The following is a 56822-nucleotide window of genomic DNA, read 5'->3' as shown; positions in this document are numbered from 1 at the left end:
GGGCAGACCTGGACCGACGATCACACCGGCCGTGGTGGCCACAACGGCTGCGACACCTGTAACGACGTACTCGCGGCCCAGTTGACTGCGGTGCAGTACCGCAGTCGCTCGAGATGCGTGGTCATCGCCGGCGCTCTTCCCGCCGAGCCGTACACCGGTCGCCGGATCGAGTTCCGCAAGGCCGCCGCGGCCAAGGTGCAGATCGATCACCTGTATCCGCTGGCCCGGGCGTGGGACATGGGCGCCGCACGTTGGCCGCTTCAGCGACGCGTCGACTTTGCGAATGACCAGACAGCGAACCTGCTGGCTGTCGACGGACCGGCGAACGCGTCCAAGAACGACGACGGGCCCGGCGAGTGGCTGCCGATCAACCGCAGCTACCGGTGCATCTACGTCCTCCGATACCTCCAGGTCGCCCGCAAGTACGCGCTGCCGATGCATCTACGTCCTCCGATACCTCCAGGTCGCCCGCAAGTACGCGCTGCCGATCACCGCGGCCGACCGCGATGCTGCCCAGGCGATCACCCGATCCTGCTCTTAGAGCCGACACGACCATGATCATTGGTGGATTCTTCGGACCGCGGTTCGGCGCGAAGCGAGCCCGGGTTCGCGCAGCGCACGAGGGAGGAGACCCTCGATCACGAACCACCACGCGACTGCCGCGATGATCGCGAGGGCTTCGCTGCGTACGAGCGCACCCAGTCCGGCCCCCGCCGAGGCGAAGAGAGCGGCAGCGATCGTGACTCCGAGCCCGGTGATTGCGGCGTCTCCGGTCAGCAGGTCGACGGACAGGTCCTTGGCGGGGTGGCGGCCTCGGAGCGGAACCAGTGCGTGACCTATCACGTGCGACACCCGCGCGCAGACGCTAGGGCGGCCGGCGGACGACCAGTTCCACTGCGGATGAGCTCGGCGCGGCCGTGGCGAACCGTCGGCCGGTGTGGGCCGGCCGACGGTTCCGGGTGGGACGGTGGTGTCAGTTGATGACGCGGAAGCCGTTGCGTTGGCCCAGTTTTGTCAGGCTTTCCCTGCCTGGGATGCCGTCGAACGGTGGCGGGACCGTGGCCTTCTGCCACTTGGCGTAGGCCTTGCGGAACTCGGTCCCGGCGTAGCCGTCGACGAACTCCGCCGGCTTGAGGCCCTGGTGCCGCAGCGCCTTCTCCACGATCAGGACGTCCTTCTCGTGCAGCCCCTGCCCCTGCGGACGGAACTGATCACGACGGGCGGCATCCTGGACGTTGCTGAGGTCAACAGCCGGCAGCAGTGGTGTGGGCGCGCCCGGCCGCCAGACCCGGACTCCATTGACGTCCTCGCTCCAGCCGCGGTACCGCTGTCCCCAGTTGCGGGTGATGAACGAGATCGCAACCCTGTCGATCTTGCCGCGCCGCTTGATGTCGTTGCTGAAGCAGGTCCCGTCGCCGGCGCTGATGGCGACGTGCCCGTCACCTCCATTGGTCCACCAGACGGGGACTCCGAGTGGTGGCGTACCGGTGGTGCCGTGCCTGAAGTCGGTCCCGAAGTAGCCCTTCTCGGCCGATCCGTACAGCGGTCCGACGTTGAAGCACTTCCGGACGAAGACCAGACACAGGCGGAACCAATCCTGGCTCGGGTTGGTCACTTGGCCCTTCGCGAAGTTGATCGCGGCCTGCCCGGTGCGGATCGCCATCTCACTGCCCCCCGTCCGGATCGACCTCGTCGGCCGACTTCACTGCATCGTCGGGCCGAGTCTCCTGACCCGGTTCCTCGCCCGGTTCGAAGGCGACCTCGTCGCTGTTGCCGCCCGGCTCGGCGAACTCGCTGTCGAGCGCCGGGTCATCGGCCAGCATCCCCGCCGACTCGCTCAACGGCAGCAACGTACTTTCGTCCAACACGTCGACAGATTCTGAACTGTCGACCACTACCTCGCTCATCGCGAAACCTCCCCTGTTTGCTGGTACCTCCACTAACTACGCTCACGGGGCCCTCGCGACATCCGAGGAAAACCCTCAGATCCGCGGCACCAACCCCTCAGATCCTCAGCCAGCGGACGGCTCGCCTTCGTGGCCGGCGACCCGGCGTGCCACGCCGCCGGCCGAGCACACCAACCAACAGTTCGGCAACAGCGCCGGCGGATCGGATGGAAGATCGACACCCATGGCCGCGGCGGCTACGTCGCCGGCTTTCCTGCCGGCCGCGGTCAGCGGGTCCCCGCGCCGCTCGGCTGTCAACCAGAGCCGGACGAACTCGCTCACCCGCACATACAGGCTCTCCCGGCGGATACGCTCGAAATCGCGGACAGTCAGCTCCGAACCACAACACGATCCCAGTGCGAGCCGACAGGTTTCCGACGCGATGGCCACGTCCGGGCACGGGCCTCCGGCCTGCTGGGTGTGGGGGTCTGGTCCACAGTGGGTTGGACGAGTGTTCGAAGGGGGAAGTGATGGGTGTTCGGAGTCTGACCCAGGCTGAGGCTGAGGGGCGGTCGGGCCTGCTGACGGTGGAGCGGTATGACGTTGCCGTTGACCTGACCGATCTGCCGGGCGGTTCGCGGGTTCGGTGTGAGTCGACGATCACGTTCGGCTGTAGCCGCCCCGGAGTCGAGACCTTCGTCGACTGTGTGGCGGAGGTTGAGGAAGCGGTGCTCAACGGGGTCGCGCTGCCGGCGGTCGTCGGGGGCCGGATCGCACTGGCCGGTCTCGGCGAGCACAACGTCCTCACTGTGGTCACTGTCCCGGACTGCTCGAGCGGTGAGCAGGGTGTTCACAAGGCCGTCGATCCGGCCGACGGCGAGGTGTATGCGTACACGGACTTCACTCCCGACTACGCCCGGTACGTATGGGCGTGTTTCGATCAGCCCGACCTGAAGGCGCCGTACGCGTTCACGGTGACGGCTCCGCCCGGTTGGCTGGTGTTGTCCAACAGCGGCGATCCGCGGATCGAGGATCTCGGCTCCGCGCGGCGCTGGACCTTCCCGCCGACGCCACCGCTGGCGACGTACAACACCGTGATCAACGCCGGCCCGTACTACGAGCTGCGCCGGAGCGGCGCGGGTCACGATCTCGGCCTCTTCGCTCGTCGGTCACTGGCTCCGATCCTTGACCGGGACGCCGACGAGCTCTTCACCCTGACCACGCAAGGGCTCGAGTTCTTCGCCGACAAGTTCGGCATGCCGTTTCCCCAGCACAAGTACGACCAGGTCTTCACGCCCGAGTTCCCTGGCGCGATGGAGAACTTCGGCTGCGTCACCTGGATGGACTGGTTCCTGCGCCGGACCACCCCGACGCGTGCGGAGTGGGACCACTTCTCGCGGTACCTGTTGCATGAACTCGCGCACATGTGGTTCGGCAATATCGTCACGATGCGCTGGTGGGACGACCTGTGGCTCAACGAGGCGTTCGCGGACTTCGCGAGCAACTGGGCCGCGGTCAGCGCGACGTCCTACACCGACGCCTGGGTGGCGCATCTGGCCGACGAGAAGCACAGGGCCTATTTCGTCGATCAGGGACCGACCACGCACCCGATCCGCCAGCTTGTCCGGGACGTCTCCGAGGCCGAAGCGACGTTCGACGCCATCACCTACGCCAAGGGTGCGTCGGTGCTGCAACAGCTGATGACGTATGTCGGTGAGGCAGAGTTCTCCGCGGGGCTGACCAGCTACTTCGCCAAGCATGCCTGGGGCAACACCACGCTGGAGGACCTGATCGGTGCGGTTGCCGAGTCGAGCGGACGTGACCTGGACCAGTGGCGTGCGGGGTGGCTGGAAACCGCAGGTACCGACCGGCTGACCCTGGATCACGACGGGGATGGTTTCGTCCTGGTCGCGAAGGGCCCCGGTGGGCAGCCGCGGCCGCAGGTGCTTGCCGTCGGCGCCTACCGGGGACAAGGCGACCGCCTCGAGCGGGCGGCACTCGTTGAGGTAGAGGTCGCGGGCGAACTGACTCGGATCGACCTGCCGGCCGGCGCGGACCTCTACCTGGTCAACGACGAAGACCTGACCTTCGCCTCGACAAGACCTGATGCCGCGAGCAGAGACGCGTTCTTCGGCAACGCCGCCCGCCTGCCCACACCCATCTCGCGGAGTGTCGCGGTCACCACGGCCTGGGACATGCTGATCAACGGCGAAGCGTCGGCCGCTCAGGCCGTGCAGTGCCTTACCGGGGTGCTAGCGGTCGAGACGTCCGCGTCGGTGATCGAGCCGTATCTCGACCTGGCTGTCGAGGCCGCGGACCTGTGGAGCCCGGAGTCGGAGCGGGATGTGCTGATGCGGTCCGTGGCGGCAGCGTGCCGCAGCCTGTCCGGCGTCGGCGCCTACCGGAAAGCGGCACTGCGTGGTTTCGCCCGTACCGCAGACGACCTGGAGCAGGTTCGGTGGCTCCAGGTCGAGGCCGGTGCGGACGTCGATCTCCAGTGGCGAGCGCTGGTCCGCAAGGCTCAGCTCGGCAGCCCGACCGCTACCGAGGCGCAGGCCCTGCTCGACCGGGACCCGGATCCCGAGGCGTGGGTCAGAAGGCTTCAGGTCCGTGCGGCGACCCCGGACCCGGCTGAGAAGACGGCGGTGTGGCAGACGATGGTGACGGAGCGCGCGGTGCCGCTGGCTTCGGTCTACTCGGTTGCGGGGCTGTTCTGGACCGCCGGCCAGGACGACCTGCTGAGGCCCTACGCGGAGGCCTATCTCGAGCTCCTGCCGAGCATCCACCGCGGCGGAGGCGGGCCGGCGAGAACCTTCACCAGACACCTCTTCCCGCAGTTCGGTATCGACCTGACTTTCGTGGGACGGGCGGAGGCCCTTGCGGCAACAGCTGTCCCGGTCGTCCGCGCGAACCTGCTCGAGCGTGCTGATCGAATGCGCCGCATGCTCCGCTCCCGCGGCTGACCTCCTTCCGGAGCGCCGCCAGGCGCGGACTGTTACATGAGGTTCGTGGACGGGGCATGGCATGCCAACTGGCCCGGGTTGCGGGCCGCGCCGTGCACATTGCCTCCTGACCTGCGGTTTTGTGTTGTAGGGCGGGTGGGACTCGAACCCACGACCCAAGGATTATGAGTCCTCTGCTCTAACCGGCTGAGCTACCGCCCCGTGTGCGGGTGATCGTATCGGGTTTGGGTGGGTGGGGCGGGAAACCAGGGGTGGGTCAGGGGTTTGACTGAGGGGTGGGTGGGGTGGACCGGGCATGATGGAGGCAGGTCCCGAGGAAGGGAAGACCGATGGGCTGGTTCATATTCTTCGTGCTCGTGGTGGGCGCGGTGGCGGCGTACAAGTACCGGGTGCCGCTGATCGCCAAGCTAACGGGTCAGCCGCAGCACCGCATCCAGCGGGCGATCGATCGCCGGAAGGACGACAAGCGCTGATCGGGGGCTGCTGAGTCGGGCTGGGTGGTGGTGGCTGAGTGCGGCCGCCGCCCGGCCTTCTGGGCTGCCGGCGAGGGTGCCGGCGCTTGCGGTGAGCGTCGTGCGGCGTACGTCGTCACGACATGAAAGAAGCCGGTTCCTGAGCGGATACCGGCTTGGGTTGCTCCCGCGACTGGACTCGAACCAGTAACCTGCCGGTTAACAGCCGGCTGCTCTGCCAATTGAGCTACGCGGGATCGGTGTGTATCTTGCCCCCGATCCCCGAGGACCTGAGTAGGTTAGCAGGCCCGGGTCGAACTACAAAAACGGGATTCCGGGGCAGGGAGTTGGCTTCCGGGGCAGCTTCGGGCGTGGCTGGCGGTCAGATGCCGAACTCGTCGCGGACCGACTTCAGGGCGGCTTCGGCGGCGTCGACGATGCCGGGCTGGCTGGGCTCCAATCCCTTGTCCAGAACGAAGTTCCAGGCGACCGGGGCGTCGGTGTCGGCGGGGCTGCGGCGGCCGACGATGCGTACCCCGCGCTTGCCGGCCAGCGGGACGTGACGCTGGACGATGATGCTCGCGTCGACGCGTTCGCGGAGCAGCTGGCCGAAGCGACCGGGGTCGTCGAGCTTGAGCTCGGTGACGCGCAGTGGAGTGCCGAACGGGGTGGTCTCGTAGATGTGCATCACGGACGCCTCGGAGTCCCAGCCGGCGCGCTCGATCGCCTCCCAGCCGACGCGGCGGAGCTGGTCCGGGGCGTCGGTGGGGAGGTAGACGGCGGCGCGCGTACCGGCGACCCAGTGGCCGTCGGCCAGCTGGACCGCGGCGAGGATGTCTTCTTTGCCGCCGGTCGCTTGCTTGGACGTGGCGGTCACTGACTCGGTCAGTTCGCGGGGCCAGGTGGTGCGCCGGAGTCTCACGCTCCCATCATTCCAGTTGGCTCAATTGTGGTCTGGGTGTGGTGCCGCTGCCGCAGCCGCCGCGGGGTGCTGTGGGTGGTCAGGCGGCGTAGTCGCGGAGGTGGGGGGTGGCTCGGCGGCGGAGGTGGCGGAGGGCTTCTCGTTCGAGGGTGCGGATCTGGTCGGGGGTGAGGTTGAGGGCGGTGGCGGCTTCTTCGGGGGTGCAGGGGTTGTGGCCGTTGAGGCCGTAGCGGTGGTGGATGACGGTTTGGTGCAGGTCGTCGAGGAACTGCAGGTGGTGGGCCAGGTCGCGGCGGAGGGCGGCTTGCAGGACGAGGGACTCGTCGTCGATCAAGGGTTCGGAGTCGTCGAGGTCGAGGGTTTCGGGGTGAACCCGCCAGGCTTGGGCGCGTTCGACGCGGGCGATGGTGAGGTCGGCCGAGGTGGCCAGCTCCTGCGTGGTGGGTTCGCGGCCCAGGCGCTGGGTGAGGTCGTGCCGGATCGCGGCCAGTCGGCAGGCGTCGGCGTACGCCTGGGCCGGCATCCGCACCAGGCGTGACCGGTCGGAGATCGCGCGCCCGATCGACTGCTTGATCCACCAGATCGCGTACGTCGAGAAGCGGTGCCCGCGGCGGTGGTCGAACCGCTCGACTGCACGCATCAGGCCGATGTTGCCTTCCTGGATCAAGTCCAGGAGCGAGATGCCCTTGCCGGTGTAGCGCTTGGCGAGCGACACGACCAGGCGCAGGTTGCCCTCGATCATCCGTCGCCACGAACGGCGGCCGAGCGCGACCACCTGCCGCAGGTCGGCAGGGTCGTGATCGGCCGGCTGGCCGGCGGCCAGGAGCTCGGCGGCCAGCAGACCGGCCTCGATCCAGCGCGAGTGCTCGTTGACCTCCTCCAGGGTGAGTAGTTCGTGGTGCCCGATGTCGCGCAGGTACGCGATGAGCGCGGTGATGTCGGCGGGTTCGCAGTCGAGCTCGGCCATCCGTTCCCCTCTCTTCGACAAAGAGAGTGCCGTGATCTGCCCCGGTTCGGGGTGCTGACTTTCTGTCGGTGGATAACTACCGCAGGTCATCACAACTGCCCTGTGGATAACAGGCGTCACCAGCTGCAGGAGCCGTATGATGCGCGGCCGCGGCTAGGTGGGGGAGGTCTGAGGCGGAGACCAGCCGATGCCGAGTGGGCGCCGAGGGGGTGGGGCGGGGGCAGATCAGCGCGGGCAGAGGGGAGGGCAGGGGCCTGCCCGGAAGAGTGGCGCTGGGGCAGGCGGTGCAGGGCATCAAGTCATATATCCCCGCAGGCCGGAGAGGAGGCCGTTGTGGAAGGGGTTGGCGTCGACGGCGTCGAACCAGGCGGGGCCGGTGGTGAGTGGCTCGTACGGCGGGATGGTGACAGGAGGCGGTGTCGCTGCGGCGGGGCCGCGGCGGCGGAGGTCGCTGTCCAGTTCAGGCGCTGGCATGTCGGGCAGCAGGACAAAGGTGCCGTCAGAATCCATCGGCTCGTCACCCGCGACCGCGGCAGCGAAGCCAGTCTCGTCGGCGGCAGCGAGAGCGGCGAAAGTGGCCGCCGCCCGGGCTGAGGCCGCCGACGGGTTCTTCCGGATCTCCTCGAGCTCGGCCAGCACCGACTTCCAGGTGACCGTCGAGTCGCCGTAGTCGATCGACCGGGACAGCCGCCCGACCGAGATCGCGGTCGCCGCGGGAGCCACCACCTTCATCAGCGACCGGAGCCCGTACCGCACCCGCCCGCCGACGATCACCAGCCGTACGTCGGCCTCCGTCGCCGCGATCAGGTTCCGGTGGACGTCGGCGTGATCCCGCCGTACGACGATCAGGTCGGCGAGCGCGCCACGCTCGATCCGGCCGAGCGGATGCGGCCAGACGCCCGACAATGCCTCGCCGGGATTGGATGTTGCCAGCCGCACCAATTCCTCGTCCGTGAACACCGGCGCCGGCTGGGCCTTGTTCCAGATATCGGCGACCTTCAACTCCCACAGCACATTCCGGGTCCCCGACGGCGCCCAGTCCGAACCGATGCACAGCCGTACTCCGGCCGCTTTCGCGGTGGCCACGTCCGCGGTCGCGCCGTACAGCCAGTAGTTGGAGAACGGCGACCAGACCAGACTGGATTTCCCGGCCTTCATCCGGGCGAAATCGGCCGCGGTCAGCGCGCCGCCGTGAATGGCGACCAGCTGCGGTGTGACCACGCCGACCTCGTCGAGCAGTTGGAACTCCTTGCGCAGTTTGGGATCCGACCCCTCGGCCGAATGCGCGATGAATCCCCGTCCCTGCTGGACGGCGGCGGCGTACGGCGCCAGCGCTTCTTTGCTGTCGGCAACAAGAGTGCTGACCCGGATGAAGTCGTCGTGGGTGCCGAGCTTCTCGGAGTCGATGTTGCGGATCAGGTCGTTGTCCGGGGGTACGGCGCCCCGCGGGTTGCCCTGGATCGACGTCGTACCGCCGACGATCGCGCGCGTTTCGACATACCGGAGCAGGGCGCGACCGGCCGCGGCGCCGAGCAACCGGGCGGGCTGGCTGATCTGGGCGCTGTACGTCGGCGCGCGTCCCCACTGGTTGTGGGAGGTCCACGGAACCGTGCGCGAGGGCTCGGTCCACAACGGCAGGCTGTTGTACATCAAATGGTTGTGCAGGTCGATCAGGCCGGGATAGATGAGGCCGCCTGCAACAAGTCGCGACGCGTTCTCGAAGCCGGCGGGTACGGCGTCCAGCGGTGTGACAGCCGCGATCAGTCCGTCGTCGCCGACGTAGACCGCGCCCTGCTCGAGCACCTCGCCACCGGACCGCATCGTCACGACGGTTCCACGCAGTACAAACATTGTCCCTCCCGCTTTACAATCCCTGTGGGTGTGTCTGATGGTCCCGCGCCTACTGCGCGGCACTCGGCACGGCACCTCGCCGCACGTGAGCAAAGGCCACGATGCTCCGCATCGAGACCTTCGCTCCCGCACGCCGATGCACCGCACCGAGCACCTGCTCGCGACGGCGCGGGACCATCAGACACACCCTGCCGCCCCTGTTCACGAGCGTAAGTCAGGAATCGTTGAGGGGGAGGTATTGACGATGGCCGATTTCGATCCAGGTCCGCCGGCCGCGGTGGCGCGGCACTTCGCGAATGTGCCCAGTTATGCGGATTTCCGGCAATTGTTCTGGCACGACTGGGGTCCGGTGTTCTACCGGGGCCGGCTGAATCGCAGCGCGCGGTTGCTCGCGATCGCGTCCGATCCCGGGCCGACCGAGCGGATCGCGGGCCGGACGCTGGTGGGGGATGCCGGGCAGCGCGTGCAGGGCTTCCTGACCAAACTCGGCCTCACGCGCAGCTATGCGCTCGTCAACGCCTACGCGTATGCACTGCTGCCGTCGCGCGCGCAGCAGGCGGCGCCACTCCTGTCCAAGCCCGACCACCTCAGCTGGCGTAACACGCTGTTCGACCTGATCACCGGCCCTGACCTACAGGCGATCGTCGCGTTCGGGACGCAGGCGCGGGCAGCGCTCAGGTTGTGGGAGAACAAGCCGGACGTGCCCGTCTTCGAGGTGCCGCACCCGTCGAGCCGGAGCCCGAAAGTGCTCCTGGACAGCTGGCGCGCCGCGGTGACCGACCTTCGCGCGATCGTCACACCGGACGCCGACGGCGACCCGTCGGTGCCGAACTACGGACCGAAGTTCCTCGAGACCGACTACGCGTGCATTCCGGCGCGCGACCTACCATTCGGCGTGCCGCCGTGGCTGGGCGACGACGCCTGGGGTCGCAAGGACAAGCCAAGACACAACAACAGCGTGGAGCGCCCAGCCAGCGATCTCCGCAACACCCTGGTCTGGCGGGCCCCGAAACTCGGCTGAAGCCTGAAATGGTCCGTCCCGGGGGCTACCGTGGGTCGGGTGCGAGTAGCGACCTGGAATGTGAACTCGGTGAAGCAACGGCTGCCGCGGTTGCTGGGGTGGTTGGACGAGCGGCAGCCGGACGTGGTGTGCCTGCAGGAGACGAAGCTCGCGGACGACGCGTTCACCGAGCTGCTCGACGACGAGCTGACCGCGCGCGGCTACGAGACGGCCCTGTACGGCGAGGTGCAGTGGAACGGTGTCGCCCTGCTCTCCAAGGTCGGCCTGGAGGACGTGGTCACCGGAGTCGCCGAGGCGCCCGGCTTCCCGAAGCCCGAGGCCCGCGCGGTCGCGGCGACCTGTGGCGGCATCCGCATCCACTCCCTCTACGTGCCGAACGGGCGCGTCCCCGACTCCGATCACTACCACTACAAGCTCGCCTGGCTGGCGGCCCTGCGTGAGGTCGTCGCGGCCGGTCCGGGCGACCAGATCGTCTGCGGCGACATGAACATCGCCCCGACCGACGCCGACGTGTTCGACCCCGCGGCGTACGTCGGTCAGACGCATGTGACCGCGCCGGAGCGGCAGGCGCTCGCGGACCTGATGGCCGCCAAGGACCTGCACGACGTCGTCCGCGACCGCTGGCCCGACGACCGGATCTTCAGCTACTGGGACTACCGCGCCGGCATGTTCCACCAGGACCTCGGCATGCGGATCGACCTGATGCTCGCGACCGAGCCGGTTGCGGATCGGGTCAAGGCGGCGTGGATCGACCGCAAGGCCCGCAAGGGCACTGGCCCGAGTGACCACGCGCCGGTCATCCTCGACCTGGACGTCGCACCGGACGGCGACATCGGCCCGGTCGTTCCACCGCCGTCCGCGCCGCGGACCGGGCGGAAGAAGACCACCAAGCTCCCGCAGAACCGCTGATGCGCCGCCTCGTCGCCGCCGCCCTGGCGCTGGCATGCCTGGCCGCGTGCAGTACCGACAAGTCATCGACGCCGTCGGTGAACTGGACCAAGGTCGATGTCGGCGCGGAGCCCGTCACCCTCACTCAGTACGGCGACCAACTGCTGGTCGGACTGCGCGATCGCGGCGCCAAGGTGGTCCCGCAACTCGTCGTCCTGAACGGCGACCAGCGCAAGCAGGTCAAGGTCACACCGTCGCCGAGGAGCCCGTACGCGTTCGAGGCGATCTGGTACTCGATCGCGTACGACGGCAAGCAACTGCTCGCGCTCGGCGGCGCCGCCGGCGGTGCGCACTCGAACACGCGCTGGACGGTGTGGACGGGCACGGTCGACGGCGGTCTGGTCGAGCGTCCGCAGGAGTTCAACACGTTCGGCGGGCAGACCGCGGGCGCGTTGTACTCGGCCGTGATCACCCCGACCGGACGTGCGCTCCTCGGATCCTGGGGTGGAGTCGAGACCGGCAACGACGGCGCGGTATGGCTCCCGGAGAGCGACGCGAAGTGGGTCCGGCAGAACCCGGCGAAGACAGCCCTGCAGAGTACGCCGTCCCTCCTGGTCGGACCCAGCTACGGTACGACGCTGGGCGACAGCATCGTGCTCGTCGGGTCGCAGGTGCGGCTCGCGCCGAACGTGGTCGCCCAGGAGGCCGCGGTCTGGCAGTCGACCAAACTCAACCAGGGATGGCGCGCGATCGGCCTGCCGGATCCGGGCAACCGCAGCCAGGCGATGACGGCATCCTGCAATTCGTCCGGCTGCTACATCTCCGGGTCCGTCGACAACAAGCTGGCCATCTGGCAGCTGCTCCGAGGCGGCCCCGCCAAGCGTCTGAGCGACGTACCGGATATTCCGGTCGGGGACAAGGACAAGCTGCCTCCGCCGCTCGTCGTCGGCGACAAGATCGTCCAGATCGTTGCTCAGGACAACAAGGTGAAGGTGATCAGCGGGTCGGACGGCAGCTGGACGGTTCGGGAGTCGGGTGCCGGCCCGGAAGGTCCCGTCGTCGATGCAGCCTTCACCGACTCGAACAAGCTCTACCTGATCGCCGGCACCTCGCTGTGGGAGACGAAACTCAACTGATCAGGCCCTTCACGTAGGCCGCCTGGCCCGCGTGCTGGTCGCAGTCGTTGATCACGCTGACCAGGCGCACGCCGAGCGAGACCGGCGGATTCCACCGGTGGTCGACGATGCGGTCCAGACCCTCGTCGGTGACCGTCTTCAGGAACTCCACCGTGCGGTCGTGCACGGCGTCGTGGTACCCGAGCAGTTGGTCAGCCGAGAGCCGGACCAGCGCGACCTGCTTCGAGGTGTGCGCATACCCGGTGTCGGCGGCGTCGAGCGGGAGCCCGAGCCGCTCGTGCCACCCGTCCGCGGTGTAGACCTGCTCGTACCCACCCGCGTCCGCCAGATGGTCGTCCTGGACCCGGGTCAGGTGCCACACCAGCCAGGCGATCGAGTTGGCCGTGTCAGCCGGTCGCGCCGCGAGAGTAGTGTCGTCGAGGTCGGCTACGACGTCGTGCACCACTTCGCGGATCCGGCTGTGGGCGTCGATCAGCAGCTCACTTGTATCCATGAACAGCCACCGTAGTCGGCCGTTCGGACAGTCTGAGAAGGAGCAATCGTGGAATACCGCACTCTGGGCGCCAGCGGCGCCGTCGTCTCCACCTACGCGCTCGGCACCATGACGTTCGGCAACGAGACCGACGAGACCGGCTCGCACGCGCAGCTGGACCGGTACGTCGAGGCCGGCGGCAACTTCGTCGACACCGCCGACGTGTACTCCGCCGGCGTCTCGGAGGAGATCGTCGGTCGCTGGCTGGCGAAGAGCGCGGCTCGCGACGACGTCGTACTCGCCACCAAGGGCCGGTTCCCGACCGGCGACACGCCGAACGACGTCGGCACCTCCCGGCGGCACCTCCGGCGTGCCCTGGACGCGTCGCTCAGTCGGCTCGGCGTGGAGCATGTCGATCTCTACCAGCTGCACGCGTGGGACCCGGTGACGCCGCTCGAGGAGACGCTCGGCTTCCTGGAGGACGCCGTACGCGCGGGGAAGATCTCGTACGCCGGTCTGTCGAACTTCACCGGGTGGCAGCTGCAGAAGGCGTGCGACCTGATCGACCGCCGCGGCTGGTCGCGATTGGTGACGCTACAGCCGCAGTACAACCTGCTGGTACGTGAGATCGAGTGGGAGATCGTCCCAGCCGCGCAGGACAACGGACTGGGGCTGCTTCCGTGGTCGCCGCTGGGTGGTGGCTGGCTGACCGGCAAGTACTCGTTCGACGAGGAGCCGACCGGAGCGACCCGCCTGGGCGAGAACCCGGACCGCGGTGTCGAGTCCTGGCATCGGCGCAGCCGCAACCAGCGCGTCCGCGACGTGGTGGAGGCGGTCCGGGAGATCGCTGAGGCGCGAGGCATCTCGATGGCGCAGGTGGCGCTGGCGTGGCTGGTCGACCGCCCTGCAGTCACCTCGGTCATCCTAGGAGCCCGCACGATGGACCAGCTGAACGACAACCTCGCCGCCGCGGACCTGCACCTCACCGAGGACGAGACCGCCAAGCTGAACGCGGCCAGCGACCCCGGTGCCGCCGACTACCCGTACGGCGGTCCCGGCACCGACCAGCGCTCCCGCCCGATCACCGGTGGTCGCGCCTGATCTCCACTGCCTGCCGGAGAGCGGCGTGCGAAGCCACCAGTGCGCGCCGCACTCCGGTGAGCAACGGGTCGTCGCGCTTGCGCCCTGCCTGGACCCAGCGGTCCGACAGGTCCATCGCCTCGACCCGCTTGGCGACCGCGGGGCGGACCGCCTCCGCCGAGCCGTCGTAGACATAGGCATAGAGGTCGGCCATCGCGTCTTCCAAGGTCTCGTCGGTGCCAGCGTGCTGCTGGGCCCGGTGGACCCGCCACCACTCGACCTCCAGCACCGCCGCGTGCGCCGGGTCCAGCGACAGGCTGCCGGAGCGTACGACGAGCTCGTAGAACCGGCGCATGTACGCACGAGCCGCGTCGGGCCGGTTGTCGGGGTACGGTGCCCACACCTGGTTTGCACGCAGTACATACCAGGCTCCGAGCAGTGTCCGGCGCGGTGTCATTCCGAAGGCGGCTCCGACCAGCCCGACGGAGGCGACGAGGAAGCGACGCCACTCGCGCAGGTAGTACGCGGCCCAGGCGTCAGCCTCGCGGTTGCCGACGACAACCGGGTCGAACGTACGTGGTCCAGATTCCCCCATGATCCCTCCCACCCTGAGGAGATCCGATGATCGATGGTATTGCAGGCGTCGTTGACCGGATGCAACAGCGGCTGGACGAGTTGCCGGCAGAGCTCGAGCACCGGCGGATCTTCCTCAGCACCTACCTGCGCACCACGCAGGCGGTCGGTACGGCGATCGAGCAGTCGCGCTTCGAGGACCCGGAGTGGGTCGAGCGGTGGGACGTGAAGTTCGCCGAGCTGTACCTGGACGCGCATGACGCGGCACAGAGCGCAGCGCGACCGTGGCGGCTCGCCTTCGGGACAGCTGCGGACGCGCCGCCACTGCTGCACGTGCTGCTCGGCATCAACGCGCACGTCAACTACGACTTGCCGCAGGCGCTGCTGGCCGTGATCAGTGACGAGGACTTCACCGATCCACAGCTGATGGCCATGCGCCGTCGCGACCACGAACGGATCGACGGTGTGCTGGCTGGGCGGGTGGCTGCGGAGGACCGGCAGCTCGGCGGCGCGCGGAGCTTGCTCGATCAGGTGCTGACCCCGCTCAACCGGCTCGCGTCGCAGCGGTTCCTGCGTGAGTCCCGCCAGAAGGTCTGGCACAACACCGAGGAGCTGCAACGCGCGCGCCTCGACGGCCCATCGACGTACGCGAACCGGCTGGCCGAGCTGGAACTCCTGAGTGCGGCCAAGATCGCGGACCTGCTCCGTCCCGGCCAAGTGCTCCTGCGACTCGCCATCACCGGCTTCGGCGTGACACTCCCACCACCGGCCTAGTCCGGCAACACACCTGACCACACGACGCCGACTGCCAAGCACCCGAGCGTCACCAGGCCGAAGAAGCCGACCCACATGAGAGCGGGTACGCCGGTCAGTCGCCGAAGCTGATCCGCGTCCGAGCTACGGCCGCCACCGCCTCGACGCGAGTGCTGCAGCTCGAGCACGGCACGCGGTGCAGCCAGCAGCAGGAACCAGGTCAGCAGGTGGGCGAACGCGGACTGCACATCCGGCGAGCCCCACCACGACACCGCGAACACGACCGCACCGAAGACCAGCACGGACCACAGGCCGTAGAGATTGCGGATCTGCAGTAGCAGGATCAGCAAGGCGACCAACAGTCCCCACAGCAGCGCCACGGCGTACCCACTGCTGAGCACGAAGGCCGCAGCCAGCCCGAACAGCGCCGGTCCGGGATACCCGGCCAGCAGTACGGCGATCATGCCCGGGCCAGTGGGGTGGCCGCGCGACACGGTGACCCCGGACGTGTCGGAATGCAGCCGGATCCCAGCCAGCTTCCGTCCGACGAGCGCGGCGATCAACCCGTGCGCGCCCTCGTGCGCGATCGTCACGACCTGCCGCGTGTAGCGCCAGATCGGCCGCCATGCGATCAGCAGCAACGCCGCGATCCCGGTGCCGATGACCACCCGCAGCGAAGGCTCCGGCTGCACCGACGTCAAGCTGTCCCAGACCTCGTTCACCACCCCATCCTTGCAGCCCAGTGGTCAACCGCTGTCCCGTTGACATCGGCGGGTGCGCGGACGACGGTGGGAGGGATCGTGGCCCGGGGAGGGGCTGCCGTATTGGGGGAGAGATGTCACAGCCACGCAGTATGAAGTCCACCGCCCAGAAGACGACGGCGGCGAAGACGACCACCGCCAAGAAGACCAGCACCGCCAAGAAGACCAGCACCCCGAAAAAGACGAGCACCGCCAAGAAGGCCAGCGCAGCGAAGAAGGCCAGTACCGCGAAGAAGGCCAGCACGGCCAAGAAGGCCAGCAGCGCCAAGAAGGCGCAGACGACGGCGACGACCGCCGGCAAGCGGGCAGCCAGGAAGACCTTCGCGAGTACTGCGGGGACTCGCACGACCCGGGCGACGACGGCCGAAGCCGCGGCCGCCGTACCGTTGCCGCAGTTTCTGGCCTCGGCCGGAACGCTGACGCTCGGGCAGCGGAAGCTGCTCGTCGACCAGTCGCTGCTGATCCTCGACCAGAACTACGTGCACCTGCCGCTGAAGGCTGCGATGCACGCGGTGAACCCGCTGCAGAAGCTGCGGGTGATGCGGTCGCGGATGGAACGCCAGACCGCCGAGACGATGGAACCCGAGTGGGTGTTCCACCGGCAGATGTCGAGCATCTTCCACTCGGTGCGCGACCTGCACACCAACTACCTGCTGCCTGCCCCGTTCGCCGGAAAGATCGCGTACCTGCCGTTCATGATCGAGAAGTGCTACGACGCCGGCGGCAAGGAGCACTACCTCATCACGCAGATTGTGACCGGGTACTCGGCGCCGCAGTTCGGTCCCGGCGCCGAGGTGACGCACTGGAACGGCACACCGATCGCCCGCGCCGTGGCCCTGAACGGCGCGCAGTTCGCCGGTAGCAACAACGCGGCCAACCTGGCGCGCGGGCTGGAGTCGCTCACCTTGCGGCCGCTGCTCATCCAGTTGCCACCCGACGAGGCCTGGGTGAACCTGACGTACATCGGTCTCGACGGTTCGACCCAGGAGCTGCGGGAGGAGTGGAAGGTGACCACCAACCTTCCGCCGATGACGGATCTGGACGCGATCAGCGAGACCGCCGCATCGATGGGGCTGGACCTCGACTCCGACGAGAAGGCGCGGGCCAAGAAGGCGCTGTACGTGCGTGACGTGGTTGATCTGGAACGCGGCCAGAGCTCGGCCGAGCTGAGTCAGCCGGCCGCGGTCGGTGCAGCGGATCTGCCGACCACGATGCCCGGCGTCTTCCGGGCGCGCGAGGTCGTCACGCCGTCCGGGACCTTCGGGCACTTGCGGATCTTCACGTTCAGCGTGCAGAACCCGGTCGCGTTCCGGGACGAGTTCGTCCGGCTGGCCGGTCTGCTGCCGCAGCGTGGGCTGATCGTCGACGTCCGCGACAACGGCGGCGGCCACATCTTCGCCAGCGAGTTCACCCTGCAGACGCTGACCCCGCGGCGGATCTCGCCGGAGCCGGTGCAGTTCATCAGTACGCCGCTCAACCTGAGGATCTGCCGCCGGCACAAGGACAACCCGGCCGGGATCGACCTCGGTCCGTGGTTCGAGTCGCTCGAGCTGGCGACCGAGACGGGCGCCGGGTACTCGGCCGCGAAGCCGATCACGCCGGAGGACGGCGCGAACGACATCGGCCAGACCTACCACGGTCCGGTGGTGCTGATCACCGACGCCCGGGTGTACTCGGCGACCGACATCTTCGCCGCCGGGTTCGCCGACCACGAGATCGGCACCATCCTCGGTGTCGACGACAACACCGGCGCGGGTGGTGCGAACGTCTGGACGCACGGGTTGCTCGCCGCCCTGCTGAACGAACCACCGCCACCGGATCCGACGACGCCGTACGAGGCGTTGCCGAACGGCGCGAACCTGCGCGTCTCGATCCGCCGCACGCTGCGGGTCGGTGAGCTGTCCGGCACACCGGTCGAGGACCTGGGGATCCGGCCGGACGAGACCCACAAGATGACGCGCGCCGACCTGCTCGAAGGCAACGTCGACCTGCTGAACAAGGCGGGCGCGCTGCTGAAGGCGATGCCGCACCGGCGGCTCGGCGTGTCGACGTCCCTCACTGGTACGACGCTCACCGTCACGCTCGACGTGGAAGGGATGAACCGGGTCGACCTGTACCTCGACGACCGGCCGATCAGCTCCGAGGACCTGGCCGGCGCGCCGCTGAGCATCGACATCCTCGACGTCACGTCGGGGCAGCTGCTCAGAGCCGACGGCTACCAAGCCGGGGAGCTGGTCGCCTCGCGTCGGCAAACGGTGTGAAGGCTGTAGCTCCGCGCTGACCGTTCGCGTGCCGTCAGTGGGGCCGTCGCGCGGTTCGGGGTGATGCCAGCAGGTGCTTGTGGCGTCACCCCGGGCTTATCGCCAAGGCGTAGCTGCCAGTGCTGTGATGTCGGTAGGTCGTCGATCTCTCAATTGATCCGCGGCGACCGGTGTCAGGGGAGGGGGAGTCATGCGCAAGCTTGCTTTGGGGGCGGCGGTGCTGCTGCTCGGCACGGTGCTGCTGCCGACCGCTGCGAACGCCCAGGAACCGCCGCTGTGCGGTCCGCCCGGCGAGGAGGTGCCGGCCACGATCGTCGGGGCGGGCACCATCGTCGGCACGAGCGGTGACGACGTGATCGTCGCCAGTGCCGGCAACGACATCGTGTTCGCCGGTGACGGCAACGACATCGTGTGCGCGGAAGGCGGGAACGACACGGTGGACGGTGGCCGCGGCAACGACGTGCTGATCGGCGACGAGCTCGACAGCGTGCCGTTCGCGCCGTCGAACGGGGCGAACAACGACGTCCTGAACGGTGGCCAGGGCGACGACACGCTGGCCGGTCTCGGTGGCGACGACACTCTGAACGGCGGTCAGGGTGCGGACCAGCTCATCGGGTTCGGCGGTGTGGACACGATCAACGGTGGCCCCGGCGACGACACCGCGTTCGGCGGACCGCTCGACGACGTGATCACGGGCGGACCGGACAACGACACGCTGTTCGGCACCTTCGGCAGTGACACGATCAGTGGTAACGCCGGCGACGACTTCATCGACGGCGACAATCCGTTCCCGCCACCGCCCGGCGGCCCGCCGTTCCCACCCGGCGGCAACAACGACGTGTGCAGCGGTGATGCCGGTACCGACGTCGTACAGAACTGCGAGGTCACGTCCTGACCGTGAGGTGGTAGGAGGTTGTAGGTTTTCGGATTGTGGACAATCTCCAGCTGACCGCCGAGGAAGGGGAAATGCTCGGCGGTCAGTACGGAGAAGGCGTGGCGTTGGCGATGCGGGTGGTCGTCGGGCTGGCCCGGATCGAGGGCGCGCCGCGGCTGGTCGAGATCACCTCGGCGCACGTCGACTCCTGCCTGTACCACGGGCAGGTCAGCCTCGACTTTGCCCACAAACTGGTCGGCCTCGGCGCGAAGGTCCGGGTCCCGACCACGCTCAACGTCGGCTCGATGGATCTGCTGCATCCCGGACTGGTCCGCGACGGCACCGACGCCGAACGTGAGACTGCTCTCCGCGGTCGCGAGCTGATGGCCGCGTACGTCGACCTCGGGTGCACGCCGACGTGGACGTGCGCGCCATACCAGCTCCCGAACCGGCCCGGTCTCGGTGAGCACGTCGCCTGGGCGGAGTCGAACGCGATCGTGTTCGCGAACTCGGTCCTCGGCGCCCGGACCGATCGGTACGGCGACTTCCTCGACATCTGCGCGGCGATCACCGGGCGAGCGCCGTACTCCGGACTGCAAACGACTGAGGCGCGTCGCGGGACCGTGGTCTTCGACTGCCGGCCGCTCGGTGAGTTCCTGCGGACGGACCTCGCGTATCCGTTGCTCGGGCTGCATGTCGGGTCGGCGGTCGGTGGCGAGATCCCTGTGCTGATTGGGATTCCGGCGGATGTCAGCGAGGACAACCTGAAGGCGTTCGGCGCTGCGGCGGCGTCCGCCGGGGGAGTCGCCCTGTTCCACGCGGTCGGTGTCACCCCGGAAGCGCCGACGGGTCCGCTCGGTGAGTTGCCGACGTACGTCGTCGACCTCGAGACGATGCGACGGACCCGGCGTCGATTGTCGACAATCGACGCCGGGCAGCTCGATGCGGTGAGTGTCGGCACACCGCATGCGTCGTACGACGAATGTCGGCAATTGGCCAATCTCCTTCGGGAAGGTCCGCCGATCCGGGTTCCGTTCTACCTGTCCACCGGTCGCGCGACCCGGGATCGTGCGGCGGAGACCGGCGTACTGCGCACTCTCGAAGCGGCCGGCGTCACGGTCGTGGTCGACACCTGCACCTACGTGACCGCGATCCTGTCGCCGGCCTGGAAGAACGTGATGACGAACTCCGGCAAGTGGGCGCACTACGCGCCGGGCAACATCGGCGTCGACGTGGTCCTCGGCTCGCTGGCGGAATGCGTCGCCTCCGCCCGCGCGGGCCGCGTCGTCATCGAGGAGCTCGCGTGATCCAGGCGCGCACGCTGCATCCCGGCACCGCGACCGGTATGCCGATCCGCCTGACCGCGCCGCTGTCGTTCTGGGGCGGGACCGACGAGCGCGGTCGGATTGTCGACGCTCATCATCCCCAGTGCGGCGAGATCCTGGCGGGTCGCGTCCTGGTGATGGAGTCGGGCCGCGGATCGAGTTCCGCGTCCAGCGTGCTCGCCGAGCAGATCCGCGCCGGCGCCGCCCCGGCCGCGATCATCCTCGCCCGGCCCGACTCGATCATTGCCTTGGGCGCCCTTGTCGCCCACGAGCTCTACGGTCTCGCGACACCGGTCGTCGTCGTGGACGAACCGTCGTACGGCGAACTCCCGGCCGACCAGCCGCTACACGTCCAAGCGAGCCCCGACCACGCGACGGTCAGCTGGCCGCCGCCTCATCAATAGCGCGGTCGCCAGGAACAACACGGCACACGCGCCGAGCGCGACCGGGAGGTTGCTCAGCCGAGCGATCGCAGCGATACCGACCCCGCAGACAATCTCGCCGAGGTACTCGAGCTGCGCCAAGAACGAGTGCGTCGTCGCCCGCACGTCCGCCGTTGTCCGCGCGTTCACCCAGATCATGCTGATCACCCGCGTCAACGGCGTGACGATCCCGGAGACCAGTACGACGGCGATCGCGCCGACCACCGGATCCCGGGCCAGCGCGAACATCACCATGCTGACCACACCGGCGACCGCCGCCCACGCGTAGTCGGTACGGGCGTGCTCGCCGTCGACGTGCTTCGCGAGCACGCGCAACGTGAGCGCACCGACGATCAGACCGACGACGCCGAGCCCGGTGAACCAGATGATCGGATCCGGATCACTCGGCCAACCCAAGTCGAGCAGTTGCTTCTGCGTCATCCGCCCGGCCGCGTCCGAGGCGCCGTTGACGAGGAAGGTCGCGGCGAAGATCAGCATGATCTCGCGGTTCCGCCGTACCAGCGTGAGTCCGCGGCGGAAGGTGGTCCACGACGCCGACCAGCGCGCGGTGCGGATCGGGACGAACCGCTCCTCGGTGAACCTCAGCGCGACGTAGACCGCGAGCAACATCATCGCGACGCCGGCCACCACGATCGTGATCTCGCGGCTGGTTGCCCAGGCCAGCAGCCCGAGCGCGATCAGGCCTGTCGCCGCCCCGGTCAACTGAGCCCGTGCAGCCCGCGCGAGTACGGCGGTGATGCGGTCCGGCTGATCGAGTTCGTCGGTGATCCAGGCGACGTCCGATCCACTCGCGAACGTCCACGAGATCCCCCACAGGACCTGAGTCGCGAGCAGCAACGGGAACGAGGTGACGAGCCCGGTGGTGAGCATCGCCGTACCCATCAGCACCTGCGAGATCACCAGCGACCACTTACGGCTGACCGTGTCGGCAAACACGCCGGCCGGCACCTCACACACCAGCGCAGACACACTCTGCACCGACCCGATCAACACCAGTTGCGCGGGCGATAACCCGGCATCCACAACCAGGTAGACGCTCGTCACGAGCCACCACCCGTTGTGCAACACCGCCCGCACCCAACTCCACCGCACAAACACCCCGACCACCCCCGAACCCTCCCGCCCCACCCCACCCCCAGCAACCCATTTCCCCACCCAGCAACCCCGCACCCGCCCACCTGCGTCACCCTGCCTCCAAGCCCTGCCGACAGGCGGAACCGCCCAACTGCTGGCGGGTTGTGCGGTCGGTGGCTGGTTACAGCAGGTCAGCGGTCGAACAACCCGCCAGTGGTCGGGCTTCAGGGTTGGACGGCCCTCGGCCGGCGGGGCTTCCGGGAGTCGGGCTGCCCGTCTGCCGGCCGGGGTGCGGCGGGCGGGCGGACAGGTCGTCGACCAGCCCGGGTCCAGCGGTCCGCCGGTGGCGGGTTGTGTGTCGGTGACTGGTTACACAGCAGGTCAGTGGTCGAACAACCCGCCAGTGGCGGGGCGTCAGCGGTGACACAACCCGTCAGGCGGTGGGCGTTCCGGGGTAGGGGGGTCCGTTGACTGGCTGGATTCGGCGGTGGAATGGGCGGTCGGGGGCTGGGGTTGAGGGGAGTAGGGCGGGGCGGCGGGTGGAGGGGGAAGTGTGAGTTGGTTCATATTGTTCGTAACTATAAGGAGGTTGCGATAATTTGGCAGGAGGGCTGAGGAGGGGTTCGCGTGGCGCAGTTGACGCTGGAGCGGGTGGAGCGGCCGGTTGTGGTGGGGTCACCGGCCGGCGGTGGGCGGAGGATCGTCCGTGAGGTGGCTCTGCTGGCCGTTCTTTTCGGCGCCTACAACCTGGGCCGGTTCCTGTCCGCCGATCACGCGGGTTCGGCGCACCTGCATGCCCGCGAGCTAATCGGCTGGGAAGCCTGGCTCGGGCTGCCGAGTGAGGCGACCGTCCAGCACCAAGCGCTGCGGATCCCCGGACTGGCCGAGATCGCGAACGTCTTCTACGCGAGCGTGCACTTCCCGCTGACCGCAGCAGTCCTGCTGTGGTTGATGCTCCGGCGTCCAGCCCAGTACGGCGATGCCCGCTGGGCGCTCGCGTCACTGACCGGGCTGGCGTTGATCGGGCACATGTTCTTCCCGCTCGCGCCGCCGCGGATGATGCCCGGCTGGGTGGACACCGGCGTACTGCTCGGGCAGTCCGTCTACGGACCGACCACCGACTCCGGGGTGGCGAACCAGTTCGCGGCGATGCCGAGCCTGCATGTCGGGTGGGCTTTCATGGTTGCGGTGTTCCTGATCCGGGCGACCCACTCCCGCTGGCGCTGGTTGTGGATGGCGCATCCCGTGCTGACGTTCGCCGTCGTCGTGGTGACGGCCAACCACTACTGGTTCGACGGGCTTGTCGCGATCGCGTTGGCGCTGCCGCTGCTGCTGATCTTCGACGGGCGGCGGGTGCGCCGCCTGAAGAACGCACCCGCCGGGTTCGATCAGCGCTTGGACAAGGTGCCTGCGGTGGCCAGCTCCTCGTCGGCGCGGACCAGGTAGGGCTCGCGGTCGAGGACCAACCGGGCAGCGGCCGCACCGATGTCGAACCACAGCCCGATCAGCTCGAGCCGTCCCTCGGCCTCGGCCTTGCGGACACAGGCGAAACTGCGCAGGTTCGCCAGCTGTACGCCGACGTTCGCGACGGACAGCTTGTCGGCCGGAGACAGTTTCACCCCGGTCGCCGGGTCGATGATGTCCGGCAGACCGACGGCACGCCGTACCGAGGGCTCCAAGTGGCGGAGCCAGTTCTGCAGGCCGGAGCCGGCCGGGACGTTCGCCTCCAGCGCGGCTGCGGCGGCGCCGCAGTGTGAGTGACCGCAGACCACGATCGACTGGACGCCGAGAACGTCGACGGCGTACTCGATCGCGGCGTCGACGGAGTTGCTGTTCGATCCCTTCGGCGGGACCAGGTTGCCGATGTTGCGGACGCAGAACTGGTCGCCGGGACCACTCGTGGTGATCATGTTCGGCAGGATCCGCGAGTCCGCACAGGTGATGAACAGGTGGGCCGGCCGCTGTCCGTCGGCCGCCAGTTTTGCCAGCATCGGCCGGATCCCGTCGGCCGACGCCTCGAACGCACGGACGCCGTCCAGCATCGAGACACGTTGATCGGGCTCCGGGATGACCTGACGCTGCCAGGGCAGCAGCCGCCGGGTCGCGTCGGTGTGCAGCGCGGCCCGCAACGCCACCCGGTTGAGTTCGACCGAGCCGCCGCGCGCGAGGTGACCGCGTCGCCAGTCCTCGATCGCTTCGTACGCCGCGTGGTCGAGGTGATCGACCTCGAGCTCGACTCGCACCCGGGTGCCGACGGGGATCGTCCGCAGCGTCCGGATCAGTGATGCGACGCCGAGGAAGACCAGTGAGCCGCGGATCCGCACGGTCCACAGCCCGTCATGTTCAGTCGCGGTGACGGTCGCGCGGGTGAGTCGGTAGAGCACGCGCGCGAGTGCGAGCAGCAAGCCGAGCAACACACCCTCGGCCAGCCCGAGTACGGCGACGCCGGCAGCGGTCACGACGTACACGAGTAGTTCGTCATGCCGTCGCAGGGTGCGGATGTGGGCGAGCTGGACCAGGCGCAGACCGGTGACGAGCAGTACGCCGGCGAGCGCGGCCATCGGGATGAGTTCCAGCATCGAGCCCGCGGCGAGCACGAACGCCGCGATCCAGATGCCGTGCATGATCGCCGAGGCCCGGCTGCGCGCGCCGGCCGCGACGTTGGTGGAGCTGCGCACGATCACGCCGGTCACCGGCATGCCACCGAGTGCGCCGGACACCGCGTTCGCGGCGCCTTGGCCGATCAGCTCACGATCCAGATTGCTCCGCTTGCCACGATGAAGCTTGTCCACGGCAACGGCTGACAGCAGTGACTCCACACTGGCGACCAAGGCCACGGTCAGCACCGCGGTGATGATCTCCATTGGGGTGCCTTCGGGCATTGCAGGGAGGATCAGCTCCTGCAGCGGCTGGTCCGGAAGGTTGACCCGGGCAACATCTGTCATGAAGACCGCGGCCAGCGCTGTGACCGCGACGACGGCCACCAAGGGCGCCGGAATCGCTTTGACCATGGGCAGTCTGGGCCAGAGCAGCAAGATGATGACGGTCAGTACGCCGACCAGCACCGAGTGCGGGTGGTGAGCCACGAGCTGGCCGGGCAGCGCCGCCAGGTTCGCGACCAGTGAGCTCTGCGCCTGCCCGCCGAGCACCACGTGCAGCTGCTGGACGGCGATGGTGACGCCGATCCCAGCGAGCATGCCGTGCACCACGGCGGGTGAGAGTGAGAGGGCGAGCCGCCCGATCCGGGTGACGCCCAGCAGGATCTGCAACAGGCCGGCGGCGCAGGTGATGCCGGCGGTCGCGGCCCAGCCGAACTGGCCGACGAGGCCCGCGACGACAACGGTGAGGCCGGCGGCGGGACCGCTGACCTGCAACGGGGAGCCGCCGAGCGCGCCGGCGACCACGCCGCCGACCACCGCGGCCACCAGGCCGGCGATCAGCGGGGCGCCGGAGGCGGCGGCGATCCCCAGGGAGAGTGGGATGGCGATCAGGAAGACCACCAGCGAGGCCGGTAGGTCATGGTGGACAACGGACTGCCAGGTACTGCGTTCGGGCACAGGTGTCCTGCTGGAACCTGGCGGAGAATGGGAAGTGGACATGGTCGGCACGGGTCCCTCCGGCGTCGGGTGCTCAGGGCAAGAGCTCGGGCATCAGGCGTCGAAACAAAGAGTGTCGATCTGGTTACCCACTGTACTGGGCTGTTCAAGGCCGCAACAGCGACAATTCCAATTCGTTGCTGAAGGCCCCGACGTCCACAAGGTGACGATTGCTCAGGGCATCTGCTGCAAGACGTAGACTTTCCGCGCTGCCGGAGCGTCGAGAAGGAGTCAGCGAGTGGATCTGCAACTGTCCGGTCGGACCGCGGTTGTCACCGGAGCCAGCAAGGGGATCGGGCTGGCGTGTGCCGAGGCGCTGGCGCGGGAGGGCGCGAAGGTGGTCGGGATCTCCCGGGACGCCGGGAATCTCGCGAAGGCGCAGGAGGAGCTGGCGGCCAAGGGGCTGAGCTACGACGTCGAGGCGGTCGACCTGACCGACGCCGACGCGACCAAGGCTGCGTTCGAGCGGATCGGCGTACCGGACATCCTGATCAACTGCGCGGGCGCGGCTCGCCGGACGCCGGTGGACGAACTGGACAGTAAGGCGTTGCACGCGGCGATGGAGGCGAAGTACTTCACCTACATGCATGCGACCGAGGCAGTCATCCGCGGAATGGCCGAGCGCGGCAGCGGCGCGGTCGTGAACGTGGTCGGCCAGGGTGGACGCGCGGCGAACCCGCTGCACATCGGCGGCGGCGCTGCCAACGCGGCGCTGATGCTGGCGTCGGTCGGCTACGCCAAGGCGTACGCCGGTCAGGGCGTCCGGGTGAACGTGATCAACCCCGGCATGACCCGTACGGCGCGGGTCGACGAAGGTCTCGAGGCCGCCGTCCGTGCCAGCGGCCGGCCCAAGGAGGAGCTGCTGGCGGAGATGGTCGCAGAGATCCCGATGGGCCGCGCCGGCGAACCCGCGGAGGTCGCCAACGTCGCGGTCTTCCTCGCGTCCCCGCTCGCCAGCTACGTCACCGGCGCCATCATCACCATGGACGGCGGCGTGACCTCCGCGATCTGATGTTCGGGATCGGGGAGCTCGCGGGACGGTTCGGGCTGGCCACCCACGTGCTCAGGCACTGGGAGGACGAAGGTCTGCTCACCCCGGTCGCGCGCGTCGGAGGGCAACGCCGGTACGACGAGTCGCACGTGGCCCGCGTGGTGATGATCCAGCGCGCCAAGGCGGCCGGCCTCAGCCTCGACCAGATCCGCCGCATGTTCGAGGCCCCCGGCGGACCGGAACGACGGGCGGTCCTCACCGAGCAGGACGCCGTACTCGACGAGCAGATCCGTCGGGCGCAGGAGTCCAAGCGACTGATTCGGCACGCCCTGACCTGCGAGGCCCCCGACTTCACCGAGTGCCCGCAGTTCCAGGAACTGATCGCGGAGCTCAGTCCGAGAACGGGGTGATGGGGCGTTCCTGGAGGGTGCCGTCAATGGTGGTGTCGACCTTTTCGTCGAAGAAGGCGATGTGGTTGGCGATCGGGAGCAGGGGAGCGGTGGGGAAGTCGTAGGACCAGGCGACGTCGCGGTCGCCGACCGACCACCAGGCCGACGTCGTGCCCTTGTACGGGCAGGAGGTGACGGTGCTGCTCGGGGTGAGATGCTCGAGGCGCACCGCCGTACGCGGGAAGTAGTAGCGCGGCGGCAGCCCGGTCTCGAAGACGATCACGGTCGACGCGGACTCCGCGAGCACGACGCCGCCGACCGCGACCTGGACGTGCCGGGTCGACTTGATCGCGTCGCACCGGGCATACGGGTTGCGGGGGTGGACGAACACCTCCTCGTCCTCCTCGAACCAGCTGTCCAGCGCGTCCCACTGGAACCGGACCCGGTCCTTCGCGACGCCGTCGTCGTACACCCAGGCCTTGCCTGACCCCGCGGTGTGCACCCGCGCGACACCGTGCTCGAACGTCTTCGTCTCGCCGGTGTCGGTCAGCACCCCGTCGGCCACATCCGCGACTGGTATGTAGTACTGCGGGTACGGCGGGAACTCCCACAGGTAGATCGCGTCAGACGTGTCCAGTACGACGCGATCGCCGAGAGTCGCGCGGATCCGCCGAGGGACCGGCGCGGTCGAGCCTGGTGGAACGAGTGGTTCTGGGTAGGCGCTCATTTGTCCAGTAAAGGCACGGGGCCGGCCCAGGGGAAGGCCGGCCCCGCGATCTGTGGACAACCGTCAGACGGTGATCCAGTCGATGTCGGCGATGTAGCCGCCCGGGTTGTGCACCTTGATCGAGTTGGCGCCCGCCTGGAGCTTCATCGGCAGGTAGGTGACCTGCGGTGTGCCCCAGTCGTTGTCGCCGAGCCCGTGGTAGTTCACCCAGTAGTCGTCGGCGCCGTTGACCGTGAGCATGCTCTGCCGGCTGGTGTCGCCGTCGGTGTAGGCGATCTTCACCAGGTAGGTCCCGGTGGTCGGCACGGTGATGTTGTTCAGCGTCACCGACGCGTCATAGCCGATGTTGCCGATCTTCTGGCCGCCCGAGCACAGGTTGCAGCCGGAGATCCCCGCGTTCCCGGTCAGCGTGCTGGTCGACGCCTCGGCCTCGTACTTCACCGGTCCACCCGACTTCGAGGTGAACATGGTCACCGGCGCACTGGCCTCCGACGACCGGCCGCCGGACACACCCTTCACGGTGAAGGTGTACTGCGTCTGCGGCAGCAGCCCGGTCACCACCGCGCTCGTGGTCGAGCTGGTCGCCACCTGCTTGCCGTTGGCAAACACCTTGTACGACGAGGCACCGGTGCTCGGCCGCCAGTCGAGGGTGACCGTCGTACGGCTCACATCCGTCGCAGTCAGGTCGGCAGGCTTGCTCGGCGACGCGGCCTTCTCCGGCGTGATCTTGTACAGCTTCGAACCGTGTGCGGGCAGGTTCGCGCTCACCTGGCCGGAGACGCCGCGGGTGTTCTGGTTCGCCCAGACATCGCGGACGGTGGCCTTGCCGGTGATGCCGAGCTGGTCGAAGTTCCCGGTCACCGTGGCCGGGGTCTCGGCCAGGTTGAACAGGCCGACCGTGACGCTGCCATCGGCGTTCTCGGCGTACCAGACCTGCTGCAGCTGGTCCTGGTTCAGCGGGCGGGCCGGGATGCCGGACTGGTTGATCGCGATGACCTCGCGGTTGGTCAGCATCTTCAGGCCGTACGTGTCCAGCTTGGTCATGTCGTCACCGACGAACAGCGGCGCGGCGTTGATCGCCCAGAACGTCATGTAGCTCTGCCGCTCGGCCTCGTTGAGACCGTCCATCTCGCCGACGCCGACGTTGATCGCGTCCAGGTTGTTCCAGTGGCCCGGTCCGGCGTCGTCGATCCACTGCGGCAGGTCCCACCAGCGCTGCTTCACCGAGCCGTCCCAGCGGACGATGGTGTCGCAGTAGCACTCCACGTCGGTGTCGATCCGCCAGCCGTTCGAGTTCTGCTTCCACACGTCGGCGTACCGGTGGCTGAGCGACCACGACAGCGTGTACATCATCGGGCGGCCGGAGTTCTGCACCGCGCGCCACCAGGCCTCGACGTCCTCGGTGTTGTTGTGGTTCGGGTCGTCCGGGGCGCCCTTCCAGGAGCCCGGGCCGACGCCGTCCATCTTGATGAAGTCGACGCCCCAGCCGGCGAACAGGTTCGCGATCGAGTCCGCGTACTTGTGCGCGCACGGGCTCGCGTAGTTGATCTTGTACGCCTGGTCCCAGCCGTTCGTGGTGCGCAGGTCCGGGTAGACGATGTCGCGGGTGAAGCAGCCGGGCGCGTCGTAGATCGGCGTGTTGCCGTCGCGGTAGACGTCGAAGCCGAGGCCGACCACGGTGTAGATGCCGAACTTCAGGCCGAGCTTGTGCAGGTCGTCGCCGACCGCCTTCATCCCGCGCGGGAACCGCTTCGGGTTCGCGGTCGGGCGGCCGTACTCGTCACCGCCCAACTGCCAGCCGGCGTCGATGTTGATGTACTCGTAGCCGTACGGCTTGAGCTTGGTCGCCATCGCGTGGGCCTGGGTGAGGATGTTCTGCTCGGAGATGAAGCTGCCCGGGCCGTCGGGGTTCACGCCCGGGTAGTTGGTGGATTGCAGGCTCCAGCTCGACCAGCCCAGGTAGGGCTTGGCCGCGACCTGCGGGTACTTGGCCGGCGTGGACGCGGCGTTCGTGGTCAGGTCGGGGATGCCTTGGAAGGCGGAGTCCGGTTCGACCAGCGCCGGCTTGGGGCCGGGCTGATCGGCGGTCGGTGGGGCCGCGTCGGCCGGTGCGATCGCGGCGGCCGTCGACACCAGGGCGACGGAAGCCAGCACGGCCGCGGCGGTACGGCGTCTGGGGAGGTTCAGCACGATGTGGTCCCTCGGGGGAGGAGAGAGCGGACCTCGCCGAGCCTAGGGTTGCTTAATTTACGCCGTCAAGTATTCAGGCCGCCTGGATTCCACCACGATTTCAAGCCTTGACCGGCCTCAGGGCCGCTGGCTACGTTCGGGAAACCTGGGTGGGAAATCGATTTCTCCACCCGTCACCCGACCGGTTCCAGGAGGCTTGCCATGAGGAAGTCCACCCTTCTCGCCGCCGCCGGGCTGCTGCTCGCCGGCCTGCTTCCGCCCGCGCAGGCGGCCACCGCCGGCGCGCCCCCGGAGAGCACGTTCTTCTCGACCGTCGGCATCGACGCGGGCGCCACCGTCGGCGCGCCCGCGATCGGGGACGACAAGGACCACGGCGACCTGTGGCCCAACTGCTGGTCCAACGACGACCACGTCTACGCGGCGTACGGCGACGGGATCGGCTTCGGCGCCACCCCGAGCGACATCGGTGTGACCCGGATCGCGGGACAGCCGGGCAACCTGGCCGGCACGCAACTGGCCATCGGCGACCGGGTCGGCAAGGTGTGGACCGCCAACCACACGCGCAAGCCGACCGGGATGGTGTGCGTCGGCGGAGCGCTCTACCTGGCCGTCCAGGATCTCGCCTACGACTTCGACGACGCGCCGGCGGCGACGATCGCCAAGTCCACCGACAAGGGCTGGACCTGGACCTACGACCAGAGCGCGCCGATGTTCGGCGGGTCGAAGTTCACCACGATCTTCTTCCTCGACTACGGCAAGGACAACGTGAACTCGCCGGACGGGTTCGTCTACGCGTACGGGCTGGACAACAACTGGCGCGACTCGTTCTCGAACCGGGTGCCGGACCCGGTCGACCTCTGGCTGGCGAAGGTGCCGGCGAACAGCATCCAGAACCGCTCCACCTGGCAGTGGTACGCCGGCTCCGACGCGAACGGCGTACCCCGGTGGTCGACAGACTTCAACGCCCGCGTCGCCACGCTGCACGACGACCGGCACATCTACCAGAACGTGGGCACGGCGGGACGGGTCCGGAACCTGACCACGCTCAGCCAGGGCGGTGTCGTCTACAACAAGCCGCTCAACCGGTACATCTACACGTCGTGGACGGAGTACACCTTCGAGTTCTACGAGTCGCCGACGCCGTGGGGCCCGTGGCAGCGCTTCACCCCGAAGGACTTCGGCGGGTACCCGTGGACGCACGCGAAGCACGGCGGCTACGCGACCACGATCCCGTCGAAGTACATCAGCGCCGACGGTCGCAACATGTGGTTGCAGTCCAACGTCTGCCCGTGCGGCGGCGGGATGAACGATCGGTGGGCGTACACGTTCTCGCTGCGGAAGATGTCCCTCACGCCGTCGGTTCCGACCACTCCGGACAACGGTCTGGACGGCACCCGCAACCTCGCTCGCGAGCCCGGCACGGTCCCCATCGAGCGGGCCACTCACTTCGGTCAGTCCAGCTACAACGACGGCGTTCGCGCCCAGAACGAGGACGACTGGAACGACGAACGCAAGCCGCTCAGCTGGTGGGGCTACACCTGGCCGCGCACGTACAACCTGAACAAGGTCGTCTACACCACCGGCACGATTTTCGGCGACGGCGGCTGGTTCGCGTCCGCCCCGAAGATCCAGGTACGGCGCAACGGCGCATGGACCGATGTCACGGGTCAGTCCGTGACCCCGTCGTACCCGGCCGGTTCGGCGGCCGGGACGAACCGCACCTACGTCTTCACCTTCGACCTCACGTCCGGTGACGGCGTTCGCGTGATCGGCACGCCGGGCGGCGCCCAGACCTTCACGTCGATCGGCGAACTGGAGGTCTACCACGGCTCAGCGGTGACCGACCCGGGCTTCGAGGCGACGAACGCGGTCTCGGCGCCGTGGGAGACCGAGGGTCCGGGCCCGAAAGGCGTCGACCACGATCGAGGCTGGGCGCAGCAGGGCCGGAACAACGCGTGGATCAACGCGTCGGACGCGAGCTGGAACACGTTCAAGCAGACGCTGCCGGTGAAGCCGGGCACGAACTACCGGCTGACCGGGTGGGTCGAGGGGTCGGGGAACTTCACCGAGGGGTACTTCGGGGTGCGCTCGGGCGGCACGCCGTACGCGGAGACGCGGTACAGCGCAGCGCCCGGGTACAAGCAGCTGACGGTCGACTTCAACTCCGGGAGCAACACCACGATGACGGTGTTCGCCGGCTACTGGGGTGTGAACGCGGCGACCTGGCTGCGGCTGGACAACATCTCGCTCGTCCCGCGCTAGCCAGGGATCCGGGGCAGGGCGGGAGGCAGCTTCCCGCCCCTGCCCCGGACGACTAATGGTGTTGCGGGCGGCGGCGAGGGCGCATCGGGCGCGTGTGCGGGTCCGTGCGCTGGTGCTGGCGGCGGCCGAGGGTGAACGGGCGCGAGGTGCGCGTGATCCGCGGGCTGGCCGGGGCCGACAGCTGGATCTCGGTCTGCTCGAGGTTGAGCCGGACCGGGGGCTGGTGCCACGGGGAGCGGATGCGGACCAGGACCAGCCGGAACCGGCCGTCGCGGCGGAGCCGGAGCGCGATCGCGATCGTCGCGGCGGCTGGGATCAGACCGGAGATCAGCAGGCTGCTGCGCGCGCCCCAGGTCTGGGCGAGGAAGCCGACCAGCGGACCGCCGATCGCGCCTCCACCGATGAACACCAGGTTGTAGATCCCGGAGACCCGCCCACGCAGGCCGTCCGGCGTGGTCAGCTGCACCATCGACTGGGCGGCAGTCAGGAACATCAGCGTCGCCATGCCCAGCGCGGCCAGCAACGGGATGAAGGTCCACAGTGACGGCTGGATCGCGGCCAGGATCTCCATCGCGGCCAGGAACGAGGCGATGCCGACCAGGTTCCGCAGCCGGGGTGTCCGGACCCGCCGCGCGGACAACAGTGCGCCGGTCAGTGCTCCCACGGCGACCACGGAGTTCAGTACGCCGTACCCGGTGGCGCCGATGTGGAAGACGCGGTCGGCGAACGCGGTCAGCGTCACCGGCAGGCTGATCGCGAACATGCCGTAGATCCCGACCAGCGCGATCGCCCAGCGGACGGCCGGCTCGTGGAACGCGTACCGCACGCCGTCCCTCAGCCCGTCCCGGATCCGCATCCCGGCACTCGCCTTGCGGGCCGCCTGCAGCCCGGGCATCTCGTGCTCGCGCATCCTCAGCAGCGCGGAGATCGAGGCGAAGAAGGTGATCGCGTTGATCGCGAAGGCCCAGCCGGCGCCGAGCGTGCCGAGCAGCACGCCGCCGAGCGCCGGACCGACCATGCTGCCCAGCTGGAAGGTTGACGAGACCATGCTGATCGCGTTCCGGACCCGCTCCTTGCCGACCAGTTCGGGGACGAAGGACTGCCGGGTCGGGTTGTCGACGGCCGTCGCGAGGCCGAGGAACAGCGCCATCAGGTAGACCTGCCAGACCTGGACCGAGCCGGTGAACGCCAGGACGGCGAGGACGGCGGCCCCCGTGCCCATCGTCGTCTGGGTGACCAGCAGGACCTTCCGCTTCGGGAAGCGGTCCGCGATCACCCCGCCGTACAGGCCCAGCAGGAGGGTGGGGAGGAACTGCAGCGCGGTGGTGATACCGACCGCGGTGGCGCTGCCGGTGATCGTGAGCACCAGCCAGTCCTGGGCGATGCGCTGGATCCAGCCGCCGGTCGAGCTGACCAGGAGTCCGCTGACCAGGAGGCGGAAGTTGCGGACCTCCAGGGCGCTGAACGTCTCCCGGAATCCGGGGCGGCGCCGCGTGTCGGTCGCGGTCTTGCTGTTGTGGGTGTGGAAGTCGGGGACGGATGGGACGGTACCGGTGGCCCGGGAGGTCAAGAGCGTTCCCTACGCGAGTGGACTGGTCAGGGGAGGACACGTCCATCCTCACGGTTCGGTGCTGAATTCTGATAGCGAATTACTCCTATTACTCTTATTGCGTCGCGTAATGGGAGGTCCATCGATGTACGACCCGGATCAGCTGCGCACGTTCCTGGCGGTCGCGCAGTCGCTCAGTTTCACCCAGGCGGCCGAGCGGCTGGGTATCCGGCAGCCGACGGTCAGCCAGCACGTGCGCAAACTCGAGGTGGCCGTCGGGCGGCCGCTGTTCGTGCGGGACACCCGGACGGTGACGCTGACCGCGGACGGCGAGGCGATGGCCGGGTTCGCCCGGACCATCCTGGCCGCGCACGAAGAGGCGGCCGGCTACTTCACCGGCTCCGAGCTGCGTGGCCGGCTGCGGTTCGGCGTCACCGACGACCTGGCGCTCACCCCGCTGCCGCGGATCCTGCGCGACTTCCGGCAGCTGTACCCGCGGATCGACCTCGAGCTCACGGTTGCGCAGAGCCCGAACCTGCTCCGCCGGGTCGAGTCCGGCCACCTCGACCTCGCCTACGTGAAGCACAGCGTCGGCACCGGCTACGAGCCGAACGGCCGGCTGGTACGGCGGGACCCGCTGGTCTGGGCCGGGATCAACGGGACGCGGATCGCGCCCGACGGTCCGGTGCCGCTGGTCGCGTACCAGGCCCCCAGCCTGAGCCGCTCGCTCGGTGTCCAGACCCTGGAACAGGCCGGCCGATCCTGCCGGATCACGTGCATCGTCCGCGGCGTGAACGGCGTACTCGCGGCCGTCCGGGCCGGACTCGGTATCGCGATCTTCGCCCGCTCGCTGATGCCCGCCGACCTGGTCGAACCGCCACCGAGCGCCGGCCTCCCCGAGCTCCCGGCCATCGACCTGGTGCTGATCACCAACCCGCGCGCCGCCAAGGAGCCGGCCGAAGCGCTGACCGCCGCGATCCTCGGGAGTAATGCGCCGCTCAAGCCCGACTCCGCATAAAGGAGACGCCTGAGGGCACCCGAGGGGTGAAACCGAGGGAGGTCTCATGAAGACCGTTGGCGACTACCTGCTCGAGCGGCTCCGGGACTGGCAGGTGGACACCGTCTTCGGCTATCCGGGCGACGGCATCAACGGCATCCTCGCCGCCTGGACGCAGGCCGAGGAGGGGCCGCGCTTCATCCAGTCGCGACACGAGGAGATGAGTGCCTTCCAGGCGGTCGGCTACGCCAAGTTCACCGGCCGGGTGGGCGTCTGCCTTGCGACCTCCGGTCCGGGCGCGATCCACCTCCTGAACGGTCTGTACGACGCCAAGCTCGACCACGTCCCCGTGGTCGCCATCGTGGGCCAGACCAGCCGGTCCGCGATGGGCGGCTCGTACCAGCAGGAGGTGGATCTGCACTCCCTGTTCAAGGACGTCGCGAGCGAGTACGTCGAGACCGTCAACGTGCCCGAACAGCTGCCGAACGTGCTCGACCGGGCGATCCGGACCGCGCTGGCCCGGTCCGCCCCGACCGCGGTCATCGTGCCGTCCGACGTCCAGGAGCTGGCGTACACGCCGCCGGAGCACGCGTTCAAGATGGTGCCGTCGAGCCTCGGGTTCGCGGCCGCCGTGGAGGTTCCGGACGAAGGCGGTCTGCTGGCGGCGGCCGACGTACTGAACAGTGGTCAGAAGGTCGCGATCCTGGTCGGCCAGGGGGCCCGGGGCGCGCGGCGGGAGCTCGAGACGGTCGCCGACCTGCTGAACGCGGGGGTCGCGAAGGCGCTGCTCGGCAAGGACGTGCTGAGCGACCACTTGCCGTACGTGACCGGCTCGATCGGGTTGCTGGGGACGCGGCCGAGCTGGGACCTGATGCGGGGCTGCGACACGCTGCTCACGGTCGGGTCGAGCTTCCCGTACTCGCAGTTCCTGCCCGATTTCGGCCAGGCGCGAGCCGTTCAGATCGACGCGGATCCGACCATGATCGGGATGCGGTACCCGTACGAGGTCAACCTGGTCGGCGACGCCGCGGCCACGTTGCGCGAGCTCACGCCGTACCTGCTGCAGAAGGAGGACCGGTCCTGGCGGAGCGGGATCGAGGACGGTGTACGGCGCTGGTGGGAGGTGATGGCTGCCGCCGCGATGGTGGAGGCGGACCCGGTGAACCCGCAGCGCCTGTTCCACGACTTCTCCGAGCGGCTGCCTGAGGACTGCATCGTGGTCGCGGACTCCGGCTCGGCGGCCGACTGGTACGCGCGGCAACTGCGTTTCAACGACACCACGCACGGCTCGCTGTCCGGGACGCTCGCGACGATGGGTTCCGCGGTGCCGTACGCGATCGGCGCGAAGATCGCCCATCCCGGCAAGCCGGTGGTCGCGTTCTCCGGCGACGGCGCGATGCAGATGAACGGGCTGGCCGAGCTGATCACGATCAAGCGGTACTGGCAGGAGTGGAGTGATCCGCGGCTGGTGGTCGCCGTACTGCACAACAACGACCTCAACCAGGTGACGTGGGAGATGCGGTCGTTGCAGGGCGCGCCGAAGTTCCCGGACTCGCAGACGCTGCCGTCGGTGGACTACGCGGCCTTTGCACGGTCCGTGGGGCTGGCGGCGATGACGGTCCGGTCCGGTGCGGAGCTGGGGCCGGCCTGGGGGTCGGCGCTCGCGGCGGACCGGCCGACGGTGCTCGATGTGCACTGCGATCCCGACGTACCGCCGATTCCGCCGCACTCGAGCTGGGACCAGATCCAGAAGACCGCCAAGTCGCTGTGGCGCGGCGACGAGGACCGCTGGGGCGTCCTCAAGGAAGGCGTGAAGACGAAGTTCCAGGAGCTACGGCACTAGGGCGTCGCCTCTGATGACGAGCGCGACGACGCTGACCGCGGCGACTGCGATGGTGAGCAGGAACGGCGCGTTCTTCCAGGCCAGGATCACGGCAAGCAGTACCGCGACGACGCCGAGGACGATCCAGCCGACCACGCCGGCCGGGCCTGGCGGGGCGAGAACCAGGAGGATCGTGGCCGCGGCCAACGGGATCGGGGCGAGCAGGCGGGCCGCGCTGCCGAGGCGTTGCGGCCAGCCGCGGACACCGGTGGCGAGATCGTCGGCCAGATCGGGTACGACGTTTGCCAGGTGGGCACCGACTCCGAGCAGGGCGGTGGCGGCGGTCGCCCACCACGGCGCCCAGGTACCGGTGGTGCCGAGCGTGACGAACGATGGGAGGGCGCCGAACGCGACGGCGTACGGGAGCCAGGACACGACTGTCGACTTCAGGCCGAGGTTGTACGCCCAGGCGCAGGCGACGAAGAGCAGATGCATCAGGCCGGCGGCGATCCCGTTGGCCAGCGAGACGGGGATGGTGACGACGAGCATGACGCCGGCGCCGATCGCGAGCGTGCGGCGACTCACCAGTCCACGTACCACTGGCTTGTCCTGCCGGTTCACAATGGTGTCGCGAGCGGCATCTATCGCGTCATTGCTCCAGCCGATCGAGAGGTGACCGGTGAGGATCGTTGCGGCGACGAGGAGACATCCGGCCGGACTGCGCCCGGCCGACCAGGCCACGGCCGTGGTGAGTGCGGTGACGGCGGCCGTCGGACCCGGGTGGCAGGCGAGTGCCAGGCCTTTGACGGTCGTGCCGATTCGGTGCACCTCGGGGCTCACCGAAGTAACGATGCCACGATGACGCGGATCGCAGCGGTCCGGCCCGCGTTGCCGCCGTACCGCTATCCGCAGTCCACTCTCACCGACGCGTTCGCCTCGATCTGCCTGCCCGACGGCAGCGGTACGGCGTTGCTCCGGCGGCTGCATGCGAACGCGGGGGTGTCGTACCGGCATCTGGCGTTGCCGTTGGAGAAGTACGCCGTACTGAAGGACTTCGGCGAAGCGAACGACGCGTGGATCGCGGCAGCCGTGGACCTGGGGGCTGAGGCGGTTGCGGGGGCGGTGAAGGACGCCGGGCTGACCCTGGAGGATGTCGATCTGCTGATGTTCACCACGGTGACCGGGGTGGCGGCGCCGTCGATCGATGCGCGGGTCGCGTTGCGGTTGGGGCTGCGGGAGGACGTGAAGCGGCTGCCGTTGTTCGGGCTGGGGTGTGTCGGTGGTGCCGCGGGGATCGCTCGGGTGCACGACTACCTGAAGGCTTGGCCCTCGCAGGTCGCCGTCTTGTTGTCGGTGGAGCTGTGCTCGTTGACGCTGCAGCGGGACGACTCGTCGCTCGCGAATCTCGTCGGCGGGGCGTTGTTCGGGGACGGCGCGGCGGCGGTGGTCATGACCGGTTCGGAGCACCCGCTGGCCTCGGGACCTTCGGTGGTGGCGACGCGGAGCCGGCTGTATCCGGACTCCGAGCGGGTGATGGGGTGGGACGTCGGGTCGGGCGGGTTCCGGATCGTGCTCGGGGCCGACGTGCCGGACGTCGTACGGACCTATCTCGGTGGCGACGTACGGGGGTTTCTGGCGTCGCACGGGCTGACGGTCCCAGAGATCGGGACGTGGGTGAGTCATCCCGGCGGGCCGAAGGTGCTGGAGGCGGTCGCTGAGACACTGGACCTGCGACCCGGAGCGCTCGATCTGACCTGGGAGTCGCTCGACGCGGTCGGCAACTTGTCGTCCTCGTCGGTGTTGCACGTCCTGGGTGAGACCCTCCGACGAGATCCTGTCGGCATGGGTTTGCTACTGGCCATGGGCCCCGGCTTCTGCTCCGAGCTTGTCCTTTTGGAGTGGCCGTGAGTTGGTACGTCGTACTCGTAGTGCTCGTCGGTCTTGAACGGGTCGCCGAGTTGGTGGTGTCGCTGCGGAACGCGAAGTGGAGTTTCGCGCAGGGTGGCGTGGAGTCGGGGCGCGGGCATTATCCGTTCATGGTCGTGCTGCACACGGGCTTGCTGGTCGGGTGTCTGGTCGAGGCGGCGCACCGGCCGTTCATTCCGTGGCTCGGGTGGACGATGTTCGTGGTGGTGCTGCTGTCGCAGGGGTTGCGGTGGTGGTGCATCACGGTGCTCGGACGGCAGTGGAACACGCGGGTGATCGTCGTACCAGGGCTGCAACTGGTTGCACGCGGCCCCTACCGGTGGATGCGGCACCCGAACTACGTCGCAGTGGTTGCCGAGGGCATCGCGCTGCCGCTGGTCCACACCGCGTGGGTGACGGCTGTCGTCTTCACGGTGCTGAACATTCCGTTGCTGGCGGTCCGGATCCGGACCGAGGAGGCGGCCTTGGACGCCGCCCTGCACAAGTGATCGACCTCCTGGTAGCCGGAGCTGGCCCGGCCGGGGCCGCCACTGCGATTCGCGCAGCGCTCGCCGGACTCTCGGTGGTGGTCGTCGAGCCGCGCTCAGCCCCGATCGACAAGGCTTGCGGTGAAGGCATTGCGCACAGTGCTGTGGCGTATTTGGGACGGCTCGGGGTCTCGCTCGACGGCCGCCCGTTCTACGGCATCCGCTACCTCGACGCGGCGCATCACGTCGACGCCCGCTTCGCCGCCGGCCCCGGCCTCGGCGTCCGCCGCACCACGCTCCACCAGGCCTTGGTGGACCGCCTGACCTCGTTAGGCGTGCCGATTGTCGACTCCCGCGTCGGCGCCATTACCCAAAACACCACCTCGGTGACCGCAGCGGGCATCACAGCCCGCTACCTAGCCGCCGCCGACGGCTTGCACTCAGGCATCCGCCGCCAGCTAGGCCTGGCCGGGCCACCGGGCACCACTCGCCGTGGCCTGCGCCAGCACTTCCACGTATCTCCATGGACAGATCTGGTGGAGGTGTACTGGTCCGGGCTCGGGGAGGCCTACGTGACTCCGGTTGCGGACGACCTGGTCGGCGTCGCCATCCTCACCTCCGAGCGCGGCACCTTCGACTCCCACCTCGACGCATTCCCCGCCCTGAGACGCCGGCTGCGCGGCGCCTGCCCCGCGAACGCCGTGATGGGAGCGGGCCCACTCCGCCAGCGAGTACGGGCACGGGTGGCCGGCCGGGTGCTGCTGGTCGGCGACGCGGCCGGGTACGTCGACGCGCTGACCGGCGAGGGGATCGCCGTCGCGCTGCGGACGTCGGCCGAGTTGGTGGACTGTGTCCTGAAGGATCGGCCGGCGGACTACGAGGCGGCCTGGCGACGAGTGTCCTGGGAATGCCGCCTGCTCACCGGCTCGTTGCTGTGGGCCCGCAACAGGTCGTTGCTCGCTCCCCGCATCGTGCCGGCGGCGACGCTGCTTCCCGGCGTCTACTCGCACATCGTCAACCGGTTGTCCTGAGCAAGAGATTCTCAGTGCCCTTCTCATTGGGCCCTTCTCATGGGCCCTTCTCGTTGGGCCCGGCGATCGCTCAGACAACCGCCGGGCCCCGAGAAGCCCGAGCTTCCTGGTGAAAAGCTCGGACCGGCCGGTCCAGCCTCCTGGTGAAAGGCTGGAACGGTGCCCCAGCTTCCTGGTGAAAAGCTGGGACAGTCCTTGGGGTGCTGCTCGGTGTTTCTGAGGAAGACTTAATCAGTCGGATGTTGCCCAGCAGTTGCCGGAATATGAAGCCTTGTTACGTAGCGTTGTGGCGTACATCTCAGTGCTCGGTGCGCACCGCCGCGATCTGCAGCTGCAACGCGAGCCGTTCGCGCGGATCCGAGAGATCCAGCTCCGCGATCTCGCCGATCCGTTTCATCCGGTGCCGCAAGGAGTTCGTGTGCAGATGCAATTCGCGGGCCGCGCGTTGCGGCTGACCGGGGTAATCGAGCCATGCCTGCAGCGTTTCCACGAACCCGGTGTCGTGCTCGATGTCGTACCGCAGCAAGGTCGCCAGCGGTCCGTCCAGTTTGCTGGTGTCGAGCGACGTGACGGCTCGGTGAACAGTCAGCACGTGCCACGCCTGCTCCACCGGTAACGCGGGTCCTCGTGCGGCGCCCCGCCGTACTAGACCCAGCAACTCGACCGCCTGGGCGCGTGAGCTCGGGAGGTCTGCCGGACCGCGTGCCTGCCCGCCTGCCGCGGCGATGGTGCCCGGCGCCGTCTTGGCTTGCTCGGTGACGAGCTTGCTCAACCAGTTCCACGAGCCAGGCCCGTCGGTGTCGCTGACGACCGCCAGGACCGTGCCGTCGAGGTCTGCGAGCTGCGGCTCGCTCCACCCGTGTCGGCGACCGGTCGACTCCCACAGGTCGAGTTGCTGCGGTACGTCGTACCCGTCGGGTGAACCAAGTGCGACAACACGCCAGGGCTGGGGTGGCAGCCGTACGTCGATCGGGTTGTCAGGGGAGAACTGCCGCAGGATCGTGCGCAATCTGTCGATGGCACTGCGCCGCGCCACGTCCGCCTGCGCGCGCAACCGCAGCAGGTGGAGCGCCAGCACCGACGCAGCGTTGCTCAGCTCGGCCGTCACCTCATCACTGACCGGACCATCCACCACAGCCCAGATAGACCCCAGCCACTCACCACCAGCCCGCACAGGTACGACGAGACGCGGCCGGATCCCGTTGGGGCCGTCAGGGACCAGGAACGGCTCACTGGACCGTGCAAGCCGGCGGAAGATGCCACGGGCCCGGAAGTGCGCGATGACCTCGGCCGGTACGCGCCGGCCGACGATGGTGGAGACACGGGTCGGGTCGGTGAAGTCCTGGCCGGACGAGTACGCCAGAACACGCGACTGGTTGTCCTCGATGGTGACTGGCGCGTCCACGATTGCGGCGGCCGCGTCGGCGAGTGCGAACAGCTCTTGGTGCACGCCGGCGTCTCCGGCGGCGGGGGAGTCGGGCGCGGCGGCTCTGTCGATCACACCGCGCAGCAGCCAGACCACGTGGGCCCAGGTGACGCTTGGCTGCAGTGCGACGAGCGTGAGCAGCCACCGCTCGGCTGCCGCGACCACAGCGGGGTCGTGGGCGAGCGTCGTACGCAGAACGACGCCGGAGGCGTTGCCGGCCGCGCAGCGCTCGACGAGCTCTACCGCGTCCTCCGCGTCGCGGAGGCCAAGCCCCAGCACGAGGTCGCCGGGTTGGCCGGTCGCGGGCTCCTGCGGGTCGGCCAGGAAGACGTCGCGGACCTCTCCGTCGCCCTTGCCCTGCACCACCACCTCGAACAGCGCTGGGCCGACGGCAACGACCAGGTCAGGCGCGGTGATCATGAGGTTATTGTGCTCTGAGCACAGTCATTTGTCTCTTCAGTGGTGTGATCGCACCATGACAGGCGCGCGCGGCGGCCGCACCATCGATACATGGTCGCTGCTGGTCCTGTTGGATCCACTCACATCGTTCCCGATCGCGTCGCCGTCGTCGGCGCGGGCATGGTCGGACTCGCCACCGCCTGGTTCCTCCAGGAAGCCGGCGTCGAGGTCACCGTGCTCGACCGCGAAGGCGTCGCCTCGGGCGCGTCTTGGGGTAACGCCGGCTGGCTGACGCCCGGCCTGGCCACCCCGCTGCCGGAACCGGCCGTCCTCAAGTACGGCGTCCGCGCGGTGCTGAGCCCCTCCTCACCGGTGTACGTTCCACCGACCGCGAGCCCGCGGCTCCTCAATTTCCTCACCCGCTTCGCTCGCAACAGCACTGCCGGACGCTGGAAGACCGCGATGGAGTCGCTGGTCCCGATCAACCGCCAGGCGCTGACCGCGTTCGACTTCCTGGCCAAGGCCGGCGTCGAGGCGCAGACGTACGAGGCCAAGTCGTTCCTGGCCGCGTACCGCACCGAGGCCGAGCGCAGCGTGCTGCTCGAGGAGATCGAGCACATCCACGCGGCCGGCCAGGGCATCGAGTTCGAGCCGATCAGCGGTGACGACGCCCGCGAGATCGAGCCCTCGCTGTCGGACGAGATCGGGGCCGCGATCCGGTTGCACGGGCAGCGGTTCATCAACCCTGGCGAGTACGTGCAGATGCTCGCCGACTCGGTGACCGCCCGGGGCGGGCAGATCATCAGCGGGGTCGTCGTGAAGGACATCATCGACGAGATCCGCGGGGTCCGCCTGGTCACCGGCGACGGTGAGACCGACCCGTTCGACGCCGTGGTGATGGCGACCGGCGCGTGGCTCGGCGACCTGGCCCGGCAGTTCGGCGTGAAGACCGTCGTACAGGCCGGTCGTGGGTACAGCTTCAGCGTGCCGATCGCGCACGTGCCGGCCGGCCCGGTCTACTTTCCGGCGCAGCGGATCGCCTGCACGCCGCTCGGCGACAGGCTGCGGGTCGCCGGCATGATGGAGTTCCGCAAGCCGGACGCGAAGCTCGACCCGCGCCGGATCGACGCGATCGTCGAGGCGGCCCGGCCGCTGCTGCGCGACGCCGATCTGGACGCCCGGAGCTTCGAGTGGGTCGGACCGCGGCCTTGCACCCCGGACGGACTCCCGCTCATCGGCGCGACCGCGTCGCCGCGGGTCTTCGCCGCCGGCGGTCACGGCATGTGGGGTATCACCCTCGGCCCGATCACCGGGCAGCTGCTGGCCGAGACCATCACCACCGGCCGCACCCCGAGCGAGTTGGCGCCGTTCGACCCCCTGCGCTGACGACAACGGGAGGGCGCTGCCGATCTCCTGCCCAGGGCCACCTCCCGTCGTTTTGTCGGCGGCGGGTGACATGGTGATCCTCCTTGACCTAGCGAGGAGGACATCGTCATGGTGCTGCGCTGGTACACGATCGTCATCGACTGCCACGACGTGCGCAAGCAGGCCGCCTGGTGGGCGGAGGCGCTCGGCTGGAGGACGATCTACGAGACCGATGAGGAGTGCGTGAACATCCCCGGCTGGGTCGACGAACAGGCGGTGCGGGACACCCCCTGGGAGCGGATCGGGCCCGGGATGACGTTCGTACCGGTCCCGGAAGGCAAGAGCGTCAAGAACCGCCTGCACCTGGATCTGGCGCCGCACACCAGCCAGGACCGCGACGCCGAGATCGCCCGCCTGGAAGCCCTGGGCGCGCACCGCACCGACGTCGGCCAACCCGACGACGCCTCCTTCACCGTCCTGGCCGACCCCGAAGGCAACGAGTTCTGCATCCTCAGCTCCCGCGCGGGCTGACCTGAGCGGCCGGTTGTTGCCGAACGTCCGGCCTGGGCGCACCATCGGTTTCAACCTCAACATGTCAGGGGGCAGGGGGATGCCAGACACGTATGACAGCCCGCCGACCGCGGAACGAAGCGCCCCACCGCCGTCCGGTCAGCGCCAGATGCCTTCGCAGCCACCAGGTTCGCGAGGACCCGTCGGTCCGCAGCGGTTCGAGCCTCAGGCGCCGATCGAGCGACGGCGAAAGCGCTCGTGGCTCGACCAGGCGCCCAGGGCGCTTGATGTCGCCGCCCGGGCGGCCTGTCTGCTGGGTGGGGTGGCCTTGCTGGTCACGAGCATCGTCGCGCTCTTCGCGGACGTCGATCAGACGAACCTGCTCGTCGTACTCATCGCAGGCCTGCTGCTGCTCATCTTGCCGACGATCGTCGATCGGATCCGGACGCTGAGGCTCGGCCAGTTCGAGGTGCAGTTGGTCCGTCAGATCGCGGCGAGCGCCAGGGGTGCTGCGCAGACGCTGCAGCGGCTCGGCCTCGGCCGCGAGCTCGACGCCTACGCCACCGTCTACACCGAGTTGCAAGGACCCGAGCTCAAGGACGTCCGGGGGATGGTCCTCGAGCGGATCGTCGAGCGCGTGGCGAGCGCTGCCCGGGTCGAGAAGTTCGACAAGGACGAGGTCAAGGCGATGTTCACCGAAGGTACGCCGGTCATGCGCGTGCTGGCGCTCGGCCTGATGGACGGCGATCCGTCCCTGGTGGACGCTGCGGTGCTGCAGGAGGCGGTCAGCCGATCCTCGAGCGGGAACGAGCAGTACCACGCGCTCCGGCTGGTCCGGGACCAGTGGAGCCGGCTGACTCCGGCCGAGCGTTCGAACCTGCGGTCCGCGATCGAGGCAAGTCCTCAGATCGAGCCCGGAACCGCCCGGCACCGGTTGGCAGACGAAATCCGGATGCTCACCGTGTGAGCACCCGGATTCGTTCGGGCATTTGCTGTCAGTGGCTGTGCGGCTCGGCGCCGTGCTCGGCCTCGTGAGCGGCGATCTGGGCCCGGACCTCTTCCATGTCGACCGCGCGCAGCTGGCCGATCAGGTCCTCGAGCGCGGCGGCCGGGAGCGCGCCGGGCTGCGAGTAGAGGACCACGCCGTCACGGACCGCCATCAGGGTCGGGATCGAGCGGATCTGGAACGCCTGGGCGAGCTCGACCTGCGCCTCGGTGTCGACCTTGCCGAAAGTGATGTCCGAGTGCGTCTCGGACGACTTCTCGAACACCGGACCGAACATCTTGCACGGGCCGCACCACTCGGCCCAGAAGTCCACCAGCACGAGGCCCTCGGCACTGACGACCTCGTTGAAGTTCTCCTGGGACAGCTCGACCGTTGCCACTACGACCTCCGAAGTTAGACGAATACAGCCTCTACAACACCAGGCCGGCCGCCGGTGTTCCCGTCCGGCTCGCGGGCCCGGCGTACAAGCGCTTGACCTTGACCGGAATGCGGATCGGCGGGTGTGACCTGGAACACGTCGAGGTCAGATCGGCATGTCCACGAAGGGTGACGAGTAGTCCTGTACCTCCCCGAGGATCGACGCGGCGTCCTCCGGCGTGAGGGCGGCCCGCTCGCGCTCGGCGATCACCATCTGCTGGAGCAGCCGGGTCTCGCCGGCGGTGGCCAGGCCGGTGATCTCCGGGTGCCCGTTGAGCAGCCACGCGGTCGCCGCCGTGATATAGCGCTGTTCGTCGAACGGCCGGTACCAGGTGTCGTACGTCTTCTCCTCGCCGTCCCGCCAGTTGCGCCGGGCAATCATCTTGATCGTCATCAGAGCCGCGTCGGACGCCTTCACCGCATCCACGAGGGCTGCGTAGTCGGCGGCGTACTGGGGATCCGTCGACAACCGGTAGTTGAGTGGCGTCAGCACACTGTCGAAGTCGAACCGGCGCAGCCCCTCGGTGTGCACGGCCGGCGCCTGCGCGGTGTGCCCGGTGATCCCGATCGCGCGCACCATGCCTTCTTCCTTGGCGCGCACCGCAGCTTCGAGCGATCCGCCCTTGCCGGTGACGAGATCGAGGTTCTCCAGGTCGCACACCGCGTGCATCTGGATCAGGTCGACGTGGTCGGTCCGAAGGCGCTCGAGGGACCGGTTGATTTCGGACCAGGCCTCCTCGTAAGTCCGGCGGCCGGTCTTGGTCGCCAGGAAGATCCGGTCCCGGATCTCCGGCATCCGCGGACCGAGCCGGAGCTCCGCGTCGCCGTAGTCGGCGGCGACGTCGAAGTGGTTGATGCCGGCATCGAGGGCCTCCTGGATCGAGGCGTCGGCCCGATCCTGGTCGACCCCGCCGAGCGACGCGGCGCCATAGATCAGTACCGAGCTCTCGTGGCCGAGTCTGCCCAGTCGGCGAGTTTCCATCCTGGTCCTCCAGGGGGTAGCAGGGTTACTGCGACCCTATGCCCGCGGCACCGTTTTGACCCCTCGCCACGGGAGAGTTTTCCACAGGCTGGACGCGTTGATCGGTTACTATGCGTGATCAGTTGATGCATTCTTTACCATGTTGTTCGCACGGATATTCGAAGCTGTCCGCGGCGTGTGGCATGGTGTGCGCTGCCCTGTCGAACGGATCGGGCCTGGGAGAGGAGCTATGACGACGGTACTTGAGGTGTCACTCTTGCCCATTGAGGGTGACACTGCCCGCGAGTCGGGTAACAGTATGGCTGCGGGGAGCGATGGTGCATCCGGATCCTGGTCTCAGGCCTCCCGGAGGGCGGTTGCTTGCCGTATTGTCCCGGCTACTGTCCGCGTAACTGCTGTCTGAGGGGCGGGTAGCGATGAGTTGGTGGCGAACGTTGCTGAATCTGCCGCCAAAAGGTGAGCACTGGTCGGACCAGCGCCGCACGAATCAGCGCCGGACCAAGAAGGCGGGCAGAGGACGCCCGTCGAGCACCGCGCCGGAGTGGTGGGACCACCCGGATGGCCCGGTGTCACCCACCCCTCGCCAGGCACAGGGTGTTGCCGCTCAGTACTCGGCTCCACAGCCGCATCCGCCGGCCGGCGGAGTGATGGCTCCGCCTCGCCGTCCGTCTGCTCGTACGCCGGACAGCGCGCACCGCACACCCGAACGTTTGAAACAGCGCTCGCCCCACGGCACGCACAGCCCGCCAGGTCCGGTCCGGGAGCCGCTGGAGCACGGCCAGCCGCCGTGGTCGACCGAGCCCGAGTCGTCGTTCTCCACGTGGGCACGGCGATTTTTCCGCGGTCTGGTGGTCGTCGTGCTGCTGCTCGCTGCAATTAGTGGCATCCGCTCATGGGTCGCTCCGAACCGCACCCCGGAGACCGTCGTCAGCAACCAGAACAGCTTCCCGGTCGACGAGGCCCGTGCCGTCGCGACCAGGTACGCCGTTTCCTACCTGAACTGGGACGAGGCGAACCCGGACGCCCGGCCCAACCTGATCGCCCTCGACCTGGCGGCCGGCCTGGACAGCCGGGCCGGCTGGAACGGACGCGGCAAGCAGACGGCGGACACGGCGTACCCGGGAGAGGTGAAGGTCGACTCGGCCGGCGTCACCGCCGTGGTCGACGTACGAGTAGAGGTTCGGTCGTTCACCAAGCGCGGGCAGGCCTGGGTCGCCGGCCCGTACTCGTGGGAGCGGCTGTCCGTCCCGGTCGCCCGGACCGCTTCGCGCGTGGTGGCCAGCGGGCCGCCGACGTTCGTGCCGGACGAGCGGGCCGCGCTGCCGGAGAACATGCCGGAGGCCGGCGTGGCGGACGACGATCTGACTGCGGCGACGCTGAAGGACGCGGAGGCGTTCTTCAGTGCGTACGCCGAGTCCGACAACAAGGTGTCGGCGGTGACCGCGCCAGGCTCGACGATCCGCAGTCTGAACGGCTCGGTGAAGTTCGGTCAGCTGAAGGACTGGCAGGTCTACACCGGCAACGACGACGAGCGGCGGGCGACCGCTGCCGTCACCTGGGACGGGGTGGGAGACACCACCCTGGACCAGAACTACACGCTCACGCTGCGGCGGACCGTCGCCACGGACGGAGCACAGCGATGGCAAGTGGCTGCCGTCGGATGACACCAGCAACCAGCCGTCGGATGACCGAGGCAACAAGGGAGACACCGCAATGATGACGCACGAACTTGCTGCGAGCGTGGTTCAGCTCGCCGCGCCACTGGTCGACAGCAACGTCCCGACGGGCGCGGACTTCAAGGACTGGGTCCTGGTCATCGCGGGGAACATCTTCATCGCCATTCTCGTGCTGCGTGCCATCGGGCACTACTTCAAACGCGAGTGGGGCGAGTTGTTCGGCCACATCGCGGCCGGGGTGCTGGTCGGTGGGCTGATCTACGCCAACAACCAGACCATCAACGTGCTCAAGGGCTTCTGGGGATTGCTGTCCGGAGGTAATTGATGCGCGTCGGCCGTACCCTGACCCACCACTTCGAGATCGAGACCCGGCAGTACGACCTGCTCGGCATCGACCTCGGAGAAGGCGCCCGGCGCCGGATGATCATCTTCGGAGCGGTGATCATCGTGCTCTGGGTCGCGCTGCTGATCCCGTTCATCGGGGTGCCGCAGAAGTCCACCGTCAGTCTGTACATCGTTCCGCCGTTCGTGATCACCGCGTTCGGCTGGCGACCCGGTAAGTTCCATGAACGCCGCCGCCGCGTGACCGAGTGGGCGCTGGCCGTCCGTTACGCGTTGCGCGCCCACCGCCCGATCATCGGTCTCGGCGCGCGGGCCGCCGACAAGACGGAGTACCTGCCATGGCGTGAGCGCGTCGCGACCCAGAAGGTGGCCAACCTGGCCAAGGCCAGGGTGACCCCGGAGTGGGAACGCGATGTCGTGGTGGAGCTGGATCCGAGGGTTCGCGCCGGTGCGGACATCACGGTCAACCAGCGGGCCCGCCTGCTCGGGGCGGACCACGTGCAGCGGGTCAGTCGCAGGACGACGTCGTCTGGGAAGGTGCACGGATGAAGATCGCTGACAAGCTCCTGAACCTGGTGGGGGTCGGACGTGAGCGCGGCTTGCCGCCGCCACGGCTGGTCGCCATCGCGGACGGTCTGCTCGTCACCGAACGCAGCGCGGAGGCGTGGTTTCTGATCTCGGTGGCCAACACCGATCTCGCCACCGAGGCTGAGCAGGACGCGGCCCTCGACGCCGCGGTGAGTGCCGCCGCGACCATCCTCGGCGACCGCCTGAGCCACCTGAAGGTGGTCTGGGGACGCTCCACCGGGCAGGACTACATCGACAGCGTGGCCGGCCACTACCGGCTCGGCGATCACGAGTCCTGGGCACAGACCAGGGCCGATCGCATCGACGAGATGCGGATGCCGGAGCGGTACGTCGCCCTCGGCGTCCACCTGTCCGACCGCGACCCCCGCGCAACCGCCCAGGTCCGCGGCTCCATCAGCGACGCCCTCGGTACGACGTCCTGGCGGGTGAGCGCCCGTGAGCTCGCCCATCTCGACGAGCGGGTGCGCAAGCTCGCTCGCCAGCTGGGCTCCACCGTCTGGCGGGCGCACACCGCGCCGGCCGAGGTGATCTCCTGGCTGATCAGCCGCGAGATGCACCGCGGTGCCGTCGCCGCCCCGCGTCGCGGGCTCATCACTGGTGCCTCACTGGCACGGCTGACGTCCGGCCGGGTGGTGCCGTACACCGACCATCTGCGCATCTTCGACACCCGCGGTCAGATCGCGGCGTACACGACTGTGCTCGCGATGACCGACTTCCCCGAGGAGCTCGAGACTCCGGGTTCGGGGGAGTGGTTGCGGACGCTGTCGGAGATCAAGGCGATCGACGACGACGGCGACGAGATCGACGTCACCGTCGAGGCATCGGTCCGGTTCCGGGTCCTCACCAAGAAGACCGCCAGGCACCTGGTCGACGAGACCCGCAAGAGCGCGAAGGAACAACGTAGGTCCGCCGCCAAGGGCACCGCGGAGGAGACCGCTGACGAGATCGTGGAGACCGAGCGCGTGATGCGCGAGGTCAAGCGCGACATCAACCGCAGCGGCCTGACCCTTGTCGAGGACCACCCCCGTCTCCTGGTCAGCGCGGACACCCGCGAGGACCTTGAGGCGTACGTCGACGCCGTCATCGCGCACTACGCCGACCGCGGCATCACCGTTGCCGTCGGCGCGGACGAGCAGCGCGACCTGTGGCTGGAATCCTTGCCAGGCGACCAGTTGCGGGTGCCCGACCTCGGTCATGTCCGGGAGTCGACCGCGTTCTTCGGCTCGTGGTTCTGGGGCGGCGCGTCGATCGGCGACGCGACCGGTCCGGCGATCGGCTACCTGACCGGGTCGACTCCCGGTCTGGTGCGTTTCGACGCGGCAGCCGGTTCTGCACTCGGTGACGCGACGACGACCTTGTTCCTCGGGCGTTCCGGTCGAGGTAAGACGACGGCTGCCATGCTCGGCGGTCTGGATTCGGCCTTCGCCGGCGCGTGGGTGCCGTTGCTCGACCTGAAGGGTGACGCGGCCGGTGTGTCCGCGGTCGCTGCGGAGTACGGCGTACCGACGGCTGTCATCGAGATCACCGCACAGTTCTCCGGCGCTGCCGACCTGCTGCGCGTGCTGCCGGTCGACGACGCCTTGCTGCAGGCGCCGTCGCAGTTGATGCTGCTGCTTCCGCCGCATCTGCGTGGTGCCGCCGAAGCCCCGGTCGTTGCCGCGACTCGGGCCGAGATCCAGTCGCCCGACCCGTCGTCGTGGGGCGTGATCCAGCGGCTCTGCCAGTCGGACTCCGAGACCACGCGTACGGTCGGTTTCGCCTTGCGCGACCTGGTCGAGACCGGCCTGGGTTCGGTCGTTGCCGGTCCGCCGTCGGGTCTGTCCTCGCTGACCACCAACCCGGGCCTGTGGGTCGTCCAGATGCCAGGCCTCACCCTGCCCTCACCCGAGTCGGCGCCGGAGTCCTGGTCGCCGATCGAACGTGTCGGCATGGCCTGTCTGCGCGGCTGCCTCGCCTGGATGGTCCGTACGACGGGACGCCGCGAGTTCCGTGGCCGCTCCAAGGTCGTCATCGTGCCCGAGGTCCACCTGCTCACAAAGACCCCGGACGGCGCGTCCTTCCTCGACTACATCGCCCGGGTCGGCCGTGCCCTCGGCGCGTCCCTGGTCCTCGACACCCAGGACCCGGCGTCCATCCTCAAACTGCCGGGTCTGGTCGAGCAGATCACCACACTGTTCGCGTTCAGCCTGCGCTCTCGCGAGCAGGTCGACTCCTTGCTCGAACTGCTCGGCCGTCCGCAGACCCCGCCGTACCAGACCCTGGTTCGCGGCATCAACACCGCCGCCAACGGCAAGTCGATCCGCCACGGCCACTGCATCATGCGCGACCGCTGGGACGAGGTAGCCACCGTCCAGATCGACATCCCCAGCCAGCAGGTCGCCGCCCTCCTCCGCACCACCCCCGAGTCCGAGCACGCCACCGAACCCAGCCAACCCATCCTCCCGCCCGTCGAAGCCGACCCCTTCGCCGACGACGAGGAAGAAACCCCCCAACCCGCCGCCACCGCCACCGCCCAAGCCGAGGCCCACACCCAAGCCCCACCCCAGCACGACCCGCACCACCCGGAGCCAACCCAGCCTCTCCCGGCGCCACCCGCCCCCGACGCGACGCCCGCGCACGCCGAATCGACCCCCACCCCCGAGCTGGCCCAGCCTGCTCCTGCGTACGCCGAGCCAACCGCACCCCCGGCCCCCGGGGTAGCCCAGCAAAACGGCCACCCCCCAACCCCCAACGGCCAAGACCACACCCACCCCCTCCGCTACGAGTCCCCCATCGGCCCCGACGAGGTCTACGACCAAGAAGCCGACGAAGCCGCCTACAACGAAGCCATGTACCCCGCCTACGGCGACAACCCAGCCGACACCCCCAAACCCTCCGGCAACAAGGAGCACGTCGCATGACCTGGTCACGCCGTCTCCGCACGGCCGTGACCACACTCACCATCTCCCTCATCGTCACCACCCAGCTCGCCTTGGCTGCGGATCCGGAACCGGGCCCGACCAGCCCAACTGGCTTCGGCGACCTGTTACCCACACCTGATCTGACTCACGGCGACACGCGAACTCTGTTCGAGCAGTACAGCCCGATGGCCTACGGGCTGGATTTCGAGCGCAGCATTCGCGATCCCATGGAAGCCGTCTTCAACGGCTACGCACACATCGTGATGATGTACATCGTCGCCATCACGCGCGGCGCGATCTCGGTGGGCTGGTGGCTGTTCTCGTTCACTGACGTCAAGCCCCTCACGGACGCGACGTCAGCAACGATCGGAGCGACCAGCACGCAGTTGGTCGGTTGGCTACTGCCGTCTGCGTTGGCCTTCGGAGCGGTCGCCGCATACACACAGCGGAAGACCAGCGGAAGTGCGTTGGGCCAACTGGCGTGGGTCTTCGTCGCCGGCGTGCTCAGCATCAGTTTCGCGCTCGCTCCGGCGACCTGGTTGCGTGGTGTCGACGGCGCTCGTCAGATGGGCGCAGGTGCGATCATGACGGCGTCCGCTGATGCGATGGGTCCGACGATGCAAAGCCCCATTGCCTGGCCTGAGCCGAGTTTCACCGGCACGCCGAGAGACACGTTGCTGAGAAAGTCGGCCGACGCGAGTTGGCGTGGTTTCGCAGTGACGCCCTGGTGCATCGCCGAGTTCGGCTCATTGGAGGCATGCGGGCGGTACGGCAAGGGAATGCTAGATGCCGGTACGGACGTCGATGCGCGAAACAAGTACATCGACTCTGTGATTGCTCCGGCTGAAGGCGGCGATGACGCGCCGACAGTCAAGTGGGCGAAAGGCGAGAATGCTTTTGGCCGAATCGCCGTCGTCATGCTCGCGGCCATCGCCGCGACCTTGTTCGCGTTTCTCAATATCTCGTTGGCGTTTACGGCACTGATGGCCTTCGTCGGCTGTCTCCTGCTCCTGGTCGTCGGGGTGTTCTTCGCTTGTCTCTGGATCATCCCGGGCCGGACTCGTCAGTGGGGGCTCAACTGGTTCGAGGCCTTGGTCGGGCTCGTGTTGCAGTCGTTCCTGGCCATGCTCGTCTTCGGTACGGCGCTCACCCTCGTAACAGCTGTCTTCAGCTTGACCGGTGTACTTGGCTGGCTTCCTGTTTCAGGTCTTGCGATCGCTGTGCTGATCGCCGGATTCCGGCTACGCAGACTGCTCGACAACCTGACCTCGATGATGCGGCCTGGTTCAGGCAGCATTCTGTTGGGAGGCCTGGCCCGACGTGGTGCGCTCAACGTGGCTAGGCGGATGTTCGGTTCCATTACCAGCCGAAGCGCAGCGCCGTCGCTGACAGAGCGCAAGAGGGGTATGGCCCAGGAAGCCACCAGCCCGCAACGCGTGACGTCGGTCCGTGTCTATCGACAAGCGCCGGTGGTTGGTTCGTTGACTCGGGGGGCTGCGGCGAGTTCGCCGTATGAGCTTACGGCGGGGCCTGAGCGGCGGAAGGCGGATGGGGTTGCGGGGCCAGGTGGGGGCGGGCCTGGTGGTCAGCAGGCGGGGGCTGAAGGTGGCGCTGTGCGGGCAGCGGGTGTGAGTGGGCCGGCTCGGAGTACGTCGGCGTTGAATCTTGCTCGTGCGCGGGCTCAGTCCAAGGGCGAAGGGCGCCGTACGATTTCCGTCTCGGCTGCCAACGTCGTGCCGGCGAGTGGTTCGGGGAGCCGCGGCACGGCGGGAGAAGCGCAGAAGGCGCGCCACTCCCGCAGGCCAGCGCCGGCCCCGGTCAGTGAGCCGCGGTACGAGCCGAGGGCGTATACGCATTCGGCCAGTCTCCGTGAGGGACCGCCGAAGGGCCGGCAGCGCCGTCGCGCGACGGCTCCGCAGCCGCGCCGGTTCCGCGAGTACTCCGCCATCACGAAAGACGGCGTGACCATCCACGTGCCGACGCGTAGGTGATCGCGGATGGCACGCAAGCACCGATCGACTGAGGACCGACGGGAAGGCGCCCGTCGCGCCTCGAGCCGGCACGACCGCGACACCGGCTCCGAACACGACGAGTACGTCGACTACGAAGAGCGCGCGGAGCGACGGCGTCCCGATGCGCCGGACAGTTGGCGTTCGTTGATGAGCACGGATTACGACTATCCGGAGGAGATGGGCGAGCTCCGTGGTCGCGATCGCCGCCGGGCGAAGAAGGAGTGGCGGCGCGACGACCACGCGCAGCGGATGGCTTGGCTGCGTAATCAACGCCAGGCCGAGCCGACCAGCCCGGTGGTCATCGTCGCGCTGGTCGTCCTGCTGGCGATCGTCATCCTCGGCCTCGGTGGCGGTCTACCGCGCCTGCTCGGGCGCGAGAGCTCCGACGACGGCGCGCCCGTCGGTCTGCTGACACCCGGCCGTTCAGTAGTCCTGCCGACCGCACCGTCGAACACTCAACCAGGACAGGGAAGTTCCGAAGCCACCCCTCCGCCCCTGACCACGCCGCCACCGCAAACCCAACGCCCGCCGGTCGAAGCCATTGCGCTCGCCAACGATGTGGTCGGCACCTGGGCACGTACCTTCTACACGCGCGATCCGGCCGCCGAGTCGTACTCGGCCCTGGTCACGAAGTCGGCGCAATACATGACGGCTGAGGTCGCGTCCAGCTTCACCTCTGCCGGCGATCCGACGTACGAAGCCCTCAAGAAGGACGGCGGGAAGTCGACAGTCGTCTCCGCGCCGGTCAGCGCGCCGCCGGCCAACGCGGAAGCGCCGGTCGATACGCCGGGCCGGATCACGAGATTCGTCAAAGTCACCATCAATGTCACCGGAAAGAACGCTCAGCGATTCGACGTACCCCTGCTCGTCACGCTGGTGAATCAGAACAACCAATGGATCATCAGCGAAGTCTCAGGCGGTACCGGGCCGTGACCACGTCGGTGGAGGGCTGCGATGTTCGATGAGCGAGATCTGGGTAGGGGCATTTTCGCAGTCGCGAGCAGAGGTGTGTTCGTCAAGGCCGGGGCGGCTTTGGCGATCGTGGGGGTGGCCAGCCTGCTGATGCTCGCCCCGTTCGGTGGATCGAGCAAGCCGCAGGCCGCCTGCCTACCGCTCGCCCCCGGCCAAGTCGGAAATCCGCTCGCCACCGGACCACTTCGGGCTACTCAGCTCGCGTGGGCGAAGCTCATCGATCAGATTGCGAGGGATCGGGGTCTGCCGGGGCGTGCCACCCTGATCGCCTTGATGACGGCCTTGGTGGAGTCGGATCTTCAGAACCTGACCTACGGCGACGCCGACTCGCTTGGACTCTTCCAGCAACGGCCCAGCGCGGGATGGGGCGCACCTGAGCAGATCGTGCCCAGGGACAAGCCGCCGGTGTACGCGATCAACGCCTTCTTCGGTGGTAAGGATGCGCCAGATCCGCCGGGCCTGGTGGACATCGACGGTTGGCCGTCGATGGCGTTGGGCGACGCTGCGCAACGCGTTCAGGTTTCTGCCTACCCCGACCGCTACGCGCTGCGCGAGAGCGAGGCGCGTCAGATCGCGGCGTCGGCCGGCATCGACCTGGAGCGCGCCGGCAACCCGTACGCCGGTCGCGCAGGCGCCGCGCCTGGCGGCGACGTCGAAGGCGTCACGCAGGATGACGACTGCGGCGGCGAGGGACTGATCTCCGGAAAGCCGGTCAACGGCGTGTGGCCGCCTGAGGAGCAGACCGTCACGGACCCGACCGGCACGGGTGGCATGGTCACCCCGCGTACGGCGGCCTGGGTCGCCCAAGCCCGCCAGAACCTCGGCACCCTCAGCATGAGCTGCTGGGACGCACACGTCTGGAACCCGACCAGCGACCACCCCCGCGGCAAAGCCTGCGACGTCATGGTCGGCGCCGACGCCCGAAGCTCGTCCCCGGCACGCGCCCGCGGCGACCAGATAGCGAACTGGGCCATCAAGACCGCCGCCCAGACCGGCGTGCGCTACGTCATCTGGTACGGCAAAATCTGGTCCGCCCGCCGAGGCACCTGGATCCCGTACAACGGCGGCGGCGTCTACAACCCCACCGACGCCACCGGCGGCCACTACGACCACGTCCACGTGTCCGTGTACTGATGAAAGATGTCTCCGTAGTCTGGCGCGTGTGGCTGAGGCGGCACAGGAAGTGAGAGCCCAATGACCAGCCCAGGCGACCCCAACGACCCCAACGGCTCGTGGCGACCGAACAACGCGCCAGGACCACAGCAGAACGTGCCGCCTTCCCCACAGTGGGGTCAGCTACCTCCTGGCGCATCGGCAGGCTCGGCCGGGCAAGGTGGTCCGAGGTCCGGTGGCCGGGTCGAGGTGTCGGCCGCAACGACTCTCCTCACTGCGGTCCCATGGTTCTTCTGGAGTTTCGTCACGGTCTCCTGGATCGCCGGAATCATCGGTTTCGGCTACGGGTGGATTCTTGTGGCTCTCTGGCTCGTCTCCGGAGCAGTCGTCTTCGTCAGGCCGGTCGAGGAGTGGATCGCTCGCTTCCTGTTCCGTCTCCGAAAGCCGACGCTGGTCGAGGATCAGCGGATTGCGTCGGTCTGGCCGCAACTGTCGAGCCGCGCAGGGGTGGGCGGCAGCAACTACTCCGTGTGGGTCCAGGAGTCGGAGGATGCCAACGCGACGCCGACCCCTGGACACATCGTCGCTGTCACAACTTGGTCTTTGTACAACCTGCCTGCGCCGCATCTGGAAGCTGTACTGGCGCACGAACTCAGTCACCACCTCGGCGGACGCACCCTGCTGAGCCTGCTGAGCTTCTGGTACTCGATTCCGGCTCGCTGCGCGCTGATCGGCGTACGCGCCCTTGGACGTTTGATGAAGGCCGTCCCCGCCGTCGGGTGCCTGGTCATCGGCTTCTTGACGCTGGGGTACCTGGGGATCCTGCTTGCGGTTCTCACCTTTGACGACAGCCTGGTGTTGCCCATCCTGTTCTTGACGCCGTTTGTCGCGCCGCCGATCCTGGCGTGGCTCGGTCGGCGAGAGGTCATGCAGGCTGATCGCCGCGCCGCTGCGATGGGCTACGGCGCCACCATCGTGCAAGTCCTGTATGGCTGGCAGGTTCAGCATCAGAACATGCTGGGCCGGGAGGCGAACCGGCGTTCACAACTCATGTCGAGCACCCCGTCACTCGGGGACCGCGTCCGTGCACTCGAGGGACTCGCGCCACCTTCTCAAGTCTGAGCGATCAAGAGAGCTGCGCACCGACGAGAGCGAGGGGACTGGCTTCAGGTGGTGGCGCGGATGACCTCGTGAGTGGCCCCTGGGGAGGTGAAGGCTAGGAGGTTGTGGGCTTCGGATTCCAGGGATTGCCAGGTTTGGGGGGTGATTTTGATGATGGGCTGGATTTCCAGGGTGGTTTGGGATTTGGTGTTTTTGGTTTGTTTCCAGAGGGCGGTGGCTTGGCCGTTGTGGAGGGTGGAGCCTCGGGTGAGGACTGATGCGCCCCGCGTTTTCCGGACAGCTCTTAACGGCTAATTCACGCTGCGAGCTGCCGTTCCAGATACTCGTCATGGACCTGTTGTGG

The 56822-nt window shown here is 68.4% G+C and carries 51 protein-coding genes and 2 tRNA genes (1 of these 53 running past the window's edge); 32 read left to right on the top strand and 21 right to left on the bottom strand.

Going from position 1 to position 56822, the window contains the following annotated elements; genetic code table 11:
- A protein-coding gene (locus tag ACIBL3_RS44505; RefSeq protein ID WP_396360082.1) for an HNH endonuclease family protein crosses the window boundary here: on the top strand, window positions 1–558 show its 3' portion. 225 nt of this gene lie to the left of the window's left edge; only the last 558 of its 783 coding nucleotides appear in the window; its start codon lies off the left edge, out of view; it ends in the stop codon at window positions 556–558.
- Here ACIBL3_RS44505 and ACIBL3_RS44500 read toward each other — a convergent pair whose 3' ends face one another.
- From ACIBL3_RS44500 to ACIBL3_RS44485, 4 genes are all read right to left on the bottom strand, one after another.
- Window positions 559–843 (bottom strand): hypothetical protein, encoded by a 285-nt coding sequence (locus ACIBL3_RS44500; RefSeq protein ID WP_396360081.1) that lies wholly within the window; start codon window positions 841–843, stop codon window positions 559–561.
- 130 nt (window positions 844–973) lie between these two features.
- The gene (locus tag ACIBL3_RS44495) at window positions 974–1663 is read right to left on the bottom strand and encodes a hypothetical protein (protein ID WP_396360080.1); all 690 of its coding nucleotides are present in this window, start codon (window positions 1661–1663) and stop codon (window positions 974–976) included.
- Between the two features lies 1 nt (window position 1664).
- A complete protein-coding gene (locus ACIBL3_RS44490) occupies window positions 1665–1907 on the bottom strand; it encodes a hypothetical protein (RefSeq protein ID WP_396360079.1) in 243 nt (80 codons plus the stop codon).
- Window positions 1908–2012: 105 nt separating this feature from the next.
- Complete coding sequence (locus tag ACIBL3_RS44485; RefSeq protein WP_396360078.1) at window positions 2013–2336, bottom strand: hypothetical protein; 324 nt, start codon at window positions 2334–2336, stop codon at window positions 2013–2015.
- A gap of 80 nt (window positions 2337–2416) precedes the next feature.
- Between ACIBL3_RS44485 and pepN the strand changes: the two genes are divergently transcribed.
- Complete coding sequence (gene pepN, locus ACIBL3_RS44480) at window positions 2417–4849, top strand: aminopeptidase N (RefSeq protein ID WP_396360077.1); 2433 nt, start codon at window positions 2417–2419, stop codon at window positions 4847–4849.
- A gap of 127 nt (window positions 4850–4976) precedes the next feature.
- On the opposite strand, the gene ACIBL3_RS44475 is transcribed toward pepN, so the two are convergent.
- Window positions 4977–5050 (bottom strand) — tRNA-Ile (locus ACIBL3_RS44475).
- Window positions 5051–5178: 128 nt separating this feature from the next.
- On the opposite strand from ACIBL3_RS44475, the gene ACIBL3_RS44470 reads away from it, so the two are divergent.
- Window positions 5179–5322: a hypothetical protein gene (locus ACIBL3_RS44470; protein WP_396360076.1), complete on the top strand. Its 144-nt coding sequence runs from the start codon at window positions 5179–5181 to the stop codon at window positions 5320–5322.
- A 163-nt stretch (window positions 5323–5485) separates the two neighbouring features.
- Here ACIBL3_RS44470 and ACIBL3_RS44465 read toward each other — a convergent pair.
- The 4 genes from ACIBL3_RS44465 to ACIBL3_RS44450 form a co-directional block, all read right to left on the bottom strand.
- Window positions 5486–5558, bottom strand: a tRNA-Asn gene (locus tag ACIBL3_RS44465).
- Window positions 5559–5683: 125 nt separating this feature from the next.
- Window positions 5684–6223: a hypothetical protein gene (locus ACIBL3_RS44460; RefSeq protein ID WP_396360075.1), complete on the bottom strand. Its 540-nt coding sequence runs from the start codon at window positions 6221–6223 to the stop codon at window positions 5684–5686.
- 79 nt (window positions 6224–6302) lie between these two features.
- Window positions 6303–7190, bottom strand: a complete 888-nt coding sequence (locus ACIBL3_RS44455; RefSeq protein ID WP_396360074.1) for an RNA polymerase sigma factor RpoD/SigA — start codon at window positions 7188–7190, stop codon at window positions 6303–6305.
- A 294-nt stretch (window positions 7191–7484) separates the two neighbouring features.
- Window positions 7485–9041, bottom strand: coding sequence for an amidohydrolase family protein (locus ACIBL3_RS44450; protein WP_396360072.1), 1557 nt, complete (start codon window positions 9039–9041; stop codon window positions 7485–7487).
- A 244-nt stretch (window positions 9042–9285) separates the two neighbouring features.
- Here ACIBL3_RS44450 and ACIBL3_RS44445 point away from each other — a divergent pair, with 244 nt between their 5' ends.
- The 3 genes from ACIBL3_RS44445 to ACIBL3_RS44435 are packed head-to-tail and all read left to right on the top strand — an operon-like array spanning window position 9286 to window position 12086.
- Window positions 9286–10062: a uracil-DNA glycosylase family protein gene (locus ACIBL3_RS44445; protein ID WP_396360071.1), complete on the top strand. Its 777-nt coding sequence runs from the start codon at window positions 9286–9288 to the stop codon at window positions 10060–10062.
- A gap of 39 nt (window positions 10063–10101) precedes the next feature.
- Window positions 10102–10971, top strand: a complete 870-nt coding sequence (locus ACIBL3_RS44440; RefSeq protein WP_396360070.1) for an exodeoxyribonuclease III — start codon at window positions 10102–10104, stop codon at window positions 10969–10971.
- Window positions 10971–12086: a hypothetical protein gene (locus ACIBL3_RS44435; RefSeq protein ID WP_396360069.1), complete on the top strand. Its 1116-nt coding sequence runs from the start codon at window positions 10971–10973 to the stop codon at window positions 12084–12086. Before ACIBL3_RS44440 ends, ACIBL3_RS44435 begins: the two co-directional genes overlap by 1 nt.
- Here ACIBL3_RS44435 and ACIBL3_RS44430 read toward each other — a convergent pair.
- Window positions 12079–12579, bottom strand: a complete 501-nt coding sequence (locus ACIBL3_RS44430; RefSeq protein WP_396360067.1) for a DinB family protein — start codon at window positions 12577–12579, stop codon at window positions 12079–12081. The genes ACIBL3_RS44435 and ACIBL3_RS44430 overlap by 8 nt on opposite strands.
- A 48-nt stretch (window positions 12580–12627) precedes the next feature.
- Between ACIBL3_RS44430 and ACIBL3_RS44425 the strand changes: the two genes are divergently transcribed.
- Window positions 12628–13659, top strand: a complete 1032-nt coding sequence (locus ACIBL3_RS44425; RefSeq protein ID WP_396360066.1) for an aldo/keto reductase — start codon at window positions 12628–12630, stop codon at window positions 13657–13659.
- Here the strand turns inward: ACIBL3_RS44425 and ACIBL3_RS44420 are convergent.
- Window positions 13640–14233, bottom strand: a complete 594-nt coding sequence (locus ACIBL3_RS44420) for a hypothetical protein (RefSeq protein WP_396360065.1) — start codon at window positions 14231–14233, stop codon at window positions 13640–13642. The genes ACIBL3_RS44425 and ACIBL3_RS44420 overlap by 20 nt on opposite strands.
- Window positions 14234–14259: 26 nt before the next feature.
- Between ACIBL3_RS44420 and ACIBL3_RS44415 the strand changes: the two genes are divergently transcribed.
- On the top strand, window positions 14260–14985 hold the full coding sequence (locus ACIBL3_RS44415) for a DUF5995 family protein (protein ID WP_396360064.1): 726 nt from the start codon (window positions 14260–14262) through the stop codon (window positions 14983–14985).
- On the opposite strand, the gene ACIBL3_RS44410 is transcribed toward ACIBL3_RS44415, so the two are convergent.
- The gene (locus tag ACIBL3_RS44410; protein WP_396360063.1) at window positions 14982–15686 is read right to left on the bottom strand and encodes a M50 family metallopeptidase; all 705 of its coding nucleotides are present in this window, start codon (window positions 15684–15686) and stop codon (window positions 14982–14984) included. The two genes, ACIBL3_RS44415 and ACIBL3_RS44410, sit on opposite strands and share 4 nt — an antisense overlap.
- 131 nt (window positions 15687–15817) lie before the next feature.
- Here ACIBL3_RS44410 and ACIBL3_RS44405 point away from each other — a divergent pair, with 131 nt between their 5' ends.
- The 4 genes from ACIBL3_RS44405 to ACIBL3_RS44390 all read left to right on the top strand — a co-directional run bounded on the left by ACIBL3_RS44405 (window position 15818) and on the right by ACIBL3_RS44390 (window position 20589).
- Window positions 15818–17986 (top strand): S41 family peptidase, encoded by a 2169-nt coding sequence (locus ACIBL3_RS44405; protein WP_396360062.1) that lies wholly within the window; start codon window positions 15818–15820, stop codon window positions 17984–17986.
- A gap of 190 nt (window positions 17987–18176) precedes the next feature.
- Entirely contained in the window at window positions 18177–18881 is a 705-nt protein-coding gene (locus tag ACIBL3_RS44400; RefSeq protein ID WP_396360061.1) for a calcium-binding protein, read from the top strand.
- A gap of 35 nt (window positions 18882–18916) precedes the next feature.
- Entirely contained in the window at window positions 18917–20167 is a 1251-nt protein-coding gene (locus tag ACIBL3_RS44395; RefSeq protein ID WP_396360060.1) for an aconitase X, read from the top strand.
- Window positions 20164–20589: an aconitase X swivel domain-containing protein gene (locus tag ACIBL3_RS44390; protein ID WP_396360059.1), complete on the top strand. Its 426-nt coding sequence runs from the start codon at window positions 20164–20166 to the stop codon at window positions 20587–20589. Before ACIBL3_RS44395 ends, ACIBL3_RS44390 begins: the two co-directional genes overlap by 4 nt.
- On the opposite strand, the gene ACIBL3_RS44385 is transcribed toward ACIBL3_RS44390, so the two are convergent.
- Window positions 20530–21672, bottom strand: coding sequence for an MFS transporter (locus ACIBL3_RS44385; protein ID WP_396360057.1), 1143 nt, complete (start codon window positions 21670–21672; stop codon window positions 20530–20532). The genes ACIBL3_RS44390 and ACIBL3_RS44385 overlap by 60 nt on opposite strands.
- A gap of 657 nt (window positions 21673–22329) precedes the next feature.
- Here ACIBL3_RS44385 and ACIBL3_RS44380 point away from each other — a divergent pair.
- Entirely contained in the window at window positions 22330–23148 is an 819-nt protein-coding gene (locus tag ACIBL3_RS44380; RefSeq protein WP_396360055.1) for a phosphatase PAP2 family protein, read from the top strand.
- Here the strand turns inward: ACIBL3_RS44380 and ACIBL3_RS44375 are convergent.
- On the bottom strand, window positions 23091–25259 hold the full coding sequence (locus tag ACIBL3_RS44375; protein WP_396360054.1) for a bifunctional SulP family inorganic anion transporter/carbonic anhydrase: 2169 nt from the start codon (window positions 25257–25259) through the stop codon (window positions 23091–23093). The two genes, ACIBL3_RS44380 and ACIBL3_RS44375, sit on opposite strands and share 58 nt — an antisense overlap.
- Before the next feature lie 277 nt (window positions 25260–25536).
- On the opposite strand from ACIBL3_RS44375, the gene ACIBL3_RS44370 reads away from it, so the two are divergent.
- Together ACIBL3_RS44370 and ACIBL3_RS44365 are read left to right on the top strand one after the other, a co-directional pair.
- Window positions 25537–26310, top strand: a complete 774-nt coding sequence (locus ACIBL3_RS44370; protein ID WP_396360053.1) for an SDR family NAD(P)-dependent oxidoreductase — start codon at window positions 25537–25539, stop codon at window positions 26308–26310.
- A complete protein-coding gene (locus ACIBL3_RS44365; RefSeq protein ID WP_396360052.1) occupies window positions 26310–26699 on the top strand; it encodes a MerR family transcriptional regulator in 390 nt (129 codons plus the stop codon). Before ACIBL3_RS44370 ends, ACIBL3_RS44365 begins: the two co-directional genes overlap by 1 nt.
- On the opposite strand, the gene ACIBL3_RS44360 is transcribed toward ACIBL3_RS44365, so the two are convergent.
- Together ACIBL3_RS44360 and ACIBL3_RS44355 are read right to left on the bottom strand one after the other, a co-directional pair.
- Entirely contained in the window at window positions 26680–27405 is a 726-nt protein-coding gene (locus ACIBL3_RS44360; RefSeq protein ID WP_396360051.1) for a DUF427 domain-containing protein, read from the bottom strand. The genes ACIBL3_RS44365 and ACIBL3_RS44360 overlap by 20 nt on opposite strands.
- A gap of 63 nt (window positions 27406–27468) precedes the next feature.
- Complete coding sequence (locus ACIBL3_RS44355; RefSeq protein WP_396360050.1) at window positions 27469–29595, bottom strand: fibronectin type III domain-containing protein; 2127 nt, start codon at window positions 29593–29595, stop codon at window positions 27469–27471.
- A 201-nt stretch (window positions 29596–29796) separates the two neighbouring features.
- On the opposite strand from ACIBL3_RS44355, the gene ACIBL3_RS44350 reads away from it, so the two are divergent.
- Complete coding sequence (locus tag ACIBL3_RS44350) at window positions 29797–31857, top strand: hypothetical protein (RefSeq protein WP_396360049.1); 2061 nt, start codon at window positions 29797–29799, stop codon at window positions 31855–31857.
- Window positions 31858–31909: 52 nt separating this feature from the next.
- Here ACIBL3_RS44350 and ACIBL3_RS44345 read toward each other — a convergent pair whose 3' ends face one another.
- Window positions 31910–33427 carry an MFS transporter gene (locus ACIBL3_RS44345; protein WP_396360048.1) on the bottom strand — a complete coding sequence of 506 codons (1518 nt, stop codon included), beginning with the start codon at window positions 33425–33427 and terminating at the stop codon, window positions 31910–31912.
- Between the two features lie 124 nt (window positions 33428–33551).
- Here ACIBL3_RS44345 and ACIBL3_RS44340 point away from each other — a divergent pair, with 124 nt between their 5' ends.
- Together ACIBL3_RS44340 and ACIBL3_RS44335 are read left to right on the top strand one after the other, a co-directional pair.
- Window positions 33552–34424 (top strand): LysR substrate-binding domain-containing protein, encoded by an 873-nt coding sequence (locus ACIBL3_RS44340; RefSeq protein WP_396360047.1) that lies wholly within the window; start codon window positions 33552–33554, stop codon window positions 34422–34424.
- Window positions 34425–34470: 46 nt separating this feature from the next.
- A complete protein-coding gene (locus tag ACIBL3_RS44335) occupies window positions 34471–36246 on the top strand; it encodes a thiamine pyrophosphate-requiring protein (protein WP_396360046.1) in 1776 nt (591 codons plus the stop codon).
- Here the strand turns inward: ACIBL3_RS44335 and ACIBL3_RS44330 are convergent.
- On the bottom strand, window positions 36235–37065 hold the full coding sequence (locus ACIBL3_RS44330; protein ID WP_396360045.1) for a UbiA family prenyltransferase: 831 nt from the start codon (window positions 37063–37065) through the stop codon (window positions 36235–36237). The genes ACIBL3_RS44335 and ACIBL3_RS44330 overlap by 12 nt on opposite strands.
- Before the next feature lie 18 nt (window positions 37066–37083).
- Between ACIBL3_RS44330 and ACIBL3_RS44325 the strand changes: the two genes are divergently transcribed.
- From ACIBL3_RS44325 to ACIBL3_RS44315, 3 genes are read left to right on the top strand one after another with little or no spacing between them, the layout of a single operon-like run.
- Window positions 37084–38133 (top strand): type III polyketide synthase, encoded by a 1050-nt coding sequence (locus ACIBL3_RS44325; RefSeq protein ID WP_396360044.1) that lies wholly within the window; start codon window positions 37084–37086, stop codon window positions 38131–38133.
- Window positions 38130–38639, top strand: a complete 510-nt coding sequence (locus ACIBL3_RS44320) for an isoprenylcysteine carboxyl methyltransferase family protein (RefSeq protein WP_396360043.1) — start codon at window positions 38130–38132, stop codon at window positions 38637–38639. Before ACIBL3_RS44325 ends, ACIBL3_RS44320 begins: the two co-directional genes overlap by 4 nt.
- Window positions 38636–39649, top strand: a complete 1014-nt coding sequence (locus tag ACIBL3_RS44315) for an NAD(P)/FAD-dependent oxidoreductase (protein WP_396360042.1) — start codon at window positions 38636–38638, stop codon at window positions 39647–39649. Before ACIBL3_RS44320 ends, ACIBL3_RS44315 begins: the two co-directional genes overlap by 4 nt.
- Before the next feature lie 298 nt (window positions 39650–39947).
- Here the strand turns inward: ACIBL3_RS44315 and ACIBL3_RS44310 are convergent, their stop codons facing one another.
- The gene (locus ACIBL3_RS44310) at window positions 39948–41495 is read right to left on the bottom strand and encodes a helix-turn-helix domain-containing protein (protein WP_396360041.1); all 1548 of its coding nucleotides are present in this window, start codon (window positions 41493–41495) and stop codon (window positions 39948–39950) included.
- Window positions 41496–41585: 90 nt separating this feature from the next.
- Between ACIBL3_RS44310 and ACIBL3_RS44305 the strand changes: the two genes are divergently transcribed.
- The 3 genes from ACIBL3_RS44305 to ACIBL3_RS44295 all read left to right on the top strand — a co-directional run bounded on the left by ACIBL3_RS44305 (window position 41586) and on the right by ACIBL3_RS44295 (window position 44316).
- Window positions 41586–42860 (top strand): NAD(P)/FAD-dependent oxidoreductase, encoded by a 1275-nt coding sequence (locus tag ACIBL3_RS44305; RefSeq protein ID WP_396360040.1) that lies wholly within the window; start codon window positions 41586–41588, stop codon window positions 42858–42860.
- A 108-nt stretch (window positions 42861–42968) separates the two neighbouring features.
- On the top strand, window positions 42969–43370 hold the full coding sequence (locus ACIBL3_RS44300; protein ID WP_396360039.1) for a VOC family protein: 402 nt from the start codon (window positions 42969–42971) through the stop codon (window positions 43368–43370).
- Window positions 43371–43449: 79 nt separating this feature from the next.
- Window positions 43450–44316 carry a hypothetical protein gene (locus ACIBL3_RS44295; RefSeq protein WP_396360038.1) on the top strand — a complete coding sequence of 289 codons (867 nt, stop codon included), beginning with the start codon at window positions 43450–43452 and terminating at the stop codon, window positions 44314–44316.
- A 28-nt stretch (window positions 44317–44344) separates the two neighbouring features.
- Here ACIBL3_RS44295 and trxA read toward each other — a convergent pair whose 3' ends face one another.
- Complete coding sequence (gene trxA, locus ACIBL3_RS44290; RefSeq protein WP_396360037.1) at window positions 44345–44734, bottom strand: thioredoxin; 390 nt, start codon at window positions 44732–44734, stop codon at window positions 44345–44347.
- A 144-nt stretch (window positions 44735–44878) separates the two neighbouring features.
- Window positions 44879–45754 (bottom strand): aldo/keto reductase, encoded by an 876-nt coding sequence (locus ACIBL3_RS44285; protein WP_396360036.1) that lies wholly within the window; start codon window positions 45752–45754, stop codon window positions 44879–44881.
- 710 nt (window positions 45755–46464) lie between these two features.
- On the opposite strand from ACIBL3_RS44285, the gene ACIBL3_RS44280 reads away from it, so the two are divergent.
- From ACIBL3_RS44280 to ACIBL3_RS44245, 8 genes are read left to right on the top strand one after another with little or no spacing between them, the layout of a single operon-like run.
- Window positions 46465–47418, top strand: a complete 954-nt coding sequence (locus tag ACIBL3_RS44280) for a conjugal transfer protein (RefSeq protein ID WP_396360035.1) — start codon at window positions 46465–46467, stop codon at window positions 47416–47418.
- 49 nt (window positions 47419–47467) lie between these two features.
- Window positions 47468–47755, top strand: a complete 288-nt coding sequence (locus tag ACIBL3_RS44275) for a hypothetical protein (protein ID WP_132207221.1) — start codon at window positions 47468–47470, stop codon at window positions 47753–47755.
- On the top strand, window positions 47755–48321 hold the full coding sequence (locus ACIBL3_RS44270) for a hypothetical protein (RefSeq protein ID WP_396360034.1): 567 nt from the start codon (window positions 47755–47757) through the stop codon (window positions 48319–48321). Before ACIBL3_RS44275 ends, ACIBL3_RS44270 begins: the two co-directional genes overlap by 1 nt.
- Entirely contained in the window at window positions 48318–51260 is a 2943-nt protein-coding gene (locus ACIBL3_RS44265) for an ATP-binding protein (protein WP_396360033.1), read from the top strand. The genes ACIBL3_RS44270 and ACIBL3_RS44265 overlap by 4 nt, the downstream gene beginning before the upstream one ends.
- Window positions 51257–53251: a hypothetical protein gene (locus ACIBL3_RS44260; protein ID WP_396360031.1), complete on the top strand. Its 1995-nt coding sequence runs from the start codon at window positions 51257–51259 to the stop codon at window positions 53249–53251. The genes ACIBL3_RS44265 and ACIBL3_RS44260 overlap by 4 nt, the downstream gene beginning before the upstream one ends.
- Before the next feature lie 6 nt (window positions 53252–53257).
- The gene (locus ACIBL3_RS44255) at window positions 53258–54205 is read left to right on the top strand and encodes a hypothetical protein (RefSeq protein ID WP_396360030.1); all 948 of its coding nucleotides are present in this window, start codon (window positions 53258–53260) and stop codon (window positions 54203–54205) included.
- A 21-nt stretch (window positions 54206–54226) separates the two neighbouring features.
- On the top strand, window positions 54227–55378 hold the full coding sequence (locus tag ACIBL3_RS44250; RefSeq protein ID WP_396360029.1) for a hypothetical protein: 1152 nt from the start codon (window positions 54227–54229) through the stop codon (window positions 55376–55378).
- Window positions 55379–55438: 60 nt separating this feature from the next.
- The gene (locus ACIBL3_RS44245; protein WP_396360028.1) at window positions 55439–56479 is read left to right on the top strand and encodes a M48 family metalloprotease; all 1041 of its coding nucleotides are present in this window, start codon (window positions 55439–55441) and stop codon (window positions 56477–56479) included.
- The last annotated feature ends 343 nt before the right edge of the window (window positions 56480–56822 follow it).

Source organism: Kribbella sp. NPDC050124 (genome assembly GCF_044460355.1).
Classification (GTDB): domain Bacteria; phylum Actinomycetota; class Actinomycetes; order Propionibacteriales; family Kribbellaceae; genus Kribbella.
This window is presented reverse-complemented; position numbering and strand designations above follow the sequence as displayed.

Coding starts and splice junctions, on each gene's coding strand:
- ACIBL3_RS44495 (WP_396360080.1), bottom strand. CDS start 1,663: ATGGCGATCCGCACCGGGCAGGCCGCGATCAACTTCGCGAAGGGCCAA.
- ACIBL3_RS44490 (WP_396360079.1), bottom strand. CDS start 1,907: ATGAGCGAGGTAGTGGTCGACAGTTCAGAATCTGTCGACGTGTTGGAC.
- pepN (WP_396360077.1), top strand. CDS start 2,417: ATGGGTGTTCGGAGTCTGACCCAGGCTGAGGCTGAGGGGCGGTCGGGC.
- ACIBL3_RS44470 (WP_396360076.1), top strand. CDS start 5,179: ATGGGCTGGTTCATATTCTTCGTGCTCGTGGTGGGCGCGGTGGCGGCG.
- ACIBL3_RS44455 (WP_396360074.1), bottom strand. CDS start 7,190: ATGGCCGAGCTCGACTGCGAACCCGCCGACATCACCGCGCTCATCGCG.
- ACIBL3_RS44450 (WP_396360072.1), bottom strand. CDS start 9,041: ATGTTTGTACTGCGTGGAACCGTCGTGACGATGCGGTCCGGTGGCGAG.
- ACIBL3_RS44445 (WP_396360071.1), top strand. CDS start 9,286: ATGGCCGATTTCGATCCAGGTCCGCCGGCCGCGGTGGCGCGGCACTTC.
- ACIBL3_RS44435 (WP_396360069.1), top strand. CDS start 10,971: ATGCGCCGCCTCGTCGCCGCCGCCCTGGCGCTGGCATGCCTGGCCGCG.
- ACIBL3_RS44430 (WP_396360067.1), bottom strand. CDS start 12,579: ATGGATACAAGTGAGCTGCTGATCGACGCCCACAGCCGGATCCGCGAA.
- ACIBL3_RS44420 (WP_396360065.1), bottom strand. CDS start 14,233: ATGGGGGAATCTGGACCACGTACGTTCGACCCGGTTGTCGTCGGCAAC.
- ACIBL3_RS44415 (WP_396360064.1), top strand. CDS start 14,260: ATGATCGATGGTATTGCAGGCGTCGTTGACCGGATGCAACAGCGGCTG.
- ACIBL3_RS44405 (WP_396360062.1), top strand. CDS start 15,818: ATGAAGTCCACCGCCCAGAAGACGACGGCGGCGAAGACGACCACCGCC.
- ACIBL3_RS44400 (WP_396360061.1), top strand. CDS start 18,177: ATGCGCAAGCTTGCTTTGGGGGCGGCGGTGCTGCTGCTCGGCACGGTG.
- ACIBL3_RS44365 (WP_396360052.1), top strand. CDS start 26,310: ATGTTCGGGATCGGGGAGCTCGCGGGACGGTTCGGGCTGGCCACCCAC.
- ACIBL3_RS44360 (WP_396360051.1), bottom strand. CDS start 27,405: ATGAGCGCCTACCCAGAACCACTCGTTCCACCAGGCTCGACCGCGCCG.
- ACIBL3_RS44350 (WP_396360049.1), top strand. CDS start 29,797: ATGAGGAAGTCCACCCTTCTCGCCGCCGCCGGGCTGCTGCTCGCCGGC.
- ACIBL3_RS44340 (WP_396360047.1), top strand. CDS start 33,552: ATGTACGACCCGGATCAGCTGCGCACGTTCCTGGCGGTCGCGCAGTCG.
- ACIBL3_RS44335 (WP_396360046.1), top strand. CDS start 34,471: ATGAAGACCGTTGGCGACTACCTGCTCGAGCGGCTCCGGGACTGGCAG.
- ACIBL3_RS44325 (WP_396360044.1), top strand. CDS start 37,084: ATGACGCGGATCGCAGCGGTCCGGCCCGCGTTGCCGCCGTACCGCTAT.
- ACIBL3_RS44310 (WP_396360041.1), bottom strand. CDS start 41,495: ATGATCACCGCGCCTGACCTGGTCGTTGCCGTCGGCCCAGCGCTGTTC.
- ACIBL3_RS44305 (WP_396360040.1), top strand. CDS start 41,586: ATGGTCGCTGCTGGTCCTGTTGGATCCACTCACATCGTTCCCGATCGC.
- ACIBL3_RS44300 (WP_396360039.1), top strand. CDS start 42,969: ATGGTGCTGCGCTGGTACACGATCGTCATCGACTGCCACGACGTGCGC.
- ACIBL3_RS44295 (WP_396360038.1), top strand. CDS start 43,450: ATGCCAGACACGTATGACAGCCCGCCGACCGCGGAACGAAGCGCCCCA.
- ACIBL3_RS44285 (WP_396360036.1), bottom strand. CDS start 45,754: ATGGAAACTCGCCGACTGGGCAGACTCGGCCACGAGAGCTCGGTACTG.
- ACIBL3_RS44275 (WP_132207221.1), top strand. CDS start 47,468: ATGATGACGCACGAACTTGCTGCGAGCGTGGTTCAGCTCGCCGCGCCA.
- ACIBL3_RS44270 (WP_396360034.1), top strand. CDS start 47,755: ATGCGCGTCGGCCGTACCCTGACCCACCACTTCGAGATCGAGACCCGG.
- ACIBL3_RS44265 (WP_396360033.1), top strand. CDS start 48,318: ATGAAGATCGCTGACAAGCTCCTGAACCTGGTGGGGGTCGGACGTGAG.
- ACIBL3_RS44260 (WP_396360031.1), top strand. CDS start 51,257: ATGACCTGGTCACGCCGTCTCCGCACGGCCGTGACCACACTCACCATC.
- ACIBL3_RS44255 (WP_396360030.1), top strand. CDS start 53,258: ATGGCACGCAAGCACCGATCGACTGAGGACCGACGGGAAGGCGCCCGT.
- ACIBL3_RS44250 (WP_396360029.1), top strand. CDS start 54,227: ATGTTCGATGAGCGAGATCTGGGTAGGGGCATTTTCGCAGTCGCGAGC.
- ACIBL3_RS44245 (WP_396360028.1), top strand. CDS start 55,439: ATGACCAGCCCAGGCGACCCCAACGACCCCAACGGCTCGTGGCGACCG.